This window comes from Clostridium sp. Marseille-Q5894 (genome assembly GCF_946902305.1).
In the GTDB taxonomy this organism is placed as follows: Bacteria; Bacillota_I; Bacilli_A; order Erysipelotrichales; family Coprobacillaceae; genus Thomasclavelia.
In genome coordinates, this window is sequence record NZ_CAMPPT010000006.1 from 173,014 (window position 1) to 230,684 (window position 57,671).

Annotated in this window: 41 protein-coding genes and 1 tRNA gene (1 of these 42 running past the window's edge); 31 read left to right on the plus strand and 11 right to left on the minus strand. The window is 31.2% G+C overall.

Annotated elements, in window-relative coordinates; all coding sequences use genetic code 11:
* From OC535_RS10515 to OC535_RS10550, 8 genes are all read right to left on the minus strand, one after another.
* Window positions 1–543, minus strand: the beginning of a protein-coding gene (locus OC535_RS10515) for a family 20 glycosylhydrolase (RefSeq protein ID WP_498823786.1). It extends 6,051 nt beyond the left edge of the window; the window shows 543 of its 6,594 coding nt (coding positions 1–543); the start codon lies at window positions 541–543; the stop codon falls past the left edge of the window.
* A 218-nt stretch (window positions 544–761) separates the two neighbouring features.
* Window positions 762–5,645, minus strand: a complete 4,884-nt coding sequence (locus OC535_RS10520) for a glycoside hydrolase family 88 protein (protein WP_498823787.1) — start codon at window positions 5,643–5,645, stop codon at window positions 762–764.
* 181 nt (window positions 5,646–5,826) lie between these two features.
* Complete coding sequence (deoC, locus tag OC535_RS10525; RefSeq protein ID WP_498823788.1) at window positions 5,827–6,480, minus strand: deoxyribose-phosphate aldolase; 654 nt, start codon at window positions 6,478–6,480, stop codon at window positions 5,827–5,829.
* Complete coding sequence (locus OC535_RS10530; protein WP_498823790.1) at window positions 6,470–7,930, minus strand: UDP-N-acetylmuramoyl-L-alanyl-D-glutamate--2,6-diaminopimelate ligase; 1,461 nt, start codon at window positions 7,928–7,930, stop codon at window positions 6,470–6,472. Before OC535_RS10530 ends, deoC begins: the two co-directional genes overlap by 11 nt.
* Window positions 7,930–9,216, minus strand: a complete 1,287-nt coding sequence (mtaB, locus tag OC535_RS10535) for a tRNA (N(6)-L-threonylcarbamoyladenosine(37)-C(2))-methylthiotransferase MtaB (protein WP_227053555.1) — start codon at window positions 9,214–9,216, stop codon at window positions 7,930–7,932. The genes OC535_RS10530 and mtaB overlap by 1 nt, the downstream gene beginning before the upstream one ends.
* Before the next feature lie 9 nt (window positions 9,217–9,225).
* Window positions 9,226–9,993, minus strand: a complete 768-nt coding sequence (locus OC535_RS10540) for a hypothetical protein (RefSeq protein WP_024721132.1) — start codon at window positions 9,991–9,993, stop codon at window positions 9,226–9,228.
* Window positions 9,990–10,730 carry an RsmE family RNA methyltransferase gene (locus OC535_RS10545; protein WP_498823791.1) on the minus strand — a complete coding sequence of 247 codons (741 nt, stop codon included), beginning with the start codon at window positions 10,728–10,730 and terminating at the stop codon, window positions 9,990–9,992. Before OC535_RS10545 ends, OC535_RS10540 begins: the two co-directional genes overlap by 4 nt.
* A gap of 121 nt (window positions 10,731–10,851) precedes the next feature.
* Window positions 10,852–11,661, minus strand: coding sequence for a YihY/virulence factor BrkB family protein (locus OC535_RS10550; protein ID WP_227053553.1), 810 nt, complete (start codon window positions 11,659–11,661; stop codon window positions 10,852–10,854).
* A 247-nt stretch (window positions 11,662–11,908) separates the two neighbouring features.
* Between OC535_RS10550 and OC535_RS10555 the strand changes: the two genes are divergently transcribed.
* The 27 genes from OC535_RS10555 to rnc all read left to right on the plus strand — a co-directional run bounded on the left by OC535_RS10555 (window position 11,909) and on the right by rnc (window position 52,383).
* Window positions 11,909–13,228 carry an IS4 family transposase gene (locus OC535_RS10555; protein ID WP_498823792.1) on the plus strand — a complete coding sequence of 440 codons (1,320 nt, stop codon included), beginning with the start codon at window positions 11,909–11,911 and terminating at the stop codon, window positions 13,226–13,228.
* Window positions 13,229–13,431: 203 nt separating this feature from the next.
* The gene (locus tag OC535_RS10560) at window positions 13,432–14,571 is read left to right on the plus strand and encodes a glucose PTS transporter subunit IIA (protein WP_498823793.1); all 1,140 of its coding nucleotides are present in this window, start codon (window positions 13,432–13,434) and stop codon (window positions 14,569–14,571) included.
* Window positions 14,572–14,590: 19 nt separating this feature from the next.
* Window positions 14,591–16,039: a glycoside hydrolase family 32 protein gene (locus tag OC535_RS10565; RefSeq protein WP_498823794.1), complete on the plus strand. Its 1,449-nt coding sequence runs from the start codon at window positions 14,591–14,593 to the stop codon at window positions 16,037–16,039.
* Window positions 16,029–17,405: a glycoside hydrolase family 32 protein gene (locus OC535_RS10570; RefSeq protein ID WP_498823795.1), complete on the plus strand. Its 1,377-nt coding sequence runs from the start codon at window positions 16,029–16,031 to the stop codon at window positions 17,403–17,405. The genes OC535_RS10565 and OC535_RS10570 overlap by 11 nt, the downstream gene beginning before the upstream one ends.
* Window positions 17,402–18,283 (plus strand): ROK family protein, encoded by an 882-nt coding sequence (locus OC535_RS10575; RefSeq protein ID WP_498823796.1) that lies wholly within the window; start codon window positions 17,402–17,404, stop codon window positions 18,281–18,283. The genes OC535_RS10570 and OC535_RS10575 overlap by 4 nt, the downstream gene beginning before the upstream one ends.
* 388 nt (window positions 18,284–18,671) lie before the next feature.
* Complete coding sequence (locus OC535_RS10580) at window positions 18,672–19,091, plus strand: 2-thiouracil desulfurase family protein (protein ID WP_024721660.1); 420 nt, start codon at window positions 18,672–18,674, stop codon at window positions 19,089–19,091.
* 174 nt (window positions 19,092–19,265) lie between these two features.
* The gene (locus tag OC535_RS10585) at window positions 19,266–22,346 is read left to right on the plus strand and encodes an ABC transporter ATP-binding protein/permease (protein WP_498823797.1); all 3,081 of its coding nucleotides are present in this window, start codon (window positions 19,266–19,268) and stop codon (window positions 22,344–22,346) included.
* 389 nt (window positions 22,347–22,735) lie between these two features.
* Window positions 22,736–23,455, plus strand: a complete 720-nt coding sequence (locus OC535_RS10590) for a response regulator transcription factor (protein WP_498823798.1) — start codon at window positions 22,736–22,738, stop codon at window positions 23,453–23,455.
* Entirely contained in the window at window positions 23,452–25,179 is a 1,728-nt protein-coding gene (locus OC535_RS10595; RefSeq protein WP_498823799.1) for a sensor histidine kinase, read from the plus strand. Before OC535_RS10590 ends, OC535_RS10595 begins: the two co-directional genes overlap by 4 nt.
* Window positions 25,180–25,347: 168 nt before the next feature.
* Window positions 25,348–30,627, plus strand: a complete 5,280-nt coding sequence (locus OC535_RS10600; RefSeq protein WP_498823800.1) for a glycosyl hydrolase family 95 catalytic domain-containing protein — start codon at window positions 25,348–25,350, stop codon at window positions 30,625–30,627.
* A 180-nt stretch (window positions 30,628–30,807) separates the two neighbouring features.
* The gene (locus tag OC535_RS10605; protein ID WP_024721656.1) at window positions 30,808–31,848 is read left to right on the plus strand and encodes an FAD:protein FMN transferase; all 1,041 of its coding nucleotides are present in this window, start codon (window positions 30,808–30,810) and stop codon (window positions 31,846–31,848) included.
* Between the two features lie 3 nt (window positions 31,849–31,851).
* Entirely contained in the window at window positions 31,852–33,402 is a 1,551-nt protein-coding gene (locus OC535_RS10610; RefSeq protein WP_498823801.1) for an FMN-binding protein, read from the plus strand.
* Between the two features lie 44 nt (window positions 33,403–33,446).
* Entirely contained in the window at window positions 33,447–33,872 is a 426-nt protein-coding gene (locus OC535_RS10615; RefSeq protein ID WP_498823802.1) for an FMN-binding protein, read from the plus strand.
* A 1-nt stretch (window position 33,873) separates the two neighbouring features.
* Window positions 33,874–34,746 carry a 4Fe-4S binding protein gene (locus tag OC535_RS10620; RefSeq protein WP_498823803.1) on the plus strand — a complete coding sequence of 291 codons (873 nt, stop codon included), beginning with the start codon at window positions 33,874–33,876 and terminating at the stop codon, window positions 34,744–34,746.
* Between the two features lie 3 nt (window positions 34,747–34,749).
* Window positions 34,750–35,121: a NusG domain II-containing protein gene (locus OC535_RS10625; RefSeq protein WP_498823804.1), complete on the plus strand. Its 372-nt coding sequence runs from the start codon at window positions 34,750–34,752 to the stop codon at window positions 35,119–35,121.
* Window positions 35,122–35,131: 10 nt separating this feature from the next.
* Entirely contained in the window at window positions 35,132–35,638 is a 507-nt protein-coding gene (locus tag OC535_RS10630; RefSeq protein WP_024721651.1) for a Gx transporter family protein, read from the plus strand.
* Window positions 35,639–35,688: 50 nt separating this feature from the next.
* A complete protein-coding gene (locus OC535_RS10635) occupies window positions 35,689–40,764 on the plus strand; it encodes an FMN-binding protein (RefSeq protein ID WP_498823805.1) in 5,076 nt (1,691 codons plus the stop codon).
* Window positions 40,765–40,912: 148 nt separating this feature from the next.
* Window positions 40,913–43,222 carry a hypothetical protein gene (locus tag OC535_RS10640; RefSeq protein WP_498823806.1) on the plus strand — a complete coding sequence of 770 codons (2,310 nt, stop codon included), beginning with the start codon at window positions 40,913–40,915 and terminating at the stop codon, window positions 43,220–43,222.
* Window positions 43,223–43,527: 305 nt separating this feature from the next.
* Window positions 43,528–46,269, plus strand: coding sequence for an alpha-glucosidase (gene ygjK / locus OC535_RS10645; RefSeq protein WP_498823807.1), 2,742 nt, complete (start codon window positions 43,528–43,530; stop codon window positions 46,267–46,269).
* Window positions 46,270–46,478: 209 nt separating this feature from the next.
* Window positions 46,479–46,922: a GNAT family N-acetyltransferase gene (locus tag OC535_RS10650; protein ID WP_024721646.1), complete on the plus strand. Its 444-nt coding sequence runs from the start codon at window positions 46,479–46,481 to the stop codon at window positions 46,920–46,922.
* Window positions 46,923–47,139: 217 nt separating this feature from the next.
* The gene (locus tag OC535_RS10655; RefSeq protein WP_264467715.1) at window positions 47,140–47,268 is read left to right on the plus strand and encodes a hypothetical protein; all 129 of its coding nucleotides are present in this window, start codon (window positions 47,140–47,142) and stop codon (window positions 47,266–47,268) included.
* The gene (locus OC535_RS10660; protein ID WP_024721645.1) at window positions 47,265–47,561 is read left to right on the plus strand and encodes an imm11 family protein; all 297 of its coding nucleotides are present in this window, start codon (window positions 47,265–47,267) and stop codon (window positions 47,559–47,561) included. Before OC535_RS10655 ends, OC535_RS10660 begins: the two co-directional genes overlap by 4 nt.
* Window positions 47,558–48,022: a VOC family protein gene (locus tag OC535_RS10665; protein WP_498823808.1), complete on the plus strand. Its 465-nt coding sequence runs from the start codon at window positions 47,558–47,560 to the stop codon at window positions 48,020–48,022. Before OC535_RS10660 ends, OC535_RS10665 begins: the two co-directional genes overlap by 4 nt.
* 164 nt (window positions 48,023–48,186) lie before the next feature.
* Window positions 48,187–48,492: a hypothetical protein gene (locus tag OC535_RS10670; RefSeq protein ID WP_024721643.1), complete on the plus strand. Its 306-nt coding sequence runs from the start codon at window positions 48,187–48,189 to the stop codon at window positions 48,490–48,492.
* Between the two features lie 178 nt (window positions 48,493–48,670).
* Complete coding sequence (gene recG / locus OC535_RS10675) at window positions 48,671–50,689, plus strand: ATP-dependent DNA helicase RecG (RefSeq protein ID WP_227052517.1); 2,019 nt, start codon at window positions 48,671–48,673, stop codon at window positions 50,687–50,689.
* Window positions 50,690–50,726: 37 nt separating this feature from the next.
* Window positions 50,727–51,701 (plus strand): phosphate acyltransferase PlsX, encoded by a 975-nt coding sequence (gene plsX, locus OC535_RS10680; protein WP_227052516.1) that lies wholly within the window; start codon window positions 50,727–50,729, stop codon window positions 51,699–51,701.
* 1 nt (window position 51,702) lies between these two features.
* Window positions 51,703–52,383, plus strand: a complete 681-nt coding sequence (rnc, locus tag OC535_RS10685; protein ID WP_024721642.1) for a ribonuclease III — start codon at window positions 51,703–51,705, stop codon at window positions 52,381–52,383.
* Between the two features lie 68 nt (window positions 52,384–52,451).
* On the opposite strand, the gene OC535_RS10690 is transcribed toward rnc, so the two are convergent.
* Window positions 52,452–53,102 (minus strand): HAD family hydrolase, encoded by a 651-nt coding sequence (locus OC535_RS10690; protein WP_227052552.1) that lies wholly within the window; start codon window positions 53,100–53,102, stop codon window positions 52,452–52,454.
* A 110-nt stretch (window positions 53,103–53,212) separates the two neighbouring features.
* Here OC535_RS10690 and OC535_RS10695 point away from each other — a divergent pair, with 110 nt between their 5' ends.
* From OC535_RS10695 to OC535_RS10705, 3 genes are read left to right on the plus strand one after another with little or no spacing between them, the layout of a single operon-like run.
* Window positions 53,213–53,548 (plus strand): type II toxin-antitoxin system PemK/MazF family toxin, encoded by a 336-nt coding sequence (locus OC535_RS10695; RefSeq protein ID WP_024721640.1) that lies wholly within the window; start codon window positions 53,213–53,215, stop codon window positions 53,546–53,548.
* 54 nt (window positions 53,549–53,602) lie between these two features.
* Window positions 53,603–54,451 (plus strand): DUF975 family protein, encoded by an 849-nt coding sequence (locus tag OC535_RS10700; RefSeq protein ID WP_024721639.1) that lies wholly within the window; start codon window positions 53,603–53,605, stop codon window positions 54,449–54,451.
* A gap of 12 nt (window positions 54,452–54,463) precedes the next feature.
* Entirely contained in the window at window positions 54,464–55,198 is a 735-nt protein-coding gene (locus OC535_RS10705) for a CPBP family intramembrane glutamic endopeptidase (protein ID WP_498823809.1), read from the plus strand.
* 29 nt (window positions 55,199–55,227) lie between these two features.
* Here OC535_RS10705 and OC535_RS10710 read toward each other — a convergent pair whose 3' ends face one another.
* Both OC535_RS10710 and OC535_RS10715 read right to left on the minus strand, forming a co-directional pair.
* Entirely contained in the window at window positions 55,228–55,746 is a 519-nt protein-coding gene (locus OC535_RS10710) for a phosphatase PAP2 family protein (RefSeq protein ID WP_227052515.1), read from the minus strand.
* On the minus strand, window positions 55,724–57,235 hold the full coding sequence (locus OC535_RS10715; protein ID WP_498823810.1) for an HAD hydrolase-like protein: 1,512 nt from the start codon (window positions 57,233–57,235) through the stop codon (window positions 55,724–55,726). The genes OC535_RS10710 and OC535_RS10715 overlap by 23 nt, the downstream gene beginning before the upstream one ends.
* Before the next feature lie 107 nt (window positions 57,236–57,342).
* Here OC535_RS10715 and OC535_RS10720 point away from each other — a divergent pair.
* A tRNA-Lys gene (locus OC535_RS10720) sits at window positions 57,343–57,418 on the plus strand.
* Window positions 57,419–57,671 lie beyond the last annotated feature (253 nt).

The window sequence follows — 57,671 nt, forward strand, 5'->3', positions numbered from 1 at the left end:
ATAACAATTTAACATGGTAGAATTATTAAACATCCCGACTATTCCACCAACATCATTTTTCCCATTTACATCTGCTTTACTGTAACAATTAATGATATTAGCATACATCGTTCTTCCAACAAGGGCACCAGTTCTATTACCACCAGTAATTACGCCACTTTCAATTCCTAAATTTTTTACTGTTCCACCATTTAAAAAACTAATCAATCCAATCTGATCACCAGTACTATTGATTACTAAATTAGAAATTGCATAACCATTTCCATCAAGAACCCCAGAAAAACCGCTTGTACTTCCGATCGGTGCAAAATCAATTTCTGCCATATCAATATTTGTCGTCAATTTATAATGAGCATTTAAATAACTATCTCCATTATTTACAAGTGAAGACATTTTAATTAAATCTTCTTTCGAACTAATCAAATATGGATCATCATTAGTTCCTTTACCTTCAAGATCATTATCTTCACCATGTACAACATAAATTGATATAGATGCAAATATAATGAATGTACTTAAAATAATTTTAATTATTTTTTTCATTTCTATCCTCCTTTCATACATTCATTAAGTTTTATTTCACCTCCTCTTTTTTTATTTATTATTAGAACAGTAGTTTACTGTTAATAATCCAAAAAAATATTAAAAGGCAAGACTAAAAACATTTAGTTTCTGGTCTTGCCTAATTAAAGTAACAATCCTCTATTACTTTAATTATAATTTTTATTAACTAAATTGTCTACACAATTTAATTAATTACATCAAAATTTTACTTTTTTTAACATAAATATCAAACTTAATAAAGCTCCACAAACAAACCATTCAAAAACTGGCACATTATCACCAGTAGCTACACTTACTGTAGCTTCAGTTTTAACAGTATCTACTTTCCGTAATTTTGCCATAGCCTTTGCTAGTGTATCTTTTGCATTATCCACCTCTGCCTGACTAGCTTCAAAATTATCTAATACTTCTTTTGCTTCTCCTAAAGCTTTCACTACTACATTCCATGTCTTTGCACTATAATTTGCACCATCTAGTGATTGCGCTTTATCGATCAATTCCTGCAATAAACTTTTATCTGGGATTAATCTTAACTCTAAGTATGCCTTTACTAATGCATTATAGGCATTATCTACTTCTTCCTGACTTGCACTTTCATTAGCTAATACTTCTTGGGCCTCTTGTAATACTGGGATTAGATCATTCCATGTTTTATCTGTATATCTGCTTCCATCTAATCCTAATACTTTATTTATCATTGCTTCTAATAACGATTTATCGACTTCTTTTACTTCTTCTAAATTATCTATTGCTGCTTGTAGATTTTTTATTGCTTCATCTACTTCTTCCTGCATTGCATTTTCATTGTCGTTTACTTCTTTGGCTTCTTGCAAAGCATTTACTAATGTTTGCCATGATTCGACAGTAAATTTATTTTCATCTAATCCTTCTGCTTGTACAATTAAATCTTGTAATTCGCTCTTTTCACCTTTATAGAACTGTAACATATGCATTGCCACTGATAAACGGGCAAATGAGGCATCTACTTCTTCTTGACTAACTGATTCATCAGCTAAGATAGTCTGAGCTTCCTGCAATGCTGCTTTAAACTCGATAACTACCACTGGAACAACTTTATCTAATTCAGTTACATTACTTGCCATTTCAACTGCTATTGATAATGCGGTTTTATTAGTAGTTATAATTTCTTTTAATTCTAAACCACTAATTGCAGCCTGTAATTCTAGAATCATAGCATTTACTTGTTCTTGAGTAACTTCATTATCTTCTAAAATTATTTCTCCAGTTTTAATTACAGCTTGTAAAATCTCAAAACTCTCTTCTGTATATTTATCGCCACGATATTCTTTTGCTTCAGCTAAAATATTTTCAAGCTTTTCTTTATCTGTTTTTATTCCTAAATAAATATCTTCCAACCAATACTTTCCAGCCGCTTGATCGTTATTAAATAAATATATCTTCCCAATATTTTCAATTGCTTTAGCTGTTGATCTAAAAGCATAGTTATCAGCTATTGCTACTTCTATTCCATCAGCTCCACTAACAAATACACTATATCTTTTAGCTTCTAAATCAACTGATATTCGAAGGTGATATTTTTCATTTTCGGTAAACTTAACAGCACTTTGCACATAACCTGTGCCATTATACACACTAAATCTTCCATCATTAAACATTCTAATAATAATCGGTACTTGTGAGTATGCTGTATAATTAGAATCACTACTTCCAAGACCCACGATTGCATTTGTTTGATTTGCTGGTAAAACTGTAACCATATCAAATTCTACATTGACTGAATTTTTTGTACTAGGTCCAATCAATCTATTTGCACTAACAGCTCCAGCACTATTAGCCCCAACAGAAACAAGAGCAGTATCCGATGGCTTTAATTGTTCGCTTCGTTCACCCAAATAAATATCTTCTAGCCAATATTTTCCCGCTGTCTGGTCATTATTAAATAAATATATCTTACCAATATTTTCAATTGCTTTAGCTGTTGATCTAAAAGCATAGTTATTAGCTATCGCAACTTCTATTTCATCAGGTCCAGTAACAAATACACTATATTTTTTAGCCTCTAAATCAACTGATACGCGAAGATGATATTTTTCATTTTGTGTGAATTTAAAAGCACTTTGCACATAACCTGTGCCATTATATACACCAAAACTTCCATCTTTATACATTCTAATAATAATCGGTACTTGTGAGTATGCTGTATAATTAGAATCACTACTTCCAAGACCCACGATTGCATTTGTTTGGCTTGGTGATAAGACTGTAATCATATCAAATTCTATGTTAACTAAATTTTCGGTATTTGGTCCGATTAATCTATTTGCACTAACTGCCCCAGCGCTATTAGCTTCAACAGAAATAAGAGCATCTTCACTAGGTACTGGTTCTTCTGGCGGTTCTGTATAATCAAAACGAATTGGATATTCAGGTCTATCTAGGTATTTTCCATTTATCAATCCGGCAGTTAATAAATCTATTAATTTAGAATCCAATATTTCATTAAATAAATTTGTTTTATAACTAATAATTGCGATATCATTTTCAATAACCGAAAGCTTTCGATTGCTTCCATTTTCTAAAACCACACTCAGTGCTACATAATTTACTCCGCTATATGTCAAAATACCATCAAAATCATTAATACCATACACTTCTTTAACAAAAGCTTCAGGTACATAAATTTCATCGTTATATTTGATCGTTTTTAAATCACTTCCAGGAACTAATTCCCTAATTCGAGAATTAACTACTGCATATTTCGAATCTTCTTTTACAGCAACACTGCCAATCATTTTCTTATTTAATGCCGGTTCTACATCATCAGTTACATACCCTTGATTTTCCAGCTTAGAAAGTTCAGATAAAAACATTACTGTTGCCGCTGGAGCATAACTTTGTGAAGATCCTATTCCCAGTGAACAATTTGGATTTGGATAGGCACTAATCAATTCAGAACGCCCTACTAAACCATCTGGACGAATAGCGTTAGCATTCAATCCTAAAAAGGCTTTTTTTACAGCAGGATAATAAGTATCTCTATCTAAAAGACCATTATTGATTCCCCATGCCAAACCATACGCAAAGAAAACTGTACCGCTTGTTTCTGGGCGAATATCATGATCATAATCATCTAAATTCATCCGCCAAAAACCATCTTCACCCTGTGTTTTTAGTAATGTTGCTGCCATTTTCTTAAATACAGTTTCGTACTCTTCTTTGTCATTTGTGCGATCATCTGGCAAGTCTTGAAGTATTTTTGCCAGTGCTCCCATTGCCCAGCCATTTCCTCTTGACCAAAGAATCTTTTTACCATTAGGACTAATCTTTTGATTATTCCCATTACTATCTGGATTATAGGTTGCATCAGCATCAAAAATATAATTCTTATCACGATAAAATAAGCCTGTTTCTTCATCATAAAGCTCTGCTTTACGATCATCATATAATTCTCTTAATTTATCCAGCCATTTTTCTTCACCGGTTAGAAGATACATCTTCGTCCAGTTTGGTAGTTCCATATAAAAGAAATCGATTCTATCCCAATAACCATTTTTATTTTTTAAATCACTAATGCTCATTTGTTCCATTTCATTCATGATTGGAACTAAATTTCTTAATTTTTCATCATCAGGATCAAAACCCGAATCAGAAGTAATTGAAAACATGTCTAAATAAGTCTGGAAACTAGTATGATTATCTGGAAAATATTTACCTATTCTGCCACTATCAGCTTTAGTATTCCATGCTTGATCATTATATATATTGTTACTTCCCCAGCGATTTGCATAATCAGTATAATTTTCATCACCAGTTAAATAATAAGCTTCCATATTTCCCGTATAAAATACTGATGGTGCCCAAAATTCACTAGAAATAGAATGTCCATGATTATAATTAGTCGCATCATCTCCCGTATTTCCACCTGTCTTGATCCAGTAATCATTAACCTTTTTAGCTAAATTCACTAAATTTTGTGCACTTGGTAAATCAACATTAGAATTATCTGTCTCGACACCCCATACTTTAAATTCTGTCAAGGCAGAAAATTTCTTACGTCCATCACCAGGAATCGTTTCTTCACTAACTGGAAGATCTTTTAAACGGACCCACGAAACCACTTTTTTTTCTGGTAATTTGATTACCTGTGGTGAGGCTAATTTTTGCAAGCTTATTGGCATTTCTGTTCCATCAGAAAATTCTAATGTTGCACTTGTCCAGTTAATATCATGATCATTAGCATTATTTGGTTGTGGCGGATTCCATTGCGCTCTTACTGTGATATCAATTTGATCAATTTCAACGTAACGTCCAAATAAAACAGAAAATTCTGAATCTGTCTTTTCATTTCCACAACCCCATGCTTGATATGGAAAACCTACATGTGAAGCATTAAATTCAAATCCATCTATTGCATTTCGCGGTTCAAACTCACGTTTGTTATCTGTCACACGATTTGCATAAGCATGTGGAAAAACACTGATGTCCCCCTTTTTATTAGAACCCGAAACACCATTATCATTACCACGCAAATCAAACGGATTTAACGCTAGATTTCTTCGAGCATTAATTTCTTCTTCTGTTGCTACTCTAGCAGTAATTACTTTTTCTGTATTTCCAGATGTTGAAAATGCTCGAGAATCATATGGCCAATTTCCACCTCCTAATGTATTTCCATTTGCATCTGTTCCCGTTATACCAGGTATAGTAAAACGAAACTCATTATTGATTAAGTAAACTAAAGTTTCTTCGTATTCTAAAGAAGCCATATTAGAAGGTTTTATCGATCCTTCGACTTGTTCTTCTTCCAATGTCCCTGTAATTTTTGGGGTACCACAATATTTATCTAACTGTACCATTAGATAATGAACACCTTCAGGTGCTGTAATGACTATTTCATCCCCATTTGTTTTATTACTTGAGCGTACATAATTTCTATTATGTACTAACTTGTTCATTCCTGTCTCTACGACATTATTATTTTGTATTAATTCAATTTTTACATCTTCACTTACTGTTTGCTCTTGAACTGCTGAAACATTTATACTTGTTGATGAAAAAACCATTAATACAGCTATAATTGTCAAAAATATCTTTTTCATAACACCTTTCCCTTTTCTATTATTTTTATAATTCTTGTTTATCCTCTTTTAAAACTCTTAACTCCTCCTTTATCTAAGCGCTTACAATTTATAATAAAAAAATATCCCCTATATTTATTATAAAATCTTAGGAATATTTTTATCTTTAGCCTTATTAGTATTCTTTTTATCTTTTTTAAAATCAATCTTTAACAAGAGCATCTATTATTTTACAGCCAGAACTTGTTCCAATTCTGGTAGCCCCAGCTTCAATTAATTTTTTCATATCCTCATAGCTTCGCACACCACCTGAAGCTTTAACCTGTAATTCATCACCAACTATTGATTTCATTAATGCAACATCTTTAAAAGTTGCTCCACCATTTGAAAATCCTGTTGATGTTTTAACAAAAGCTGCCTTAGCTTCTTTAGCTAACTGACAGGCCAAAACGATCTCTTCATCACTCAACAAACAAGTTTCAATAATAACCTTTACACATTTATTTCCCGCCGCCTTTACAACTGCTTTGATTTCATCTAAAACTAACTGTTTATTTCCTTCTTTTAAAGCTCCGATATTAATTACCATATCAATTTCATCTGCCCCATTATCAATCGCATCTTTAGTTTCAAAAGCTTTTACCGCTGTCGTATTAGCACCAAGTGGAAAACCGATCACCGTACATACTTTAACATCACTATCAACTAATTCTTTAGCACAAAAACTGACCCAGGCAGGATTAACACACACTGAAGCAAAATGATACAACTTTGCTTCATCAATAACTTTCTTGACCATTTTTTTAGTTGCATCTGCTTTTAAAATCGTATGATCGATCATTTTATTATAATTCATCATCACTACCTCCATATATTCGTTCAATAGCTTCTTTTACAATAACACTATCCCCAAGATAATCAGCCTGACCCACTTCTAATGAGATAAACTTTTCATGCCCTTTACCTAAAACTAAAATAATATCATCTTTACAAGCAATCTCTATTGCCTGCTCGATTGCAATTTGTCTTGAAGGAATAATCACACTATTAATATCGACGATTTCAGATTGAATCGTTTTACAAATATCATAAACATTTTCGCCACGATCATCTAATTGGGTTAAAATCACATGATCCAAATATTTATTAGCGACCTGTCCTAATTCTTTACGCAATTTATAATTACGTTTCCCTGGAGCCCCTAACACAGCAATCAGTCGGCCCCGATTTTGGCGCACACTTTCAACAAATTCAAAAATATCTTCATAATTACTAATATGCTGGCAATAATCAACGATTACTGAAAACTTTTGTTCCGTTTGAATCAGTTCCATTCGCCCTTCAACTGGTTTTACATTTTTTACAGCCTCCAAAACCATGTTGTCATCACAACCCATGGCAATTAAAACACATACTAAAGCTAAAACATTATATATATTAAATTTAGCTAATACTGGTGAAGAAACATGAAAAACATTACCTTTAAAGACCAAATCAAACTCACTATGATCTAAATATAGGCGAATATTTTTAGCCATGACATCACTATCAATTTCAATTCCATATGTCAAGATCTTTCCTTTAGTATTATTTTTTATCTGGGAAAAATTGATATCGTCGCTATTTAGAACCGCCCAATCTGTCGGTTTGATCATCTCAAATAACTTTTGTTTAGCTAAAACATACTGCTCTCTAGTGCCATGAAAATCTAAATGCTCAGCACCAATATTAGTCATTACAGCGATACTAAAATTTACACTATCGACCCTTCCTAAAGCCAAACCATGACTCGATGCTTCCATTGCCACAACTTTTACCCCACCACGATTCATTTCATATAATTTACGTTGTAAATATAAAGTTTCGGGGGTAGTATATGGGCAGTCTTCTTTACGACCATTATACTCTAATGAAATAGTTCCAATATAACCAGTATTACAATATCTTGACATCGCATCTTTGATCATTGAAGCTACAATGGTTTTTCCATTACTTCCCGTAACGCCAATGATTTTCATTTTACTGCTGGGATAATCATAAAAAATATTAGAAACTCGATTTAACTCCTCTAACGTATTATCTACTAAAATATAAATAATATTATCATGATAATATGGCAAAGTCTTAGAATAAACAATTACTTTAGCCCCTTGAAAAATCGCATCTTCAACATACCGATGCCCATCAACACTTAATCCTTCAATACAAAAGAAAATTGAATATGGTTTAACATAACGCGAATCACTATGAATTGAATATATTTTCATATCATTATCAATATCATATAATTCATTTAAACGTTTCATCAACCAGCACTTCCTTCCAAAATCCCATCATATTTATCAATTTTAATATCAACGATCTCACCAATTAAATCAGCATCTGTCTTAACTTTCACCTTCAAATAATCACTTGCATGACCAACCAAATAATCACCTTCACGTTTTTCAAACAATACCTTGAGTGATTTACCTATTTGTTTTAAAGCAAAATTTCGATTTAACTCTTTAGACAGCTCTAACAGACGATTTGTTCGTTCATGTTTTATTTGATCCTTTACCTGATCTTTCATTTTAGCTGCTGGTGTATTTTTACGTGGTGAATACGGAAAAACATGCAATTCACTATAATTAACTTTTTTAATAAAATTGTATGTCTGTTCAAATTCTTCATCAGTTTCACCTGGAAAACCAACAATTACATCAGTAGTAAAAGCAATATTTGGTAAATAACTTCGTATTTTATTAATTTTTTCTAAATATTGAGCTGTTGTATATTTACGATTCATCCGCTTTAAAGTTGCATCACATCCAGATTGCAAAGGAACATGTAAATGATCCACAATTATTTCATTTGAACCAATTAAATCAATGATCTCATCACTGATCTGGCTAGTTTCAATCGAAGAAATTCTTAAACGTTTAAGTCCTTCGATTTTTACTAAATCAACTAACAAATCATAAAAACTATACCCCTGCAGATCTTCGCCATAGCCAGCAGTATGAATTCCAGTCAAAACAATTTCAACATAGCCGTTAGCTACTAAACGTTTGGCCTGATTTAAAACACTATCTTTATCTCGGGAACGAACTCGACCACGAGCATAGGGAATAATACAGTATGTACAAAAATTATTACACCCATCTTGAATCTTTAAAAAAGCTCGGGTATTTTTAAAACGATCAATATTCAAGTCTTCAAACTTTCTTAAATTCATTACACTATCAACTTTTATTACCATCTGACCAGTTTTTATATATTCATCCACATATTTAACAATATCTTTTCGATACTGTGTCCCTAAAACAACCCCTACCCCTTCGATCTGTCTTATTTCTTCAGGGGCTATCTGACTGTAACAGCCTACTACACATATCGTAGCCTGGGGATTTTTACGAATTGCCTTACGGATCATCTGTCGCGATTTACTATCTCCGGTATTAGTAACCGTACATGTATTTATAACATAAACATCTGCAACTTCTTTAAAATCAACTTCTTGATAATCAGCTTCGTTAAATATTTTTAACATCGCATTTGATTCATATGTATTTACTTTACAACCTAATGTATGGAACGCTACTGTTTTCATCTATTCACCTTATCCTATTTTTTTGATAATTTTCTTATAAGTTTTTTCACCAATAAATTTATGTTCATATAAATATTCTAAAATTTCTGTATCATTTTTTTGATTAATTATTTTTGTCATAACATCCTTGATTAATTGTAGATCGGGATATTCTTGGGTATATTTATCAATCAAACAAATTTCATTAACTAGTTTTTTATTATTAAATTGATAAACTACTTTGAAGTCATCGTGATAAAAATAATCATTTTCTAAGTCGTGACCAACTAACTGTAAAGTAGAAAAATCTGATTTATATGGCTGCATTCCATATAATTTAATAAAGATATCGATTTCTTTGGAAAAATTTTTTATATAAGATTTGTGATGCTTTAATGTCACCAGCAAATAATCGTTAAGATAGTATTTGTTTATAAATGATTCTAAATAAGGTATATAAATGTTTTCTCCACTATCAATATCTTTAAAATTAACTAATGAAGCTGTTACTTTCTCCATATCATAAAAAAATATTTTTTGTCTTTGCTCATAGCTTATATGTTCAAATAAATCATAATTATTAGTTACAAATTTATTATAACATTCATTGATCGTTCTTTTAGCCCTTATTCCTTTTAAAATGACTTCATACGCAAACAAATCCCAAGGATTTTTTACTTTATAATCAAATCCTTCATCGATGATTTCTTTACTTCCATCATTAACAAAACAAAATAAATTAGTTTTATTCAATTTCACTTCATAACGATACTTATATAACAATTCTAATATCTTCATTTACCAATCTCCCTAGCATAACCAATTATGCTTAACATATACAAGGGCGCTGTTTCACTTCGCAAAATTCTTTTTCCTAAAGAACATGAACTGATTTTCAACGCTTCCATCATTTCAATTTCTTTTTCTTCAAAACCGCCTTCACTACCTACAATAATTGTTATTTTATCATTAGATTCCAATTTATCCAAGCATTGTTTTAAAGCTAAATGCTCTCCTCTTTTGGCTTTTTCTTCATAAGCGACTAAATTATATGTCCCTAAATACTCACTGATTTCAGCTAATTTAATGACATTGACAATTTGGGGAATCTTATTTCTTCTTGACTGCTGCGCAGCCTCTTTCAATATTTTTTGATAACGCGCCAGCTTTTTTTCAAACTTTATTTTATCTGTCTTAACTACACAACGCTGCGTTAATAAAGGAACTATCCGACTCACACCCAATTCTGTTGCCTTTTGTAAAACCAGTTCAAATTTATCACCCTTTGGTAAAGCATAAATTAACGTTATTTCTACATCCAGTTCATTATTTTCGTCTATTTCTTTAATAATTTTAATCGATCCTTGTTCAACCTCATCGATCATACAAAAATATACTTGTCCATTTATATCAATACAAGTGATTTCATCACCATTTCTACTTCTCATCACATTTTTTAAATGATGTAAATCATCAGCAGATAAGATCAAATTTTTTTTATTTTTTAAATCTTCATTTATAAAATATCGCTGCATAACAATCCTCCGGTACCATTCTAACATGAAATCACGACTGAGAAAAGTAATAAACGATATCGATTAATAATCATCCAAATTACTTTGATCATAATAAAAGCAAGTACCTAAATACTTACTTTTACCATTTAAATTTCTTTACTATTTTATCTATATACTGATTAGCTATACTATAAAATGTTTGATGTTTATAAACCTTTTTAGAAAAAGATTTTCCATATTCATGATTTAAACAATATCCAAAATAAATAACATTAGAAATCAAGTAAATAGAAATCAACATTACTACCAAACTAGCCAATGGTCCATATAATGTATTATAGCGACTATAATGTTCAACAACATAAAAAAAACCTCCCCCGATCAAGACAATACAACTGCTTGTAAACACAGAACCAATGAGACCATATGAAAGAGGTCTTTTTTCAAATGATAAATAACGATAAAAATAATAAAAAACGATCAATAATCCTAGTAACATTATAACTGGTTTATTAATTAAAATAATATAGTTTATAAAAATCAAACCAGCAATAGCTAAAATCATTAAAACAAATAGAACAACCGCTTTGATCCTCAATAAAATCATATAAGTATCGAATTCTTCGTCTGTCTTTGAAATCAACATAAATGAATAAAAAGCATTGCTCGCTAGATAAATTGAAAAAGCAGTTGAAATTATCAAAGAAGTAAAATCCCCATACTCCTGAGATAAAATATATTCAATAAATGGAGCTAAAATCATCTCTGGGATATAATCATACAGTAAATCAATTAAATTCGGTGAATTTAAAATATCACTTTGAAAGATTCTTAAAAATATAATTAAAGTAGGCAGCAAAGCTAATAGTATACAAAAACTCAATGAATAGCGTGATAAATTACCTTGGGGTGAAATGAATTTCAATATTACATTATAAAATCTTCTCATATGTCACCTTCCTACTATAATTGTTAACGATAAATTTAAGAACATACTAAAACATCAAATAAAAAGAGGTAAATACCAATGTCATTAAGTTAGGCATTAAAATACTGAAAAAGCTCTTTAATGTAATTTAAAGAGACTTTTTTATTTAGCTATTGACAAATAGTGAGAATCGTGTGGCTAGTAATGAATAGCAAAATATTCATTACTAGCCCTTTTTAGTAGATGTATTTTTTAGGAGGTATTACATATGATGAAACATTCAAATTCAAACATCTACTATTCACCAAAAAAGATCAAAAAGATTCTCAATCAATCTATCGATTTTACTCTTGAAGGGATTCAGTGCTTCTGCCATGATCCAATCTCAAATTTTACTCGTAATCGCTTATTACCTGCTCGTATATTGATTGATTCTATTTTAAGTTTCTCTAATTACTCTACAGCTAGTGAAATGTCTCATTTCTTTTCTGACTGTACTGATATGCCTTCAACTTCGGCGATGTGTCAAAGACGTCAGTTATTAGATCCTGCCATCTTTAAACGTATCAATAATCTGTTCGTTCATAGTTTTGCCAATTACAGGACGATTAACGGATACTACATTCTCGCTCAGGATGGATCTGATGTCAATATCCCTTTTATGGATGATGATACAAAGGTAAAATCGGATGGTGGTGGAAAGCCATACTGTCAGTATCATGTGAATGCTTTATATGACTGTCTTAATCATATTTTCTATGACTGGAGTATTGATGCTTCAACTAAAAAACGTGAGGCTGATGCATTGATTTCTATTATCAATCATAAGAATTATCCTCAAAATTCTATTTTTACAGCAGATAGAGGATATGAAAACTATAATCTGTTGGCTTATTTCATTGAAAATAATCTTAAATTTGCAATCAGAGTTAAAGACATTGATACCAAAAGTGGCATAATGACAAACATAAAAACAAAAAACGGGACATTTGATATGAACGTCACTCGTATATTGACTAGATTTCAAAGTAAAGAAATTAAAGCTCATAAAGATAAGTATGTCTTTGTACCTACAACTTCCAGATTTGATTTTCTGGGACCAACACAGGATTTTTATGAATTATCTTTTAGAATTGTTCGCTTTAAAATAACAGATGATACCTATGAAACAATTATTACAAATCTATCAGAAGATGAATTTCAGCTGGAAGATTTCAAAGAGCTTTATCATTACCGCTGGAAAGAGGAAACCGCTTTTAATAAGGTAAAATATACAATGGGACTTGTCTATTTTCATGCAAAAAAAAGGAAGCTGATACAGCAGGAAATCAATGCAACATTTTTAATGTATAATGTTTCTGAAATCATTATCAATAATATTGAGATAAAGCAAAATCGTAAATATCGCTACAAAGCAAATTTCGCTAATGCAGTGACAAATATCAGACTGTATTTAAGAAATCTATTAAAAGAGAAGAATCTTATCTCAAGAATAAAAAAATTTCTGGTCCCGCAAAGACCAGAAAGATCATATGAACGTGCTATAAAACCCAAATCATGTCAACCGTTAAATTATAGAACGTCCTGACATGAATTATTATAACACGTTATTTTAGAATAACAATAAAATTTTTTGAGCTAGATGCTAGTTCTTTTTAAGTATATCTAAAATCCATATTTTTATATTTTTATTTATGAATAACAGAAAAGATGGCTGTTTTTACTTTAACAACCATCTTATCTTAATTCAATGATTTTTCATTTTCTCTTAACTTAATACCATTGGATGTCGTGAAGCTGTTATTTTCACCATTATGCACAGTTTTTATTTCAACAGTTTTATTATTTACGATCGTAGGACCAGTTGGTAGAGAATTATCAAGTGCTATTACAAATGGTTTAGTATGGATGACACAAAACTTAGGGGCTCTTGGTTATGCATTCTTTGCCGGCGTACAACAAATCATCGTTATTACTGGTTTGCATCATATTCTTGGTGCAGTTGAAGCCCAGCTTATCGCTGATACTGGTAGAAATTTCTTGAATCCATTAATGTCAGTTGCTTTAATGGGACAAGGTGGTGCAGTTTTAGGATATTTAATATTAAATTGGAAAAATAATAAAGCTAAAGAATTATGTTTACCATCATTTGCATCAACATTATTCGGAATCAGTGAACCAGCCATTTTTGGGGTTAACTTAAGATATAAATTTCCATTAATTGGTGGATGTATCGGTGGAGCTTTAGCTGGTGCGTATGTTTATTTTGCAAATTTAGCGTCATTAGGATTTGGAACGACAGCACTGCCAGGAATTGCTATATGTGATCCTGCAAACAATGGTTATATTAACTATATTATTGCCCATCTTATTGCTTTAGCTGGTGGATTTATCTTTGCGGTTATTCTTGGAAAAACAAAAGGTCAACCAAAAGAAGTAAAAAGTGATGAAAAAGTTACTGAAAACGCTGTTGAATTTAATGGAGAAATAGAAATATTATCACCAGTAAAAGGTGAAGTTAAAAATGTGACAGAATCTACTGATCAAACATTTGCTTCTAAAGCCATGGGTGATGGAATTGCAGTTACTGTTAGTGAAGGAAAGGTCGTTGCTCCTGCTGATGGAAAGATCTCATTTGTTTTTCCAAGTAAACATGCAGTAGGTTTAATGTTAAAAGATGGTTCAAGTATTCTCATTCATTGTGGGATAGATACTGTTAATTTAAATGGTGAAGGCTTTGAATGTTTTGTAGCAATAAATCAAGAAGTTAAACAAGGGGATGTTCTATTAACATTTGATCAAGACTTAATTGAAAAGAAGGGGTATTCTACAGAGACGATGATGGTTTTTGAATTAAACGAAGGACGTCAGGTAGAAATGAAATATACAGGAGCAACAAAGGGAGAAGATGTAGTAGCAATTATTAAATAACTGGAGGATGAATAAAAATATGATGACAAAAAAAGATTATTATGATCAATATGATAATCATCAAAATATGAGGGATAATGTAAAAAAAGATAAAAATCGTTTACATTATCACCTCATGCCTCCGACTGGATGGCTGAATGATCCAAATGGATTATGTCAAAAAGATGGTATTTATCACATTTATTTTCAATACACACCATACGACTGTAACTGGGGAATTAAATTATGGGGTCACTATACTTCAACGGATATGGTTCATTTTAAAGAAGAAGAACCATTTTTATACCCTGATCAAAAAGAAGATCGTGATGGAGTATACAGTGGTTCAGCTTATGTTGAAGATGGAAAAATATATTATTTTTATACCGGAAATGTTAAATTAAATGATCGTGATGATTATGATTATATCAATGATGGTAGAGAACAAAATACGCTTTCTTTTACAAGTGAAGATGGAATGGAGATAAGTAGAAAAAAATTAATTTTAGATAATGATGATTATCCTCATAATATGTCAAAACATGTAAGAGATCCTAAAATCTTTAAAAAAGGGAAATATTATTATATGGTTTTAGGAGCCCGAACAAGAGATAGCCAAGGCTGTGTATTACTTTATCGAAGCCAGGATTTACAAAACTTTCAGTATTATAACTGTATAACAACACCGCAACCTTTTGGTTATATGTGGGAATGTCCCGATTTATTAGAAATAGATGGACAATTATTTTTGATTTGCTGTCCCCAGGGAGTTGGGCAGAATGGTTATGATTATGCTAATGTTTATCAGATGGGATATTTTCAATTAGAATATGATTTTGAGCAAAACCAATACAATTTGGGAGAGTTTAAAGAATTAGATCGAGGATTTGATATATATGCCCCGCAAAGTTTTATTGATGAAAAAGGCAGACATATTTTATATGCATGGATGGGAATCCCAGATGCATCTTATCATAATGATCCTACTATTCAATATAGCTGGCAGCATGCTTTGACAATGCCAAGAATGCTGATTCAAAAAGATGGAAAAATTATTCAACAGCCATTAGTTGAGATGAAACAGTTAAGAAAAGAAAAATATGAAATGGATATAGACCAATGGAATGATACATCATATGATGATGTATGTTATGAAATGGATATTGAGTTTAAAAATCAAAAAGATTTTCAAATTCAAATAAGAGATGATGTTTTCTTGAATTATAAAGATCATGTTTTAACATTATCACTAGGAACAAGCGGTTGTGGTCGTGATCAAAGAAGTGTTGAAATCAAAGAAGTTAGGCATTTGGATATTTGGAGTGATACATCGGCTTTAGAAATATTTGTCAATGGTGGACAAGAAGTTTTTACGACAAGGGTGTATAGTGAAACATTATCACAGCATCTTTATTTTCATACAAGTCATCAAGGAAAATTAACTTACTATCCTTTAGATAGCTATCAAATCGAGAAAAATGAAAAATAATGAATATCGTTTAAAATATCATTTAATGCCGTTAGAAGGGACGATTGCTGATCCTAATGGCATGTGCCAAATCGAAGATACCTTCCATATATTTTATCTTAATGATCCTCAAGCCTTTAAAACAAAAGGAAGAGTTCCTTGTATTTGGAGACATTATAGTACGCAGGATTTTATCAACTTTGTTCAAGAACCAATAGCACTTTTGCCAGATAGCCGATATGATAGAGATGGTGTTTATAGTGGCAGCGGTTTTTATGAAAAAGGAAAATTGTATTTGTTTTATACTGGAAATGTTCGTCATCAGGGAAATTATGATTATATCATGGTAGGTAGAGAACAAAATGTTTTGATGGTTCAAAGTGCTGATTATATTCATTTTGATGATAAACAATTATTGATGACAAATGCCGATTTTCCTCAAGATATGACAAAGCATGTTAGAGATCCTTATGTTTTTTATCAAGACCAGTATTATATGTTTTTAGGTGCAAGAGACATTCATGATCAGGGAATGATCCTTGCTTACGAAAGTAAAGATAAAAAAGAATGGAAATTTATCCAAAGAATTAAAACTGAAGAGAAATTAGGTTATATGTGGGAATGTCCTGATTATTTTGAACTGTCCCAGCAACAAATCCTGGTTTGCTGTCCTCAAGGAATAAAACAACATGAATACGAAAACAATCATCAATGTGGATATTTTATTTTAAATGGTGATTTTAGAAATAATTATCAATTAGAAAGGTTTCAATCGTTTGATGAAGGATTTGATTTTTATGCCGCCAGAACCTTTTTAAGCCAGGATAAAAGACGAATTCTTGTTGGCTGGATGGGAATACCCGATTGTCCTTATAAAAATCCAACTATTCAATATAATTGGAATGATGCATTGATACTTCCTAGGGAATTAACATTTAAGGATAATCAAATTTATCAATATCCTATTCGTGAAACAAAAAATTTAAGAACAAAACATCTATATAAAGAATTAGTTGAAAAAGAAATATACTATTATCAAAGTCATGCATGTCAAATTCATCTTGAAATAACTTCTCAAGAATTTCAAATTGATTTAAGAAAAGATCTTCAATTAAGATATGATGGAAAAATATTGACTCTATCGTTACAAGAAAGCGGCTATGGTAGAGATAAAAGATGTGTTAAAATAAATGAGATAAGTGAAATAGATATATTTAGTGACGTATCATCACTTGAAATATTTATTAATCATGGTCAGAAGGTAATGACGACACGTGTTTATGATTCTTATCATGATACAAAAATAAAAGTTTCTTGTCCAATGACCATGGATTATTATGAACTGAAACCATATAACATTATAGAAAAAAAGGAGACAAAGATATGAAGCTAGGAGCAATCGAAGCAGGAGGAACAAAATTTGTTGTATGTATTGGAGATGAAAATGGAAATATTATCGATCGGGCATCATTTCCAACAGAAGAACCAGAAAAAACAATGGCAAATGTTTTTCAATATTTTGATGATAAAGATATCGAAGCATTAGGAGTCGGAAGTTTTGGTCCAATCGATCCAGATGTTAATAGTCCAACATATGGATATATAACAACTACCCCTAAACCAGGCTGGTCAAATTATAATATTATGGGTGCTTTAAAAGAAAGATATGATATCCCGATGGGATTTGACACAGATGTCAATGGCGCAGCTTTAGGAGAAGCAACATTTGGAGCAGCTAAAGGACTTGATAGTGCACTGTATCTAACAATTGGAACTGGAATAGGCGGTGGTGCTATTTTAGGTGGAAAACTTGTACATGGTTTATTGCATCCAGAAATGGGACACATGAAAATGATCGTTAGAGATGATGATCCATATCAAGGAGCATGCCCATATCATGGAACATGCTTAGAAGGATTAGCAGCCGGACCAGCCATAGAAAAAAGATGGGGAGTTAAAGGAAGCGAGCTGCCAGAAGATCATCCAGCTTGGGACTTAGAAGCATATTATATCGGTCAGGCATGTGCTAACTATATATTGATCTTATCACCTAAAAAGATCATCTTAGGTGGTGGGGTCATGCATCAAAAACAGCTTTTTCCTATGATACATCGTTATACTCAGCAGTTTTTAAATGAATATATTCAAAAAGAAGAAGTGACAACAGATAAAATCAAAGACTATATCGTATATCCAGGACTTGGTGATAATGCTGGTGTTGTAGGAGCATTAGCGCTAGCATTAGAAGCAAAACAAAATAATTAAAATGCTGTTTGTTTAAAAAAATATAGAAAATGATAATCACTAAACGAATATTACCTAGGGACATTTATGTTGTCCCTTTTACAATTATTATGACAAATGATTCAATATCTACTCATTCATTGCTCTAGTACAGGAATAGAGCTTTTATGAGGTCCTTTTGTTTTAGGTGAACAGAATATACTTTTATGGAAATGAAACCATTGTTTTCTAACTCTCGAATATAATACTGCCTATTTGTTTTTGGTGTTCACCAAAACAACAATATATCATAGAATGAAAATTTTTTATTTTCCAAAACTAATATTTATAATTTAGTGATTGTTTTTGTTTTTTTGATATCTTTGTATTATACTAAAAAGGAATTTTTTTAAATGTGAGGTGATTAATAATGAAAGTATTGGTAAGTTCTTGTATATTGGGTAGAAATTGCAAATACAATGGTGGAAATAATCTTAACAGTAAGGTCATCAAGTTTTTAGAAGACAAAGAAGTTATAGAAATATGTCCAGAATTACTAGCAAATATGACGATTCCTCGTCCTTGCGCGGAAATAGTAAAAGGGGTTGTTACAGATATTGATGGTAATAATGTTGATGCTAGTTATCAAAAAGCATGCCAACTAGCATTAGAAAAAATAAAGGATGAAAAAATTGATCTAGTAATTCTCCAATCAAGAAGTCCTACATGTGGAGTTAATCAAATTTATGATGGAAGTTTTACTAATAAATTGATCGCTGGTCAAGGTTTATTTGCCAAAGCTCTTATCCAGGCAGGATATCAAGTTTTGGATGCAGAAGAATTTATTTAATTATGATCAGTAAATAAAAAATGTATAATATTAATAACGTGTTGATAATAAAATATGTGTGAAGATGGGAAGTTAAGTTATTTTAGAAAAAATATAATTTTATATTTGTGTTTATCTTTAGTTTATTTTTGAACCATATAATGTTGATGTATACTAAAAATAGGAGGATGCAATATGCTTCAAGTTAAGAATATTTATAAGGAATATAAAACGGGAAATTTAGTACAAAAAGCATTGGACGGTGTTAGTTTAAATTTACGTGATAATGAGTTTGTAGCAATATTAGGTCCTAGTGGCTCAGGGAAAACGACACTTTTAAATATTATTGGCGGTCTTGATCGCTATGATAGTGGTGATATGATCATTAATGGGATATCTACTAAAAAATATAAAGATCGGGATTGGGATTCGTATCGTAATCATACGATAGGATTTGTTTTCCAAAGTTATAATTTAATACCTCATCAAACAGTATTATCAAATGTTGAACTAGCATTAACGATATCGGGTATATCAAAAGCAGAACGAAAAGAACGAGCTAAAAAAGCGCTTGAACAAGTTGGTTTAGGAAATCAAGGACATAAAAAGCCAAATCAAATGTCAGGAGGACAAATGCAAAGAGTTGCAATTGCCCGAGCCTTGATAAATAATCCCGATATTTTATTAGCCGATGAACCGACAGGAGCACTAGATAGTGAGACAAGTGTTCAAGTCATGGAACTTTTAAAAGAAGTGGCTAAAGATCGTTTGGTTGTAATGGTTACTCATAATCCTGAATTAGCTAAGGAATATGCTACAAGAATCGTAGAATTACGTGATGGTGTAATTCGTTCTGATTCTAATAAGTATGTAGTAAAAGAAGATGAATTAGAAGCACCTAGGCATGAAAATATGGGTAAATCATCAATGTCTTTTTTAACAGCTTTATCACTTAGTTTTAATAACTTGAAAATAAAAAAAGCCCGAACTATCTTAACTTCATTTGCTGGTTCTATTGGAATCATTGGAATTTCTTTAATATTATCTCTTTCTAATGGTGTAAATGAGTATATTAAAACGATTGAAGAAGATACGTTATCAGAATATCCTTTACAGATTCAAAGCAGTGGTATTGATTTGACTTCGATGTTAGTTGAAGAGACGCAGGATAATAATCAAAAAGAAGATGACGAAGCTAAAATCCAGGTTGCACAAATGATTACAAATATGTTTTCAAAGATTGGTTCGAATGATTTAGCATCTTTAAAGACATATTTAGATCAAGGTAATAGTGGTGTTGATAAATATACAAATTCGATAGAATATAGCTATAATGCTGTACCACAAATTTATAGTTCTAATACAGAAAAAATAAGACAGGTTAATCCCGATAAATCATTTTCAGCATTAGGATTAGGATCATCAACAAGTTCCAATAGTATGATGTCAATGATGATGAGTACAGATGTTTTCTATCAAATGCCAAGTAATTCAAAATTATATGAAGATCAATATGATGTAAAGGCTGGAAGATGGCCAAAAAAATATAATGAATGTGTTTTGGTCTTAACAGGAAGTGGGAAGATAAGTGATTTGATGCTTTATACATTAGGATTGCGTGATTATGATGAACTTGATGAAATGATTCGGCAATTTGCAAGTGAAGAAGAAGTTACTACACCTGATGATATTAAATCATATGATTATGATGATGTTTTAGGGACTAAATTTAAACTTGTAGATTCCTCTAATTGTTATGTATATGATGAAACATATGGTGTTTATCGAGATAAAACTGACGATGAAGCATATATGCGCGAGCTTATTAATAATAGTGAAGACTTAACTATCGTTGGGGTCGTCCAGCCAAGCGATGGGGCTAGTGCAACGATGTTAAACAGTGGTATTGGTTATCCAGCTTCTTTAACTACCCATGTTATAGAGCAGGCTTCATCAAGTGAAATAGTAAAAAAACAATTAGCGGATCCGAATATTAATGTTTTTACTGGACAATCATTTGAAAATGAAGAAAATGAACAAAAATTTGATATGCAGTCTTTATTTACCGTTGATACTGAAATGTTGAAAAAAGCTTTTACGATTGATCAAAATAAACTAAAAATAGATCCTAGTGGTTTGGATCTAAGTAATATTAGTTTAGATTTTAATTCATTACCTGCAATAAATATGGACAATTTTTTCTCGAATATAAAAATTGAATTTAGTAATGATCAGTTTACTTCTTTGATGCAAACACTCGTGACAGATTTTCAAAACTATACTACTGAAAATAATTTAACTGATCCAGAAAAAATAACAGAATATTTTAGAACTTATATTCAAACATCTCAAGCACAAAGTCTTATTCAAAAAGAATTGACAAATATTTTACAAGAAAGCGGGCTCCTTGCTCAATTTCAAAACGAACTACAGGTTCAAATCCAAGCAGCAGTGAGACAATATAGTGAAACTTTGATGAAATCACTGCAAGAACAATTAAGCACAGAAATAAATAAACAAATGGGGCAATTGGCAACAAATATGCAAAATGCTATCTCAATAGACACTAATGCTTTTGCTAACGCAATAAAAGTAAATATGAATGAAGAAGATTTATCTGAATTGATGATATCGTTGATGTCAAAAGAAACAACTTCTTATGATAATAATTTAAGTAAGCTTCAATACGCAGAATTTGATAAACCAAGCGGTATAAATATTTATCCTAAAGACTTCGAAAGTAAACAGGAAGTTATTAATATTTTGGATAGTTATAATGAACGAATGGAAAAAATTGATGATAATAAAGTTATTACTTATACCGATTATGTTGGTGCTTTAATGTCATCTGTTACAGATATTATTAATATGATCAGTTATGTTTTAGTTGCATTTGTCGCTATTTCTTTAGTTGTATCATCGATTATGATTGGCGTTATTACTTATATTAGTGTTTTAGAGCGTAAAAAAGAAATCGGGATCTTACGGGCTATTGGGGCTTCAAAGCACAATATATCGCAAGTATTTAATGCGGAAACATTTATTATTGGCTTGCTGGCTGGTTTATTAGGTATAGGAATCACACTTTTATTGTTGATACCAGGTAATATGGTTATTCATCATCTAGCTGGTAATACTAGTCTTAATGCTGCACTACCAATTGCAGGAGCAATTATTTTAATTGTTTTAAGTGTTGTTTTAACGCTTATCGGTGGGTTGATTCCATCAAAAAAAGCTGCTCAAGAAGATGCCGTAACAGCGCTAAGATCAGAATAAACAGGGTTAGATCATATGTAATATATTATTTAATATCTATTTGATTTATATAAAAAGAGGTTTAATAAAAATCTCTTTTTTTACGTTTACCTAAAATAAAGTAATTAATATCGTATTACCTGTAAAAAGTAGTTGAATAATCAAGCAATCATTCTTAATGATAAAATATTTGATTACTTGTTTTACAGGCTTTTTTATCTGATTTTTATAATTAATTATTTATATTTTTAAAGGATAGTGATACAAGCAGTTTTTAAACATTAAGATTAGAAATAAAATGAAATTTAAGGATTTTTTAAGAATTTTGAATATATTCAGTTTATTTTTATCATTCATAATAAAGAAGTACATAAATCATACTGAAATATTACTGAGAAAGGAAATGAGTTATGGAACATGCAATATTAATAGTTGAAGATGAACAGGGAATAAGAGATACAGTAAGCGTATTCTTAAAAAATCAAGGATATAAAGTATTTACTGCCACCAATGGGCAGGAAGGATTAGAAATTATTAATATTAATGAGATTCATCTTGCTATTATTGATATTATGATGCCAGTGATGGACGGGATTACGATGACTTTAAAATTACGGCAAAAATATGACTTTCCAATTATTTTTTTAAGTGCTAAGTCAGAAGATATTGATAAAATTACTGGTTTAAATTTAGGTGCTGATGATTATGTCACAAAACCTTTTGAACCTATGGAGCTGATTGCCAGAGTTAATGCAAATATTAGAAGATATGATCAGATCATGTTATTAAAAAATAAGTCGATTTCTAGCGATAATGATCACCGCCTTATCGTTGGAGGACTTGAACTTGATAAATACACTAAAGAAGTAATCGTCAATGATAAAACAGTTCGCTTGACAGCAAAAGAATTTCAAATTCTTGAATTGTTGATGAGTTATCCAGGGAGAGTTTATTCTGCTGAAGAAATTTATCAGGCAGTCTGGAAAGAAGAAGCAATAAATACAGAAACTATCATGGTTCATATTAGAAAATTAAGAGAAAAAATAGAAATAAATCCTAAAAAACCAGAGTATTTAAAAGTGGTATGGGGAATTGGTTATAAAATTGAAAAAGTATCGGTGAAATTATGATTGTGTTAAAACGAATATGTAGTTTTATTTTTTTTCTTTTGATTTTAGTAATTCTTATTTTATTGTTTAATGATAATCTAAGAAAAGATATTAGTTTGCAAAAACATAAAGAAAAGATGTCTTATTTAAATGAAGATTTTCAATATTTCACACTAGCAATGGCAAAAAAATTAGATCCCGAATATGAAATTTTATTTTTTGATGAAACTATCCCTGATAAGGATAAGTGGCAGATCAGTAATAAATTTTATAACATTATGGATTATACAAAAAGATGTTTTCAAAACGACCATGATTTCATTTATTCAATAAAAAATACAAAAACAAATAAAATCATATCAAATAATATTAATCAAGACGATTTTGATGATAAAAGTAAATATTATTTTTATAGTGTGATGTTTTATGATGAAAATGGGGATTTAAAAAAAGAAGGTAATATACATAATGAGTCATCTTCATATTTTAGCTTAGAAAAACTTTTACGCATCCATTATCGCATGGATAGTCATAGTGATTTTCTTAATAAGATAAAAATTAATCGTCCTAAAAATTTAGAAATAATTTATATTATTTCTAAAAATAAAAAGGTTCCAAATTGTTTTCTGATTAAACTGTGGATAGTTGGCGGATTAATAATAGTTTTAATTGGTTTTAGATATATTCATGTTATTAAAGATTATTTTAAAATGTTCTTTATGGATGTAGAAGATAAATTAAATATGTTTATACAAATAGATTTATTAATTCCAATAAATAAGATGATTTTAAAATATGTAGTTATTAATGCAGGATTTATTTTCATCTTATTAGTAGTTTTAAATAATTATATATTTATATTTGTTTATCTTATTAGTACTTTTTTTTGGTTGGAAAATAAAGGAATGAAGATTCAAAAAGATTATAATCGCTTATTAAAAGCCGCTCAAGAACTGGGAAAAGGAAATTTTGATATGGAGATAGAGGCTGATTTAGGCGTTTTTAATCAGTTAGAGATTGAATTTAATAATATCAAAGATGGTTTTAAAAAAGCTGTTGAAGAAGAAATAAAATCTCAAAATATGAAAAATGAGCTGATTAGTAATGTGTCCCATGATTTAAAAACACCATTAACATGTATAAAAAATTATATTGTATTATTACAGGATGATTTACTTACTGAAAAAACGCGGCATGAATATTTGAATAATTTGAATTTGTATGTAAATAGATTAACTACGCTAATTGAGGATTTTTTTGAAATTAGTAAAATCAATAGTGGTAACATTCAGTTGAATTTAATGAATCTTAATATTATTGCATTGTTAGAACAGACATATACTGAAAGTAAAGAGATTTTAGAAGCTAAAAATTTAATTCTAATAAGAAAGTATGAAAGTACGGATATTAAATTAAAACTAGATGGTGATAAAACCTACCGCATATTTGAAAATCTTTTTACTAATATCGCTAAATACGCGATGATCAATAGTCGTGTCTATCTTGAAGTTAAAGATGATGTCAATAAAATAGTGGTTGAATTTAAAAATATCTCGGCTACACAGATGAATTTTACAGCTGATGAAATCGTTGAAAGATTTGTTCGTGGCGATAAATCGAGGCATGAAACTGGCAGTGGTTTAGGATTAGCGATTGCAAAAAGTTTTACTGAAGTTCAAGGCGGGGAATTTAAGATCGATATTGATGGGGATCTATTTAAAACTATTATCTGCTTTAAAAAATAAATGAGGGGTATTTTATTATTGAATGTATTGAAAAAATTACTCACTTTCTGGATATCGTTTGTTTACATTAAAAATGTATGATTAAATGATAATAGATATGTAAAAGCTACATTTTTAGTGCGGATATGGCTTTATATATGATTTGAAAAAGGAGAGCAGAGATAGGAAATGAAAATTAAGAAGAAAGCAGCGGAATTATTTAAAGTGCTTCTTGCTGGGGTTTTGATATTAGTTTGTTTGCCGCTAGGAAATTTACAAGCTAAATCAGATTTTAAAAGTTTGTCTGATTCTAAAACTGTTAAAGAAGCATTAAAACTTTATTTTGATGAACCTGTTAGTCAAGGAACTTTGATTCCAGGACGTGAAGGTGGTTTTGGGACAACTGAAGAAGATAACCGCTGGCAACAGTTAAGTTTACCAATTGGTAATTCTTATATGGGCGCTAATGTTTATGGTGAAATTAGTAGAGAGCATTTAACTTTTAACCATAAAACATTATGGACGGGAGGTCCTAGTGAATCGCGTCCTAATTATAACGGTGGAAATATTGATACAGTGGGAAATCAAGCGATGGCTGACTATGTAAAAAGTGTTCAAGATGCTTTTTTAAGTGGTCAGGATGCTTCTTCGTTATGTAATCAAATTATTGGATTGAAAGAGGGCTATGGAGCATATCAGTCTTTTGGTGATATTTATTTAGATTTTAATTTAAGCGGTGATGTTGAAAATTATCGTCGTGAACTTGATCTAAATACTTCACTGGCAAGTGTTGATTTTTCATTAAATGGTACGGATTATCATCGTGAATATTTAGCAAGTTATCCCGACAATGTAATTGCGATGAAAATTATGGCTAATGATAAGATGAATTTTGAAGTATCATTCCCAATTGATAATGACACAACGACTGCATTACAAAAAACGATAGTTACTACAGCAGTAGATAACAAAATTACAGTTAGTGGTCAAATGAACGATAATCAATTAAAATTAAACGGACAGTTAAAAGTATATCCTGTAGATGGCAGGGTTGAAGCCAATGGTGATTCATTAATGATCAAGGATGCTAGTGAAGTACATATTTTTGTTAGTGCTTCGACTGATTATAAAAATGAATACCCAGCTTATCGTACCAATGAAACCGATGCTCAGTTAAATGAGCGTGTAAGCGATGATATCGATAGGGCTTATCAAGCTGGCTATGAAAAAGTAAAAGAAAACGCACTAAATGATTATCAAGAGATATTTAATCGAGTTGAATTAAATTTGGGACAAAGTGTATCTGACAAACCTACGGATACATTATTAGAAGCGTATAAAGATGGCAGCGCTAGTGAAGCCCAACGTCGAGCTTTAGAAACGATTTTATTTCAATATGGTCGATATTTACAAATTGCTTCTTCAAGAGATGGTGATTTACCAGCTAATTTACAGGGCGTATGGAATAATCGCGTTGGTGATGAAAATCGTGTACCGTGGGCTAGTGATTATCATATGAATGTTAATCTACAAATGAATTATTGGCCTACTTATGTTACTAATATGCAAGAGTGTGCGACGCCGTTAATTGATTATGTAGATTCTCTTCGGGAACCGGGAAGAGTTACAGCTGCAACATATTTTGGGATCGTTAGTGACGAAGCAAATCCGGAAAATGGCTTTACAGCGCATACTCAAAATACGCCATTTGGCTGGACTTGTCCAGGTTGGGCATTTAGTTGGGGCTGGTCACCAGCAGCAGTGCCATGGATCTTACAGAATTGTTATGAATATTACGAATATACGGGAGATCTTGAGTATTTAGCTGATAAGATTTATCCAATGCTTAAAGAAGAAGCAAAATTATACCAGCAGATACTTAGAGAAGATCCAGTGACGGGAAGAATGGTTACTGTTCCTGCGTATTCACCAGAACATGGACCATATACAGCCGGAAATACATATGAGCAATCATTAGTATGGCAGTTATTTAAAGATGCTGTTGAGGCAGCTAAAGTATTAGGCGTTGATCGTGATTTAGTGGCTCAATGGCAAAACTTACAAAGTAAATTAAATCCAATTGAAATTGGTGATGATGGACAAATAAAAGAATGGTATAACGAAACAACCTTAGGAAGTGTCAGTGGCAGTGATCGTAAACATCGTCATATGTCACATTTATTAGGATTATTCCCTGGTGATTTAATTAGTGTTGATAATGAAGATTATTTAAATGCTGCTATTGTCTCATTAAAAGATCGTGGTGATGACGCTACCGGCTGGGGAATGGGACAAAGATTAAATTCCTGGGCTCGTGTTGGTGATGGCAATCACGCTTACGACATTATTAAAGCCTTCTTTAAAAGCGGAGCTTATCCAAATCTTTGGGATGCTCATGCCCCATTCCAAATTGATGGTAACTTTGGATATACTGCTGGAGTTGCAGAAATGTTATTACAAAGTAATATGGGATACATCAATATGTTGCCAGCTTTACCAGATGTTTGGTTGACAGGACATGTTGAAGGACTAGTAGCTCGTGGTAATTTTGAAGTATCTATGGATTGGTCAAATAGTAATTTAACGAAAGCGTCAATATTATCTAATAATGGACAGAGCTGTTCACTTCAATATCCTAATATTTCTAAAGCAACGTTAAAAGATACTGCTGGAAACATTATTGATTTTGTTAAAGAGAATGATAATAAAATTACTTTTAATACTGAAAAAAATAAAGTATATATAATTGAAGATATACCTGAAAAACCAGTTAAAGCTCCAGAAAATGCGATGGTTTATAGTGATGGAAAAGTAACATTAGTTACTTTTGATGATGTTGCAAATGCAAATTCATATAATATATATCGTAGTGATGATAATGAAACATATGTAAAAATTGCAACAATTAAGACAACATCATTTAATGATACTTATCATCATGGTGCCAAATATAAAGTGGCTGCGGTTGTTGATAGTGGTGAAGGCAAAACTACAGCTGTTTTAACTCCAGTCGATATTGGAAATATCGAAAAGATGGATGATCGCGATAATTTAATTACTTATACAGGCAGCTGGGGTGACTGGTTAGATAGTGGTCAATATTTAGGCACTGAAAAATACACGTATGCCAACGAGGATACGATGGAATTTTATTTTTCTGGTACCGGTTTAAAAGTTATTGGAATGAAAGCTAATGACACGCACACTTTCGATCTATATATTGATGATCAAATAGTAGCTAGTGATGTTGATACTAACAGCTCTCAAACTATGCGCCAACAGCTGTTATTAGAAATAACCGATTTAGAAGAGGGCATTCATAAAGTGAAACTTGTTGTAAAACAAGCAAAAATTTCTTTAGATGCTTTTGAAATTATTCGTGCAGTCCCACCGACTGGTCTTACGATCATATCATCAAGTGATGTAATTAATTTAAATCAAACTAATACAATGCAGCTGCAGGCAAAATATCTACCAGCAGGTGCTAGTGGTAATGAAGTTACATGGAGTGTAAAAAATGATTTAGATTTACCTTCAAACATTGCCAGCATTAGCGATGAGGGGTTATTAACTGTTGATCATGTTGGTAGAGTTGTTGTTTGTGCAGTTGATAAAATTAATCCAGAAATAAAAGCTGAAAAAACAATTACAGTTACTAAAGCTGTAACTACTACTAAATATGATGATCGCGATAGTTCAATTACATATATCGGCAATTGGAGTACTTGGGATGAAGCTAAACATGAAAATGGGACAGTAACTGAATCAACAACAAAAGATGTAAGTTTTAACTTTGATTTTAAGGGAACAGGAATAGCGTTATATTTCATGAAACTTGAAGCAGCGGGCGGTTATGCTGGAGCTAATATTGAGGTAAAGATCGATGGAATTTCAAAAGGATTGTATTCTACTTTTACGACAGTCTCTGGAAGTGAACCAAAATCAAACGTATTTGAAGATCTAACGTTATCAAATGGTAATCATACAGTAGAGGTAATTGTAAGAGATTGTCCAGAAAATGCCCCAGCTGGATCAAGACCAAAAGTATCTTTTGATTATTACCAAGTAACAAGCGGCAGTCAAGAAGAAACTTTAGATTATCATAATTTAGCTCAAGAAATAATAAAGTTTAAAGAAACTGATTTATCTAAGTATTTTATAGAAACGGTTATGAATTATCAAGAGGCATATGATCAAGCAGTGGCAAGATATCAAGTAGCAGATAATCAAGAAGAGATTGATATGCTTACACAATTATTGATATCTAGATTTAATGCATTGATTGATAAAAGTGAATATAAAGAACAATTAAATGATTTGATTATTTTATGTAATGAAAAAGATTTAAGTAAATATGAAGAGACTAGTGTTGAAAATTTAAACAACGCTTTAAATGCTGCAAAAATCATTTATCAAAACTTAGAAGCATCTAAACAAGATGTCGATGATGCCATTAAGAATTTAAATGCTGCTATTGAAAACTTAATAGAAAAAGTAATTAAAACTAATAAATTAGCATTATCAATAGCTGTTGAAATGGCAAATAATATAACTGAAGAACAGTTAGTTAATGTTGTTCCAGCTGTCGTTAATGAATTTAAAGCAGCATTAGATGAAGCAACAGTAATCTTAGCCGATGATAGTGCCAGTCAGGAAACTATCAATGCTTCATTTGCCCGCTTATCAGTTGCGATGCAGATGTTGGAATTTGTAAAAGGTGATAAGAGTGCTTTAGAAGCTTTGATCAATGAAGCAAATAGTTATGTAGAAGAAAACTATATTCCAGATTCATGGATGGCATTTAAAGAAGCCTTAGAAGCAGCCAATGCAGTAATGAGTGATGAAAATGCAATGCAGGAAGAAGTAGATCAAGTATATAATGATCTTCAAGTTGCAATTGACAGTTTAGTTGAAGTTAAAAAAGTAGATAAGACATATTTAGAGGCAATGGTAAATAAAGTATTGAGTTTAGATGAAAGTAAGTATATCGAATCATCATGGCAGGTAATGTTGCCAGTATTAGAAAATGGACAAACAGTATTAGCAGATGAAAAGGCCAGCCAGGAGGCTGTAGATACAGCTTATCAAGCACTAACAAAAGCGTATTTAGAGTTAAGATTGAAACCAAATAAAGAACTATTACAAGAACTGATCAATCAGGCAAAGGGATTAAATAGTACAAAATATAGTGCTAAGACATGGGATATAGTAATTGAAACATTAAATAAAGCACAGCTTGTCTTAGATGATCCTGAAACAAATCAAGAACAAGTAAATAATGCTGTGAATAAATTACAGCTGGTACTTAATAATTTAGATATCGATACAGTATCAAATAAATCTAATGATGTATCTAAAAAAGCAAGTACTGTTAAAACTGGGGATTCAAGCGTGATAAATCAATGTTTTGCAGTGATGTTCTTTACTGGAGTAGTAATAATTTTAAAAAGAAAAAAAGTTAATAGATAATGATTTTAAGGACTGTTGATAGTAAAATTCAACAGTTCTTTTTTTGGGGAAAAATAAATAATCTGCAAAGAAATAATAAATTTTTATCGAAAAAAGTAAAATAGTTACTTGACACATCAATATTGGAGTGATAGTATGTCAGTGAAAAAAAGTTAGTTAAAGCTAACTATGGGAGGGTATATGACAAAGAAGAATATAATTACTTATTTAATACTAGGATGTCTGATTTTTACAGGGTGTAGTGGTAGATCAGCAACTGAGGATGATACCGCTCAAGAACCTGTTAGTGAAGATGTTTTTGCAATGGATACCTACATGACAGTTACTGCATATGGAAAGAATGCTCAAAACGCAGTGGATGAAGCAGTTGATGAAATTGAGAGACTTGATGCATTGTTATCTACAGGAGATAAAAATAGTGAAGTATCTTCTTTAAATGACAATGGAGGCGGTAAAGTATCTGATGATACTGAATATTTAATAAGTCGTTCTTTAGATTTGTGGAAAGAAACTAATGGAAAGTTTGATATAACGATTTATCCAATCATGCAGTCATGGGGATTTACAGATAAGAATTTTACAGTTCCAAGCAATGAAGTATTGTCCCAGCTTTTAACGTTAGTTGATTCTTCAGCAATAAAATTAAATGAGAAAAAATCTACCGTTACGTTTGAAAAAGAAGGATTAAAAATTGATCTAGGGGGAATTGCTAAAGGCTATACTTCATCACGGATCATGGATATTTTTCGTAAAAATGGGGTGACTAAAGGATTAGTTAGTTTAGGTGGAAATGTCCAGGTTTTAGGTAGAAAAACGGATGATGATCTATGGCGCGTTGCCATTCAAGATCCTGATGGCACAGATTATTTAGGAGTATTGCAGGCTGAAGATTGTGCGGTAATTACTTCTGGAGGATATGAGAGATATTTTGAACAAGATGGTGTTACTTATCATCATATCATTGATCCTGCAACAGGATGTCCTGCTAATAATGGCTTGAAATCAGTTACGATCGTAAGTGAAGATGGGACTTTAGCTGATGGTTTATCGACTTCACTATTTATAATGGGTAAAGATCAAGCAGTTGATTTTTGGCGAAAACATAATGATGAATTTGATATGATCTTAGTAGATGATAATAGTACGATATATGTTAGTGAAGGCATTGCAGAGCATTTTTCTAGTGATAAGGAAGTACAGATTGTAAAGAGAGAGGGCTAAATGATGAGTGATTATAAAAAGGTAACTGCTTTTGCACCTTTGATTGCGACAATTATTTTGGGTGGTTGTATGGCAATCACAGTTGTAAATTATGTTGCTCCAACATATGAAATAAAAGCCGGTGAAATTAAGGCTGCAGATGATAATAAGCAAGAGGAAAATAATGTGATTGCTGTTGGAAATTTTGATTTGGCTGATGGAGTTTATCGCGGTGTTGGGACTGGTTTTGCAGGAAAAATAACAGTTTCAGTTGAAATAAAAGATAAGACGATCACAGCTATCAATGTTTTAGAAGTTGAAGCTGATGATGCGGCTTTTTTCAATCGTGCTAAGGGCGTAATTGATAAAATTATTGCATCACAAAGCTTAGATGTTGATGTAGTGTCTGGAGCTACTTATAGTTCTAATGGAATTATCAGTGCTGTAAAAAATGCTCTTACAGGCGAAAGTGATGATAATACGGTTGCTAAAACAAACAGTTCATCTAAAAGTACAGTTTTAGATAAAGTAGATGATCCTAAAGCATATCGTGATGGAACATATTATGGAACGGGTACTGGTTTTGGTGGAAAAATTACAGTTCAAGTAGATATTTCAGGTGGAAAGATAGCCGATATTAAGATTACTGATCATAGTGATGGAGCTAGTTATATTCAAAAAGCCCAGGCTATTATAACAAATGTTATTGCAACCCAAAGTACGAATGTTGATACAGTATCTGGAGCTACATATAGTTCAGTTGGGATCATTGAAGCAATAAGAAATGCGTTGAGCCAGGCTGCTGTTCAAGGAACAACGACTGTTGACACTAATCAAAATAATAATAGTAATAGTGATGTTAGCGCACCAGCAGGAACGATTCCGTATAATGACGGAGTATATTATGGAAGTGGTGAAGGTTATATGGGAGATATTTCAGTAGCTTTAGTTCTTCAAGATCACACAATTAAAGCAATTTTAATTACTGATGTTGAGGCTGATGATGAATCGTTTGTAGAACGCGCTAAAGCAGTGATTACTAATGTAATCAAACAACAAAATACAGATGTTGATGTAGTATCTGGAGCAACATTTAGTTCTAATGGAATTTTAGAGGCAATCAATAATGCTCTTAATGAGGCTAAAGAAGCAACTTATGGCAAACCAGATACACCAAGTGAACCAGAAGAACCGATCATTCCTGACAACCCAAATGAAGATGTATTATATAATGATGGTGAATATACAGCCCAAGCTTTATGTAATCCTGATGAAGATGAGGATTTTGAAGCATATACTATTTCTTTAAAAATAATTATCAAAGATGGTAAAATTGCAGCTGTAACAGATATTCAAGGTTATGGTGATGGATATCTTGATGATAATGATAGTTATATCAATAGAGCTGTTAATGGAACCAGCAGACTTCCAGGAGTCGTTGCACAAATTATTGAGAAAAATGGTACTGATAATATTGATATTGTATCTCGAGCAACTTGTTCTTCAAAATCGATTATTGAAGCATGTACTCAGGCTTTAGAAAATGCTAAACGTAAAGCAGAAATTGAAAATTAGTAAGAAAGAGTGTATCTGATAAAATGAAAAGTTTTGTGATAAAAGTGATAAATTTATTTTTGATCGTAGGTATAGTTATTGGCTATAATGTTTTGCTGGAATTTAGGAATAAAGATGATGAAATTGCTAAGCTGAATGCCCAGTTGCAAAGTCTTCAATTGACAGTTGGTACAACTAGTGATGGAAGTAGTCAAACATCAGATTATAAAGATGGAACTTATAGTGGTGAAGCTCAGGGATTTGGTGGAATGATTGAAGTTGAAGTAGTGGTCAAAGATAAAAAGATAACTAATATTAATATTAAATCAGCTGATGGTGAAGACAGTGCTTATTTAACGATGGCTAAAGATATTATTGATGATATTATCGATAAACAGTCTAGTGATGTTGATACTATAAGTGGAGCGACATTTAGTTCTACAGGAATCAAGGATGCTGTAGCTAAAGCTTTAGAAAAGGCGGTAAATTAGGATGAAAAAGTTAGATTTAAATAACATGTCTAAAAAAGATTTAAATAAGATTCATACTTATTTAAGAGCGGTTATTCAACTATTATACTTCATTTTTATTCCTTCTGTATACACAGCTGCTTTTGCAGGTGTAAAATATGTTTTTACACAAATTGGTACTGGGGATAAAATTGGTTTAACTTCATTTACTACGATTTTAATTGTTGTTTGTTTATACACGATTGTTTTTGGACGCTTTTTCTGTGGTTTTGCCTGTGCTTTTGGAACTCTAGGCGATGCATTCCATGCCCTTTATATCAAAGGGTGTAAAAAATTAAAAAAGAAACCAATTTCGATAAGTGATGCTTTAGCTAAAAAATTAATTTGGATCAAATATATTATCTTAGTCGCAATAGTTGTAGCTTGTTTTGCAGGGGTTTATCGTGTTACAAATGGTTACAGCCCTTGGGATGTTTTTTCAATGATTCATGCTGGTAATTTAAAATTAGGGGCATATATTCCGGGGGTCATAATCTTATTATTGATTATAATTGGAATGCTGCTTCATGAAAGATTTTTCTGTAAGTTTTTATGTCCTATGGGTGCTGTATTTGCCTTATTACCAGTACTGCCATTTTTCTCATTGCGACGTAATAGGGAAAGTTGTATCAATAGATGTTCAGGCTGTACAAGAAAATGTCCTTCAAATATTGAATTACCAAGTACAGGTTCTTTAGAAACATCAGGAGAATGTTTTCAATGTCAAAAATGTATTGATATTTGTCCTAAAGGTAATGTTCATTGTGGAATCAAGGAGCTTAAAGGAAACGAAGTATTTTTTACGATTTTTAAAGCATTGTTATTAATGTCATTGCTTTTTTGGGCAGGAGTTTAATGAATGAAAAAAAGAGATATATATCTAGTTTTAGTTTTGCTTATTATAGCGGTTGTAATGTTTGTTTTTATAAATATGTCTCATCAAACAGCAGGTAATCGTATCAGGATTACAATTGATGGTGAAGTTTATGGTACATATTCTCTAGAGGACGATCAAACAATCGAAATTAAAGAAGATTTAGGAATAAATACTGTCCAGATAAAAGATGGTAAAGCAAAGATGATTGAAGCTGATTGTCCTGATGGTTATTGCATGGATCAAAATGAAATCAGTAGAGAAAATGAGACAATCGTTTGTTTACCACATAAATTAGTTGTCGAAGTTATTTTAGAAGATGAAACTGGTAGTGAAATAGATGGGATTTCTAAATAGGAGGGTAAAAATGAGCAGAAAAGTGACTTATGCAGCAATTTTAGTTGCTCTAGCAATGACTTTTAGTTATATCGAGGTGTTGATTCCTATAAACGTAGGATTACCAGGAATGAAACTAGGATTGGCTAATTTAGTGGTGTTGATTGGTTTTTATATTTTAAAACCGCAGGAAGTATTCTTTATTTCGTTAGTTAGAATACTTTTGATGGGATGTTTATTTGGTAATGGGCTTTCATTAATGTATAGTTTATCTGGTGGAATCTTAAGTTATCTTATTATGCTGCTTTTGAAGAATATTAAGGGATTTTCAATCGTGGGGATAAGTATTGCAGGTGGTGTAAGTCATAATATTGGACAAATTTTGGCTGCTATCTTGATCATTCAAAATAATAAGATTATTTATTATTTACCACCATTAATGATTGCGGGAATAATAACCGGAGTTTTAATTGGCTTTCTTGCTAAAAGGATTCTTCCTACAGTTAGTAAAGGAAGTCAAAAAATATTAATTAAATAGTTAGAAGTTTCTAACTATTTAATTAATATTTTAAGAAAGAGGAGAGAAAAATGGAAGACAAGAAGAATTTAAACAAGCCGTTTGCTGTCATGATGGCATTTACAATGTCATTGGGACTTACCCCAACATCAGTCTTTGGAATAGGTGCTAATGATATTGTAAAAGATGGCACATATCAAAGTACCCAAAGAGTTTTGCGGACTCAAGAAGACGATGAAAACGAGGAAGAATGGGGAGAATATGATATTACAGTAAACTTACAAGTAGAAAACGGTAAGTTTGCTAATGTCAATGTTACTACTGGAAATGATTTTGACAGTGAATCAAAATCTTACTTTGATAAAGCTTACAGCAAAAGCAAAGGATTTAAAACACTGATTGAAGGAAAAGATGCAACTACAGCTACCATTGAACAATGGGACACTGTAAGTGGCGCAACACGGACATCTACTGCCATTAAAGCTGCTGCTTTAAAAGCTTTAGAAAATGCCGAAAAAGCATCAACAGTTGATACTGAGGAACTTTCAAATGAAATTTCAAAAGCAGAAGCTTTAGTAGAAACTAATTATACTGCTGAATCATGGGCAACATTACAAGAAAAATTAACTTTAGCTAAACAAGCGTTAGAAGCAAAAGAATCACAAGAACAAATTACAAAAGCAACTGATGAATTGGCAGCAGCTATAGATGCACTTGTAAAAAAATATCCTTATATTTATGGAACAGTAGATCTATCATATGCAGATTTCTATTACGGTGAATTAAACGACGTTGAAGCTTCATCAACGATGGATCTAACAGCAGCAGATAAAGTAACAGCATCTAATTATCGTAAAGATGGTATGTATGATGCTGTAAGTAGTGCAACAACAACTAAATCAACTAAATTTGGAGCTACTTATTATACACAAAGTGATTCAGGTGTAGAAATCGAAGGATTAAAAGATGTTAATATCGCTGTACCAGAATCTTTATACAACGCTGCTAAAGAAGCAATCAAAGAAGGTAAAGGATGTAACAATAAGTTGTTGACAATCATCGAAAATATGACAGTGACTGATACGATCCCAACAGAATATAAAGTATTAAACGGTGATGGAACATTAGGAGCAATGGTTAGTGAGACTGTCGTAGATAATGAAGCAACAGCAGAAATTGCTACAAATACAACTTGGGGACATTATCAAATCGATATCGAATCAGAATATTTACCAACAAGTGATAATATGCAAGGTGTAGTAGTTGAAACATCAGATGGCAAGAAATATGGAATGGAACACTTAGAAAATCTATGGTTGAGAAGTGGAGAAATCGCTTTTGCAGTAAAAGACGGATTCAAAGTTCCTCAAGGTAATGCGATCGATTATCTAAGACATGAAGAATTACAAGGAAAAACAATCACAAAGATCACATATCTGATCAAAGATGCTCCAGATCTAGTAATCAATACAAACTTATTATGTAAGAAATTATTAGATGAAGAATATCAGGCAACTGGAAAAGATGCGGTATATGAAGATGGTGTAAATGTGGCAATGAGTATAAAAGCACCAGAAGGAAGCAGTTATAAATTGACAGAAGTAAGCTATAAAGGAAACAGCTTAGTTGCCGGAACAGATTACAAATATGAAAACAATGTCTTAACAGTATATAAGACAGCTAATACAGGAATTGGACAATATACATTGACATATACAGATGAGTCATATGAAGATATGACAGCAAATGTCATCTTAACAGCTGGATATAACGAAGGAGACGTAAAACTAGTAGACAACAAATTAGTATTACCAGAAGGATTAGATGTAGCGACATATTTAAGCAGTATATCAGGAATCAGTGTAAATGGAACAGCATTAAAAGGAAACAATCTAGGGACAGCAGTATTCAATGAAGATGGAACAGTAAATTTTGATGCAAAGATAACTTCAAGAGGAAATACGACAGTAGTCTTCCCAGATGCTGGTACAGAATATGTATTAGATGTTCAATCAATCGGATATCCATCAGTATCCGGAACAGTTACTTCACCTGAAAAATATGTATATGGAACAGTAAATCTACCATATGCGGATTTCTACTACGGCGAATTAAACGATGTTGAAGCTTCATCAACTATGGATTTAGCCGCAATTGATAAAGTAGCAACTTCAAATTATCGTAAAGATGGTATGTATGATGCTGTAAGTAGTGCAACAACAACCAAATCAACTAAATTTGGAGCTACTTATTATACACAAAGTGATTCAGGTGTAGAAATCGAAGGATTAAAAGATGTTAATATCGCTGTACCAGAATCTTTATACAATGCTGCTAAAGAAGCAATCAAAGAAGGTAAAGGATGTAACAATAAGTTGTTGACAATCATCGAAAATATGACAGTGACTGATATGATCCCAACAGAATATAAAGTATTAAACGGTGATGGAACATTAGGAGCAATGGTTAGTGAGACTGTCGTAGATAATGAAGCAACAGCAGAAATTGCTACAAATACAACTTGGGGACATTATCAAATCGATATCGAATCAGAATATTTACCAACAAGTGATAATATGCAAGGTGTAGTAGTTGAAACATCAGATGGCAAGAAATATGGAATGGAACACTTAGAAAATCTATGGTTGAGAAGTGGAGAAATCGCTTTTGCAGTAAAAGACGGATTCAAAGTTCCTCAAGGTAATGCGATCGATTATCTAAGACATGAAGAATTACAAGGAAAAACAATCACAAAGATCACATATCTGATCAAAGATGCTCCAGATCTAGTAATCAATACAAACTTATTATGTAAGAAATTATTAGATGAAGAATATCAGGCAACTGGAAAAGATGCGGTATATGAAGATGGTGTAAATGTGGCAATGAGTATAAAAGCACCAGAAGGAAGCAGTTATAAATTGACAGAAGTAAGCTATAAAGGAAACAGCTTAGTTGCCGGAACAGATTACAAATATGAAAACAATGTCTTAACAGTATATAAGACAGCTAATACAGGAATTGGACAATATACATTGACATATACAGATGAGTCATATGAAGATATGACAGCAAATGTCATCTTAACAGCTGGATATAACGAAGGAGACGTAAAACTAGTAGACAACAAATTAGTATTACCAGAAGGATTAGATGTAGCGACATATTTAAGCAGTATATCAGGAATCAGTGTAAATGGAACAGCATTAAAAGGAAACAATCTAGGGACAGCAGTATTCAATGAAGATGGAACAGTAAATTTTGATGCAAAGATAACTTCAAGAGGAAATACGACAGTAGTCTTCCCAGATGCTGGTACAGAATATGTATTAGATGTTCAATCAATCGGATATCCATCAGTATCCGGAACAGTTACTTCACCTGAAAAATATGTATATGGAACAGTAAATCTACCATATGCGGATTTCTACTACGGCGAATTAAACGATGTTGAAGCTTCATCAACTATGGATTTAGCCGCAATTGATAAAGTAGCAACTTCAAATTATCGTAAAGATGGTATGTATGATGCTGTAAGTAGTGCAACAACAACCAAATCAACTAAATTTGGAGCTACTTATTATACACAAAGTGATTCAGGTGTAGAAATCGAAGGATTAAAAGATGTTAATATCGCTGTACCAGAATCTTTATACAATGCTGCTAAAGAAGCAATCAAAGAAGGTAAAGGATGTAACAATAAGTTGTTGACAATCATCGAAAATATGACAGTGACTGATATGATCCCAACAGAATATAAAGTATTAAACGGTGATGGAACATTAGGAGCAATGGTTAGTGAGACTGTCGTAGATAATGAAGCAACAGCAGAAATTGCTACAAATACAACTTGGGGACATTATCAAATCGATATCGAATCAGAATATTTACCAACAAGTGATAATATGCAAGGTGTAGTAGTTGAAACATCAGATGGCAAGAAATATGGAATGGAACACTTAGAAAATCTATGGTTGAGAAGTGGAGAAATCGCTTTTGCAGTAAAAGACGGATTCAAAGTTCCTCAAGGTAATGCGATCGATTATCTAAGACATGAAGAATTACAAGGAAAAACAATCACAAAGATCACATATCTGATCAAAGATGCTCCAGATCTAGTAATCAATACAAACTTATTATGTAAGAAATTATTAGATGAAGAATATCAGGCAACTGGAAAAGATGCGGTATATGAAGATGGTGTAAATGTGGCAATGAGTATAAAAGCACCAGAAGGAAGCAGTTATAAATTGACAGAAGTAAGCTATAAAGGAAACAGCTTAGTTGCCGGAACAGATTACAAATATGAAAACAATGTCTTAACAGTATATAAGACAGCTAATACAGGAATTGGACAATATACATTGACATATACAGATGAGTCATATGAAGATATGACAGCAAATGTCATCTTAACAGCTGGATATAACGAAGGAGACGTAAAACTAGTAGACAACAAATTAGTATTACCAGAAGGATTAGATGTAGCGACATATTTAAGCAGTATATCAGGAATCAGTGTAAATGGAACAGCATTAAAAGGAAACAATCTAGGGACAGCAGTATTCAATGAAGATGGAACAGTAAATTTTGATGCAAAGATAACTTCAAGAGGAAATACGACAGTAGTCTTCCCAGATGCAAGTGCAGAATATGTATTAGATGTTCAATCAATCGGATATCCATCAGTATCTGGAACTGTAGTTTCACCAAAAGATGAGCCAGTTGATGAAATTGATACAGCAGCACTACAATCTGTTATTGAAAAGGCAGAGGCATTAAAAGAAACAGATTATACTGCAGACAGCTGGTCAACACTTCAAATAGTTCTTGATGAAGCTAAAACAATTTTAGAAACAAAAGAATCTCAAGAATCAGTTGATAATATTGCAAAAGCATTGCAAAGTGCAATCGATGCTCTAGTAAAAGCTGATAATGGTAATGATTTACCATCTGGTGATATTACAAATGGTAATAATTCATCAACACCTTCTCCAGATAATTCAGGTGACAAAACAGATTCAAATGATCCAAAAACTGGTGATCCAGCTAGTATTTGGGGATGGATGAGTCTAGCGATTTCTTCATTTGGAGCAAGTGGACTTACATGGAAAGTAAGAAAATCAAAACGAAATGAAGAAAAATAGTATACACGGATAAACTACCTAGATTTAGGTAGTTTATTTTGTTAGTTTTTTATAACAAAATATCATGTTTTTATTGACAATATGGGGAGGTAGTAATATACTTATTGTTAGCTTAAGCTAACTACAAAATAAATAGTGAGGATTGGATATGAAAAAAATTATACTTTCTTTATTTTTAGCTATGGTTGTGATGTTACAACCAGCTGCAAGTATGACAAAAGTATATGCAGCTAATGATGAATATATTATTGATGATAACAGCTATAATTTAGATACTTATTTAGGCTGGTCCAATAATGCATCAATTATTAAAGTTAATGCTAATTTAACAGGTGTTGGAACAACGACGATTGGCTCTGATGTTGAACAATTATTAGGCTGGGCAAAAAACTTTTTTGAAGATAAAGCAATGCAAAGAACAATTAGAGATGTTCGTGGTGGAACAATGAAATTTGGTGCTAATAGTAATGTTCTTGTAAGAAATATTACATTTGATATTGATAGTGGGCTTTTGATTGAAGAAGGAGCAAATGTAGTGTTCGAATCATGTATTTTTAGTCAAACAGTTACTAACAATGGAACAGCAACTTTTACTAATTGTACATTTGATACCGGAAAAATCGAAAATAACGGCTCAGCAATATATGCTGGAACAACTGTTGAACCAGAAAATATTGGAAACGCCAAACCATCTTTTATTCCTTTAAATCTAACAATGTTGTCAACATCTTTAAAAGATGGTGTCAAAGGGCAAGCATATTATGATTCTTTATCATATGAATTAACGGGAACAAACAGTGATCAAGCTTCATTAGAAATTAGTATTTTACCTAATACTAACGGATTAGAGGCAAGTGTTGTTGATAATAAAATTGAAATTACTGGGACACCAGTAAATACTGGGGATTATACTGTTAATATTAAAACAATATCTGATGATGAAAGAGATGTATCTATTGAAAAAACAGTACCTTTAAAAATTAATGACAAGTTATCATTAACATTAGAAGGTTCTTTAGATGCTGTAACTGTTGGACAAACAGGATACCAATGTTATCTAACTCCTTATGTAATAGAAGGAACTGATAAATTGGATTACTATAATTATCAAAATAAACATTCAGGAGCAAAATTATCTGTTTCTATTTCTCCAGAAGGAAGCGGAATGAATGTTATTAATATTAATGGTACAATCGCCGTTTCTGGAACGCCAGAAAAAGCTGGGGTATATACTGTTCAAGCTACATTAACTGATCGTGGACAAACTGTAGTATCTAATCAATGTCAATTACGTATTTATGTAGATGATCAAACTTTACAACAACGTTTTGATGCATTAGATCCAACAATTACTTCATGGGATATGGAACCATATGAAATTTCTAAATGTGCTGATAGTATCGTACCAGTTAATTTAACTAATATTTATGGTTCACATGAATCTGGTTTATATGGAATCATTGGTAATAATCAAGGATATGCTTTAGAAACTTTAACGATACCTGCAGGATGTTCTGTAACTATTGAAAACATGAAAATATATTCAAGTGTAAAAATTATTGTTGAAAAAGGCGGTAGTTTACATTTAAAAGACTCTGTTGCTTTTGGACCAGTTGAGGTTAATGGTGGAACGTTTACAATGTCACACTCTTCAGCATTGACAGATACTTTAACCTTGAATGAAGGCAGTGTTTTAAAAGATGCTCAAATTATTTCAAATAGTCGCTATTTAACAGATGGTGCTAATAAGCCAGATAATTTGAATGTTGTAATTGTAAATGGAAGAGTAACTGTGTCAGGTACTAATACTATTCAAGGCGATGATGGCAGTGGTACATTACCAGGTCAAAATGCTATCTTAGTTAATGGAGAACTTATTATTGAAGAAAATGCTATTTTAACTGCTACTGGTGGAGGAGAAGATATTTTTTATCCATCAGTTCAAGGTGGTAATGGTGTTGTATTAAACGGCGGAATTATTTCTGGTTTAGGGACATTAATTGCTAATGGTGGTTATGGTCATTATGGTGATGGCGGTGATGGAATTACTGGTTATGGTAAGATAACAGTAGCTAATCTTGAAAGTAACGGTGGTGATAGTTTAGCTTTATCACCAAATGATCGTAAAAAAGGTGGCGATGCTGTTGGTGAGAAAATAATAGTCACTACTAAAAATGTAAAGCTAACGGGAGGTAGTGGAATTCCTTCTGGAACTGCAAAGATAACTTTAACAACAGATCCTGATTCAATCAAGCCTGATTTGAAGCCAGCACCTGAGCTAGACAATAATGAACCAGGTACTACTGTATCTGGTGCTAGTAATAATAGATTAGGAGATTTACTTGATAATCAAAATGCTGCTGTTAAAACAGGTGATGATTTAGGATTATGCAGTTATGTTATTGCTCTATGTGTTTCATCAATTCTTTTAAAAAAGAAATTTTTAAAAACTAATTAGCTTATATTACCCGATCAACTTTAAAAGTTAATCGGGTTTTTAAGTAAATTTATCAAAAATGTATCAAAAATAATACAATTTTAATTATCTATATTGATAGTAAGCGTTTTCAATGATAATGTATTATGTGTAAAAGTTGTTTATAGTGTGTAACTGGTGGGGCAGGCATTAACTATACTAAAGTCATATAAGGATTTTTTATCTTTATATTATTTTTTGTGTGGTTAATGCTTTTTTAGTGGAGAGCGCGCATTCATTAAAGCCCGTTAACAACATTTTACAATTTATCAAGAAGGAGAAATAAAATGAAAAAACGGGGATTTTTAAGGAAAGGATTAATTGCTGGATTAACACTTACGCTGATGGGTTCTACAGTTGTGATTGCTAATGCAGCAGATAATTCAAAACCATTGACTGATTTTGCAAATGTTCTAGATGTAACAGCAGATCCAAAAGAAACTATTTATGGGACATATAGCACAAATGAGTATAATAACTTTTCAGATTTAGGAGCTTGGCATGGATATTATCTTCATGATAAAAATGCTACAGATCTATATGGTGGTTTTGCAGGACCAGTAATTATTGCTGAAGAATATCCAATTAATTTATCTGATTCGATCAATAAAATAAATTTAGAAAAAGTAACAGATGAAGGATCAGAAATAGTTGATTTAACTAAAGCAAATACAAATGAAATTTATTATCCTGGTAGATTGGAACAAACATATGATTTAAATGATTTAACATTAAAGTTAAAATTAATTTTTGGGACTAATCGTACAGCATTGATTGAAACAGTAATTGAAAATAAGACTAATGATGAATTAAAATTGAATTTATCATGGGATGGACATTTATTTACATATTATACAAATAAAAATAATTCAATGGGTACATCATTATCTAAAGAAAACGACGGTATTAAAGTAAACTTTAAGACTATTCGTAGTACATGGAATTATATGACAACTGAAGAAAATTCATTTGATGTTGTATTGAGTGAAGATGACATTACTACAGAAATTAGTGATGATAATTTATCTTATACAATTACTAGAAATGAACCAGTTACTATTGAAGCAAAAGGGGAATATGAAACTTATCAAACACAAAGTTTTACATATACTATTGATGAAAGAAATAATGAAAAACAAAATGTAGCTGATTTATTAGCAGATCCAGCTAAATATTTTGAAGAAAACAATGATCGTTGGCAAGGATATGTTGATACGATCTTTAAAAATGATATAACTGCAAATGTTAATTATCAAAATGCTGCCGTAAAATCAATGGAAACATTGATGACTAACTGGTTTTCACCAGCTGGAGCAATAAAACATGATGGAATTGTACCATCAATGTCATATAAATGGTTTATTGGTATGTGGGCTTGGGACTCTTGGAAACAAGTTGTTGCAACAACATATTTCAATGAAGAATTAGCTAAAAATAATGTTCGAGCATTGTTTGATTATCAAATAACAAGTGATGATGAAGTACGCCCTCAAGATGCTGGAGCTATTATTGATTGTATTTTCTATAATCAAAATGAAGATCGCGGTGGTGATGGTGGTAACTGGAACGAACGTAATTCTAAACCTGCATTAGCTGCATGGGCGGTAGAAAATGTTTATCGTCAAACTGGGGATAAAGATTTCTTAAAAGAAATGTATCCAAAATTAGTTGCATATCATAATTGGTGGTATACAAATCGTGATATCGATAAAAATGGTATTGCTGAATATGGTGGAATGGTTCATGAAACTTGCTATGACTGGAGAAACTATGGATATGCTGAAGGTGAAGTTGTAGAAGGATTTGGAACCGTTGATAATAACGGATTTATTTATGATGCTAATAATGAAAGAATCGTTTGTCCTGAAGCCGGAATTGAAGCGGCTGCATGGGAAAGTGGTATGGATAATGCAGCACGTTTTGATATTGAAGGTAATGGCGATGATGATATCGGAATCAAAATTTATACTGTTAGAAATGATGATCATGAACCAATTGGTTATGTAATCAATCAAGAATCAGTAGATTTAAATGCATATTTATATGCAGAAAAAGGTTTCTTAAAATCAATGGCTGAAGAATTAGGGTATACTGATGATGTTTTAAAATACACTAAAGAAGCTGAGTATTTAAGAGACTACATTAATGAAAATATGTATGATGAAGAAACTGGATTCTATTATGATGTGCAAACAAATGAAGATGGTAGTGTTAAAAAATTATTAGTTAATCGTGGTAAAGGTACTGAAGGATGGATTCCATTATGGGCTAAAGCAGCTACTACTAAACAAGCAGCTAGAGTAGTTGAAAATATGGTTGATGAAAATAAATTTAATACTTATGTACCATTCCCAACAGCTTCAAAAGATAACGATAAATATGATCCAAGTAGATATTGGCGTGGACCAGTATGGCTAGATCAAGCTTTATATGCAGTCGAAGCTTTACAAAATTATGGATATAATGAAGAAGCAAAAGAAGTAACGATCAAATTATTTGATCATGCTAAAGGATTATTAGAAGATGGACCTATTCATGAAAATTATAATCCAGAAACAGGAGAAGGATTACATACAAAGAATTTCAGCTGGTCTGCCTCAGCATTCTATCTATTATATCAAAATACATTAACTTCAACTAATACAACTTCACAAACTGGTTTTGAAATTCCAGATGATTCTGATAAACCAAGTGTTGAAGTTAAAGTAAATAAAGATGCATTGTTTGAAGCAATCAAAAAGGCTGAAGCAATTGATGAAACTAAATATACTAAAGAATCTTATCAAAATTTAGTTGCAGCACTTGAAAATGGTCGAAAAGTTTATAGTGACGAAAATGCTGATCAAGAACAAGTTGATCAAGCAGTTAACAGCTTAAATGAAGCATTAGCAGCGTTAGAAGAAATAGCTGGTAATGAAAATAAAACTCCAGCTACTGGAGATAATTTAAATGTCCTATTACCAATGGTGCTAATAGCTGTAGCTGGTGGCGTAATTTTATTTCAAACTAAAAAAGAAAAATTAAATTAATATATAAGAGGCTGTAAAGAAATAGATTGCAATTAGGGGTCTATTAAATACAGGCCTCTTTTTTGACTTACTAGTTAAAATTACGATGGTTACAAAAAGTTATTAAATTTAGATTATCTATTTATGATATTGGTATTGGGTTCGGAAAATGACATGGGTATTTATTGATGTTATAATAAAATTAACAAATTAGATTTTAGGAGAGAAAAATGATTATTAGAAAATATCAGCCATCTGATAGCCAGGAGTTAGCAAGATTATTTTATGATACCGTTCATACAATTAACGCAAGAGATTATAACCAAGAACAATTAAATGTCTGGGCAACTAGAAATATAGATTTAGAAAAATGGAATCAATCATTTTTAAAGCATTATACGGTCGTAGCAGTCGATGAGAAAATTATTATCGGTTTTGGAGATATCGATAAAAATGGATATCTTGATCATTTATATGTTCATAAAGATTATCAAGGAAGAGGTGTTGCGACAGCTATTTGTGATAAATTAGAACAAGTAGTTAATGGAAAAAAAGTTGTTCATGTTTCTATTACAGCAAAGCATTTTTTTGAAAGGAGAGGATATAAGATAATTAAAGAACAAAAAGTAATTAGAAATGGGATTTCTTTAATAAATTATCTTATGGAAAAATAAATTAACAGGTAGTTTGAAAGTGAGATGAGATTATGAAAGTTGTTACTTCACGGGTAATTAGTTCACTGCCAAAACTGGCACTACGAACTAAAAGAAAAATGGATTGTACAATCGTTCATTGAAAAAAAATATAAAAGTATACCAATTACATACTTATAGAACTTATGAGACATTGTCTAGAAATGGTTATAAATCTTATATTTTTGAAGGCAAGATAGTGAAAGATAGAAAATTAAGTTTTATCGTGCCAAGCGAATATAAAGATGAAGTCAATAAACAAATTGGTGATGTATTTAGTGTGGATGTAAGTTCTTTTATCTTAAATAAAGGTGCTTTTGATATATGAAAGGGCGTATCCAAGCATTACGAATGAAAAACCAAGATGATATATTTTATGTAATCAATGTGATTGAAGTTGTTGATTGTCTTGATTATGATCGTTCTAAAATCAAGCGTTATCCATCATTTAACAGAGTGATGGATGTTATACAATATGTATTTGTAAAATCAAAGTTAAGAGATAAAATTATTTTTAAATTACCAGAATTTGTTAATCGAAAGATATATGTTACAGAGGAGTTTAAAAAGGCAATTGAAGAAAATGATAATAGATTAAAATTAGAAGGGAAATTTATATGAAATATAATTGTACGGTTATTTCAGTGTCAGATATCAATGCTGCAAGAAAATTTTATGAAGATTTATTTGGTTTGGAGGTATTCCAAGATTATGGGATAAATATTGCTTTTACTTGTGGTTTAGCATTACAACAAAATTTTGATTGGCTTGTTAATATCCCCCAAGAGCAGGTATTAAAAAAATCAAATAATATGGAAATATGCTTTGAAGAACAGGACTTTGATCTTTTTTTAGATAAATTGAAAAAATATCCTGATATTGAATATTGTGGTGAAATCGTTGAACATAGCTGGGGACAGCGGGTAATTCGTTTTTATGATTTAGATGGTCATATTATTGAAGTCGGGGAAGAGATGAAAATGGTTGTAAAACGTTTTCTTGCCACTGGTATGACTATGGCTGAAGTTTCTTCGAAAATGGATGTTTCGATTGAAGATCTAACAAAGTTATTAAATAGTTAAAATGTAGAATAATCGAGAGATCAGGGTTGTGAAAAGAATGTGAATAATATATTTATTTTTATTAAATGATAATTATCTTTTTTTGTGATAAAAAAGTAGTATTTTTTGTCTCGTTGTGATAAAATCGTTGCATAATATAAAAGAATATGTATGGAGGTATAATTGTGTATAAAATTTTACTTTGCTGCATGTCAGGATTGACTACAACTATGCTTGTTAATGCGATGAAAAAAGAAGCTCATAGACAAAATATAGATGTAATGATTTGGACAGCAATTTCAAGTGCAATCGAGTTATCTTGGGCAGAGGCTGACTGTATTTTAATAGCACCGCAAAATGCTGGAGATCTTGAAAAAGTTCGTTCTATTGTTAAAACTTCTATTCCGATTGCCGTAATTGAAGAAAAAGATCTTTTGGAAATGAATGGTAAAGCGGTATTGAAGCAGGCTATTGAATTGATTGAAAAATAAGTTATTTTAAATGATAACTTATTTTTTATTAGAGTTAAAAAAGTCTTAATAAAAAAATAAATGATTAAGTATCGCTAAAAGCTGATATTATAGCTAAAAATAGCTGTTGTTTTGTTATAATAAAATGTTAGGAGTAGATATTTTTAGATAAATAATATACAATAGTCATGGTGATATTATGGCAAGACAAATTCCTTTACAGCAGATAAAGATAACTGAAAATAGAATTAAATTATTGAATGAGATGGGTATAAATAGTCTTAGAGATCTGGTACTTCATTTTCCCTATCGTTATGAGTGTATTGAGGAAACACCTTTAATAAATAATGAAAAAGTTATTATTGAAGGTGTTTTAATTGAGGAACCAAAAGTCTTTTTTAAAGGAAGATTATCCAGGTTGACATTTTCACTTCTTTATCAGCAGGAAATTTATAAAATTACGATTTTTAATCGTCATTTTATGAAAAAAAATATGACTAAAGGGATGATTTTGACAGTAATTGGTAAGTATAATAGTGCCAATAATAGCATTGTTGCTAGTGACATTAAATTAAAGGCTTTAAATGAAATTGCAGGGATTACCCCAGTTTATTCATTAAAAGAAGGAATAACACAAAAGTCATTTCAGAATTATGTGAAAAAAGCTTTAAAATTTTATCAGGGACATATTCAAGATGAAATACCTAATTCTTTATTGATCAAACATCATTTAATTCATAAAGAATTAGCTTTAAATCTAATTCATTTTCCAGCTAACAATAATGATATTAAAGAGGCTTCACGGCATTTAAAATACGAAGAATTTTTAAAATTTCAATTAACAATGCAATACATTAAGATCTCACGTAAAAAAAATATTGGTGTCAAGAAAAATTTTGATCAAAAAATATTAGAGCAGTTTATCAAAAAGCTTCCCTTTAAATTAACAGATGACCAAATGAAAGCAGTTGATGAAGTAATTAATGATTTAAAAAAAGATACGACGATGTATCGTTTTATTCAGGGTGATGTAGGAAGTGGTAAAACAGTAGTTGGTGCAATTGGATTGTATGCCAATTATTTAGCAGGATTTCAAGGTGCTATGATGGCACCTACGGAAATTTTGGCAACACAGCATTATCAATCATTAATAAAATTATTTAAAGAAACTAGTGTTAATATAGGTTTATTGACAGGACATTTGTCAACCAAAGAAAAACAAGCGATCTATCAAGATTTGAGAGATGGAAAAATAGATATTATTGTAGGAACACATGCGCTATTTCAAGAAAAAGTAAATTATCATAATCTTGGTTTGGTAATAACAGATGAACAGCATCGCTTTGGCGTAAACCAGCGTAAAGCATTGAAAGAAAAAGGTCAAAAAGTAGATTTTATGGTTATGTCGGCAACACCGATTCCGCGAACTTTAGCAATCAGTTTATATGGGGATATGGATGTTTCAACTATTAAAACAATGCCTAGAGGAAGAAAACCAGTCTTAACTGAGGTGATAAAATCGCACAGTATGAAGCCTATTTTAAATAAGCTAAAAAATTATTTAGCTAGTGGTGGGCAATGTTATGTTGTATGTCCCTTAGTTGATGAAAGTGATGTTATTGATAGCCGTGATGCAACTAGTATTTATGAGGGAATGAAAGCTTATTTTAAAAATCATTATACAGTAGGACTGCTTCATGGTAAAATGGATGATGAAACTAAAGAAAAGACAATGGATGATTTTAAAGCTAATCGAATTCAAATTTTAGTTTCAACGACAGTTATTGAAGTTGGAGTTGATGTTAGTAATGCCAATTGGATCGTAATTTATAATGCTGAACGTTTTGGATTAAGTCAATTACATCAATTAAGAGGCCGAGTCGGTCGTGGACATGAACAAGGCTATTGTTATTTGCTGAGCAATTCTTCTAGTAAAGAAGCAATTGAAAGATTAGAGTTTTTAAAAAATTGTCACGATGGTTTTGAGGTTTCTTATTATGATTTGAAAATAAGGGGACCTGGTGAAATATTAGGGAATCAACAAAGTGGTCTACCAGCTTTTGCAATCGGAGATATTTTTAAAGATATTAATATTTTAGAAGTAACTAGAAAAGATGCTCAGGAATTATTAGAAAGTAAATCTAATGATGTAGCATATTTAAAATTAATTAATGAGATTGAAGAACAATTGATCAACAATAATAAATATATTGATTAATTTGTGTTATAATATGTACTAATATGAGGTGAAAAAAATGAAATTAGGAATAGATGCCATGAGTGGTGATTTGGGAAGTTCGATCGTTGTCGAAGCATGTTTATCATTTCTTAGTAAAAATAAAACTGATGAGTTATATGTGGTAGGGAAAATAGAAGAATTAGAAGCTTTAAAACCCTATTCTCAGGTAACTTTAATTGATGCTCAAGAAGTATTGGAAATGACAGAAAATATTCTTGCAATTCGCAGAAAAAAAGAATCCAGCATGGTTAAAACAATGATGCTGGCGCGAAAAAATGAAGTTGATGCAATACTGTCATGTGGAAATACGGGAGCTTATTATGCTAGTGCAATGCTATTTTTAAAACGTTTAGAAGGCGTAGAAAAATCTTGTTTAATGGCGATGTTACCGACTTATAATGGTAAAGATGTAGCTATGCTTGATGTTGGTGCTAATTCTGAAAATACAGTCGAACAATTAAAATCATTTGCAATTATGGGCAATGTTTATGCTAAAAATGTGCGAAAAATCGATAATCCTAAAATAGCTTTATTAAATATCGGAAGTGAACATCATAAAGGTGATGAAATCCATCAAGAAACATATAAAATTTTAGAAAGTATGCAAGAAATTAATTTTATTGGCAATATTGAAGGTAAGGAAATCTTAGATGGCGAGGTGGATGTCATAGTTACTGACGGTTTTACTGGTAATGTTGCTTTGAAGACAACTGAAGGAGTAGCTAAAGTGTTAGTGAAAAGTTTAAAAGATGGCTTTATGTCTTCGACTCGTACTAAATTAGGTGCAGTAATGGCTAAACCGGCTTTAAAACAATTAATGACAAAATTTGATCCTAAAGCAGCTGGTGGAGCTTTGATGATGGGTTTTGTTAAACCGGTAATTAAAGCTCATGGTTCTAGTGATGCTGTTGCTTTTGAAAATGCTATAAATTTAGCTTTTGAAATGGTTTCAAGTAATGTAGTAGAAAAAATGAAAGAAGGATTGAAATAACGTGGAATTAAAACAATTTTTACAAATTATGGAGATACCTTATCACGAAATAGATATTTTTATCGAAGCTTTTACACACCCTTCTTATGCAAATGAACATAGGTTAAAAAATCATGATTATGAACGATTAGAATTTTTAGGTGATGCGGTATTACAGTATCATGTTTCACGACATATTTACGATTTATATCCCGATTTACCCGAAGGTCGTCTAACAAAATTAAGGGCTAAATTAGTTCGCGAAGAATCTTTGGCTCGTTTTGCTAGAGAATTAGACTTAGGATCATTGATTTTTTTAGGTGCTGGCGAATTAAATAATGGTGGACGTGATCGTGATAGTGTTCTGGCAGATATTTTTGAAGCTTTTATCGGCGCTGTTTGTTATGATTGCGGTCATGAATATGTTGAAAAAGTATTAAACAAAACCGTTTATAAGCATGTTAAAGATGTTAATTATGATGAAATAACAGATTTTAAGACAAGGCTTCAAGAGCTTATTCAAGCCGATCAGCGAAAAACAGTTACTTATGATTTGATTTCAGCTACAGGACCTTCAAATAATCCTGTTTTTGAGATGGCTGTAAAAATGGATGATATGGTTTTAGGTGTTGGAGTAGGATCTAGTAAAAAAAGAGCAGAACAAAAGGCGGCTAAAGATGCTTTAGATAAGCTTGCTAAATGATTGATTTAAATTTATTATAAGTTGGTTTTAACCAACTTTTTTTATATTATTCTAATAAAAAAACCAAGTTAATCTTGGTTAAAAAAATCACGGACTTCTAATAAATCATTCATGATTTTATATGTCATTTTTATAAATTCAGGATCTGGATATTTTAGATCAGGGATACAAATCACTTTAATTTTTGCAAGATCAGCAGCTTTGATGCCAGCTTCAGAATCTTCGAGTACCAATGCTTCGTGTGGTTTTACATTTAATTTTTCACATGACTTTAAAAATACTTCAGGATCAGGTTTACCTTTAGTTACTTCATCACCACAAATAGAATCATCAAAATATTGATTTAATTTTGCTAATTGAAGAATTCGATTTACTCGATAACGCTGGGAACTAGTTGCTACAATCGTCTTGTAGTTATGAGCTTTTAAATATTTCAATAATTCAATAAGCCCTTTTTTTAATGGGACACCATCATTTTCAAATATATCTGATATATATTGGTGAACTGCCTCAATAGTATCTTCGACATTAAAATCTTTACCATATGTATCATAAAACTGATTAAAAACAGCTATTAATGGTTTACCTAATAAAGTTTTATAAAAATCTAGGGACATCGTTAATCCTTTTTTAGCTAAAACATGCTGATATCCTTCAAAAGTAACTCGCTCACTATCAATCATTAAACCATCCATATCAAAAATCACAGCTTTGATCATTATCATTACCTCCGTTAATTTTATCCTAACATAAAATGATCAGACAGTTAAATAATTTAAGTAATAAAAAATTGTTTAGTTCATATATTGCACTAAAGGAGTTGTGAAATATGATACATAGAGGGGAAATCTATTATGCTGATTTATCACCAGTGATTGGAAGTGAACAAGGTGGTTATCGTCCAGTTGTTGTATTACAAAATAATAAAGGTAATCGTTATTCTACAACGATTATTGTAGCACCGATATCATCTAAATTAACAAAGAATCCATTGCCAACACATGTTATGGTAGAAAATAATTATTTAGAGAAAAAAAGTGTTATTTTATTGGAACAAATTAGAACGATCGATAAACAAAGAATAAGAGAGAAAGTTGGAATCATAGATGATAAAATAATGCAATTGATCAATCAGGCAATCAAAACTAGCTTAGATATTAAATAATTTTACATTTAGACTGCTTTTTTGTTATAATACGCTCATGGAGGTAGATTCTAAATGAATATTCGGGATATTAAAATAAAAGCTAAAAGCGTTTTGAAAGATCATAGTAATATAATTTTTGTTTTTATCTTTATTAGTATAATAACAACGATTATAGATTATCTTGGTCAAACATTGAATGTGACAATACCATTTATCTCTTTATTAATATCAATAATAATGCTGCCATTTTCTCATGGAAATATTGTTACAGCTTTAAAAGCAGTAAATGAACGCGGAGATGAAGTTACAATTGAAAATGAAGGTTTAACAGGATTTAAAAGATTTAAAGAATTGTTTTTTACTTATTTTATTCAAATTGTTTTTTTAATAGTACTTGTATTGCTTGCTAGTTTGATATTATTTTTTATCGCTAAAATAGTTATTGATGAAAGTGTGTTTGATAATTTTGGATTATTATTAACACAATCAAGCCTTTATACAAGTAATCTTACTACGATTGTTGAAGATCCTGCTTTTATCAAAATGGCAGGAGCCTTAGGGGGATTTATAACATTAGGATTTGTTGTTATTTTGATTATTGCTGTAATGTATAGTTTGACTTTTGCTTTAACACCATATGTTTTAGAGAAATATAAGATTTATGGGGCTAAGGCGATGAGTGAATCAGCACGTTTGATGAAAGGACATAAAGGAACTTTATTTGTTTTATATCTTTCATATTTAGGCTGGTTTTTATTAACGATCGTGATAACAGCGGTAATTCAAATATTTTTACCAATTCCACTAATTTCCGATTTATTGATAGCAGTGATAATGGTTTATTTGTTTTCAGCTGAAATGCAGACTTGTCTTGCAGTGTTGTTCGAAGAAATTGATTTAGAGGATAAAAATCTTATTTAATGGGGTGTTAGATTGAGTTTGATAAAAGAAATAAAATTAAGTAATCGTCAAAAAGCAATTGGGACAATTATTTTGTTTCCCTGGTATTTATATTTTGCACCAAGTATTTTTAATTTTTTGATTAAATTATATACGGTATTTATAAGTAATGATGTTTCTTCAGAATCAATCAATGTTTATTTTAATGTTTTGATTGGTTTATCTACAGCAATATTGTTATTAGCTGTATTTAAGAATTTTATAAAAAAGAATTGGGAAATATTTCGACAAGAGCTATTAGAAAATATTATTTGGATTTTAACGATTGGGATAATATCATCATATGTACTTGGGTATATAGGTGAATTTATAGTTAATTTATTTTTATCAGCTGATACTCGTGAAGCGACAAATCAGACATTTGTTGTTACTATGCTATCTTCAAATGTTTTGTTGATGACAGTTCATGCAGTTATTTTAGCACCACTTGTTGAAGAGTTATTTTTTAGAGGTCTTATTTTTAATACTTTACGTCAAAAAAGTGCCTTTTGGGCACACTTGATTTCAGCGTTTTTATTTGGGTTATTACATGTTTATAGTTATATTTTAGCTGGTGATATGACAGAATGGTTGAAATTGATTCCCTATATGACAGCTGGTTTAGCCTTTTCTTATGCTTATGAAAGAAGGCAAAATATTATTGCTCCAATCGTATTGCATAGCATAAAGAATCTAATTGCTGTTATTTTGATTTATGTAATGCTATAACAGCATGTCTTAAAAGACATGCTGTTTTTTTAAAATATCATTACCAAAATGCCCACAAGAATGCCTAAAATTATTCCAAAGATTACATCACTTAAATAATGGACAAATAGAAATAACCGTGAAAATGATATTAAAAAGGCAAATAGAATAAATAAGATGCCGGTTTTAGGAAAAAAGAAACATATAGCAGTAGCACAAGCAAAACTTGATGCAGTATGCCCAGATGGAAAAGAATAATCACTAGGAATAGCAATCAGCATTTTAATGTTGCTGTAAGTTTGACAGGGTCTTTTTCTTTTTACAATTGATTTGATAATAACCTGACTAATAATGGTTGATAAAAGTAAAGCAGCAAGCATTTTTTGAGCTAAAAGCTGAGTTTTATTATTTAGACTTAAAATGAATATCAAAAATAACCAGATCATACCAAAATCACCGACACCTGTAATAAGGGTCATAGCTTTGCATAAGAATTTATGATGATATAATTTTGGAAAAATGTGCGATACTTTGATATCAGTTTCTTTAATTTTTTGGATAAGGGTCATTATCTTCCTCCGACTCTTTTAATAATTTAGTTATAAATTTTATAATATATGCAATAATTAAATTAAAAATAATAAATAATATTAATTTAATTGCAAGACTTGATAAAAAATTATTACCAGAAATCAAGTTATCATAATCAGGAATAAAATTTAAAATTTTATGAAGTACATTAAAAATAAAAGCATAGATACTTAAAACGATATTAACATATAAATCTATTAGCTTTTTTATTATTCCTGTAATGACACCAGCTCCATAGATAAAATCTTTAAAAGCTGAAAAAACAAGCATTCCAGAAAAAGAAATAATTGTTACGATTATTAAAGTATAGAAAAAATTAATAACATGAGTAATTATATTTGTTTCTTCCTTTTCAATTGGAGAAGAATCAGAAATCTCATCATGATCAGTTTCTTCTTTAATAGTTCCATTAATGATATCCATAAGTTCATTAACTCGTTTAGGATCACCACCAATTATAGGTTTATCATTTACTGGTTTTACATTCTCAGGTTCATCTGAAAACTCAAAATGCTTAACTAAATCTTCTGAAGAATTGTCAATTTTGGCAGTTGTATTTTCCTCAGTATCTATGTGTTCTTGATGATTAGATGCTTTTTCATCTTCAAATAATGAAGAATTAGGTTTTTTATCTAAAATTTCACCTAAAAAGTAATGATATGTTTGACGTACTAAATCAACTAATTGAGAATCATTACTGTATTCTTCAAGCAGCTTATAATATGTTTGTTCAAGTGTTTCAATGGACATATCGCTAGACATTCCTAATAATGGCGAGTACATTTCCATAGAATCATATCGTGCAAAAAGGAAAATATTGATAACCTCAAGATTGTTTTTAGCAACTTTTAAAGCTCGATAAGAAATTGAATTAACTGCTGGACATAAATCAGTTAAATAAATAACATTAAATAATTTTTGATTAGCAGCATACAATAAGCTAGGGTAATTTGCAACTACTAAAGCATGTTTAGGGGTAACATTTAATTGTTCTAAAATTATAGATAATAGATAAGGATCAGGTAGCGGAGGATTGTTACTATCGCCACCAATGATAAAATCAACATAATTGTATAGTCTTGTTAACTGTAAATATTGGATGGCACGTTTTATTTTATGAGTCGAAATTACAGCGATTTTTATATTTTTTTGTTTAAAAAATTGTAATAATTCTTCTGTACCTTCCTTCATTAACGAATTTGGCTTTAATTTTGCATATTCGTATAAATCACGTTCAATCAATTCATTTAAATCATCAGAAACAATATCTTGGCTGATAGGAAAATTATTATACATTGTATGCATATTGCCTAATGATCTTTCAAACTCTTCTTTTGTTAAAACCTGATTATGAATCTTACATATTCTTTTAAAATAATTGAATCTTAAGCGATTTAAATCCAATAATCCGCCATCTAATGACAAAATAACTACTTTTATATCATTTACAGTCTGTTTATAAAACATTTTGATACTCACCCCACCTATTTGTTAATTATAGCATAACTTTTATACTTTATCATTAAAATTCACTTGCTTTTATCTAAAAATAGGTGTATTATAATAAATGTCATCTCTCCTTAGCTCAGTTGGTAGAGCATCTGACTCTTAATCAGAGGGTCCACGGTTCGAGACCGTGAGGGGAGACCATTGTAAACAATGGCTTAAACACTAGGTTTTACTAAGGTTTAAGCCTTTTTATTTTATCTTTTGATTTTAATTTACTTAGTTGTATTTAAGTAAATTTAGATATATTTAAATGAATTAAAAGTTGTCAAAAAAGCTACTCATTTTATTTTAAGTGGCTTTTCTAATATATTTTTACAATATTTTTAATCCTATATTATAAAATAAAATTAAACTATGATTAGTATCAAATTGTGATGAATAGTCAAATAAAAAA

What these genes read in the sequence shown, in the direction of transcription:
- OC535_RS10520 (WP_498823787.1), bottom strand. Translation starts at nt 5,645, where the DNA reads ATGAAAAAGATATTTTTGACAATTATAGCTGTATTAATGGTTTTTTCA.
- deoC (WP_498823788.1), bottom strand. Translation starts at nt 6,480, where the DNA reads ATGAATTATAATAAAATGATCGATCATACGATTTTAAAAGCAGATGCA.
- OC535_RS10530 (WP_498823790.1), bottom strand. Translation starts at nt 7,930, where the DNA reads ATGAAACGTTTAAATGAATTATATGATATTGATAATGATATGAAAATA.
- mtaB (WP_227053555.1), bottom strand. Translation starts at nt 9,216, where the DNA reads ATGAAAACAGTAGCGTTCCATACATTAGGTTGTAAAGTAAATACATAT.
- OC535_RS10540 (WP_024721132.1), bottom strand. Translation starts at nt 9,993, where the DNA reads ATGAAGATATTAGAATTGTTATATAAGTATCGTTATGAAGTGAAATTG.
- OC535_RS10545 (WP_498823791.1), bottom strand. Translation starts at nt 10,730, where the DNA reads ATGCAGCGATATTTTATAAATGAAGATTTAAAAAATAAAAAAAATTTG.
- OC535_RS10550 (WP_227053553.1), bottom strand. Translation starts at nt 11,661, where the DNA reads ATGAGAAGATTTTATAATGTAATATTGAAATTCATTTCACCCCAAGGT.
- OC535_RS10555 (WP_498823792.1), top strand. Translation starts at nt 11,909, where the DNA reads ATGATGAAACATTCAAATTCAAACATCTACTATTCACCAAAAAAGATC.
- OC535_RS10565 (WP_498823794.1), top strand. Translation starts at nt 14,591, where the DNA reads ATGATGACAAAAAAAGATTATTATGATCAATATGATAATCATCAAAAT.
- OC535_RS10570 (WP_498823795.1), top strand. Translation starts at nt 16,029, where the DNA reads ATGAAAAATAATGAATATCGTTTAAAATATCATTTAATGCCGTTAGAA.
- OC535_RS10575 (WP_498823796.1), top strand. Translation starts at nt 17,402, where the DNA reads ATGAAGCTAGGAGCAATCGAAGCAGGAGGAACAAAATTTGTTGTATGT.
- OC535_RS10580 (WP_024721660.1), top strand. Translation starts at nt 18,672, where the DNA reads ATGAAAGTATTGGTAAGTTCTTGTATATTGGGTAGAAATTGCAAATAC.
- OC535_RS10585 (WP_498823797.1), top strand. Translation starts at nt 19,266, where the DNA reads ATGCTTCAAGTTAAGAATATTTATAAGGAATATAAAACGGGAAATTTA.
- OC535_RS10590 (WP_498823798.1), top strand. Translation starts at nt 22,736, where the DNA reads ATGGAACATGCAATATTAATAGTTGAAGATGAACAGGGAATAAGAGAT.
- OC535_RS10595 (WP_498823799.1), top strand. Translation starts at nt 23,452, where the DNA reads ATGATTGTGTTAAAACGAATATGTAGTTTTATTTTTTTTCTTTTGATT.
- OC535_RS10600 (WP_498823800.1), top strand. Translation starts at nt 25,348, where the DNA reads ATGAAAATTAAGAAGAAAGCAGCGGAATTATTTAAAGTGCTTCTTGCT.
- OC535_RS10605 (WP_024721656.1), top strand. Translation starts at nt 30,808, where the DNA reads ATGACAAAGAAGAATATAATTACTTATTTAATACTAGGATGTCTGATT.
- OC535_RS10610 (WP_498823801.1), top strand. Translation starts at nt 31,852, where the DNA reads ATGAGTGATTATAAAAAGGTAACTGCTTTTGCACCTTTGATTGCGACA.
- OC535_RS10620 (WP_498823803.1), top strand. Translation starts at nt 33,874, where the DNA reads ATGAAAAAGTTAGATTTAAATAACATGTCTAAAAAAGATTTAAATAAG.
- OC535_RS10625 (WP_498823804.1), top strand. Translation starts at nt 34,750, where the DNA reads ATGAAAAAAAGAGATATATATCTAGTTTTAGTTTTGCTTATTATAGCG.
- OC535_RS10630 (WP_024721651.1), top strand. Translation starts at nt 35,132, where the DNA reads ATGAGCAGAAAAGTGACTTATGCAGCAATTTTAGTTGCTCTAGCAATG.
- OC535_RS10635 (WP_498823805.1), top strand. Translation starts at nt 35,689, where the DNA reads ATGGAAGACAAGAAGAATTTAAACAAGCCGTTTGCTGTCATGATGGCA.
- OC535_RS10640 (WP_498823806.1), top strand. Translation starts at nt 40,913, where the DNA reads ATGAAAAAAATTATACTTTCTTTATTTTTAGCTATGGTTGTGATGTTA.
- ygjK (WP_498823807.1), top strand. Translation starts at nt 43,528, where the DNA reads ATGAAAAAACGGGGATTTTTAAGGAAAGGATTAATTGCTGGATTAACA.
- OC535_RS10650 (WP_024721646.1), top strand. Translation starts at nt 46,479, where the DNA reads ATGATTATTAGAAAATATCAGCCATCTGATAGCCAGGAGTTAGCAAGA.
- OC535_RS10660 (WP_024721645.1), top strand. Translation starts at nt 47,265, where the DNA reads ATGAAAGGGCGTATCCAAGCATTACGAATGAAAAACCAAGATGATATA.
- OC535_RS10665 (WP_498823808.1), top strand. Translation starts at nt 47,558, where the DNA reads ATGAAATATAATTGTACGGTTATTTCAGTGTCAGATATCAATGCTGCA.
- recG (WP_227052517.1), top strand. Translation starts at nt 48,671, where the DNA reads ATGGCAAGACAAATTCCTTTACAGCAGATAAAGATAACTGAAAATAGA.
- plsX (WP_227052516.1), top strand. Translation starts at nt 50,727, where the DNA reads ATGAAATTAGGAATAGATGCCATGAGTGGTGATTTGGGAAGTTCGATC.
- OC535_RS10690 (WP_227052552.1), bottom strand. Translation starts at nt 53,102, where the DNA reads ATGATCAAAGCTGTGATTTTTGATATGGATGGTTTAATGATTGATAGT.
- OC535_RS10695 (WP_024721640.1), top strand. Translation starts at nt 53,213, where the DNA reads ATGATACATAGAGGGGAAATCTATTATGCTGATTTATCACCAGTGATT.
- OC535_RS10700 (WP_024721639.1), top strand. Translation starts at nt 53,603, where the DNA reads ATGAATATTCGGGATATTAAAATAAAAGCTAAAAGCGTTTTGAAAGAT.
- OC535_RS10710 (WP_227052515.1), bottom strand. Translation starts at nt 55,746, where the DNA reads ATGACCCTTATCCAAAAAATTAAAGAAACTGATATCAAAGTATCGCAC.
- OC535_RS10715 (WP_498823810.1), bottom strand. Translation starts at nt 57,235, where the DNA reads ATGTTTTATAAACAGACTGTAAATGATATAAAAGTAGTTATTTTGTCA.